41 protein-coding genes (2 of these 41 cut by a window edge) are annotated in these 49,829 nt (G+C 64.6%); all 41 read left to right on the forward strand.

All coding sequences use genetic code 11. The annotated features are described in order from the left end of the window. Nucleotides 1-771: the 3' portion of a GspE/PulE family protein gene (locus HGI30_RS00340; RefSeq protein ID WP_168905894.1), read on the forward strand. Its footprint begins 894 nt before the window's first position; only the last 771 of its 1,665 coding nucleotides appear in the window; its start codon lies off the left edge, out of view; the stop codon is at nt 769-771. Between the two features lie 118 nt (nt 772-889). After that, entirely contained in the window at nt 890-1,939 is a 1,050-nt protein-coding gene (locus HGI30_RS00345; protein ID WP_168905895.1) for a type IV pilus twitching motility protein PilT, read from the forward strand. A gap of 3 nt (nt 1,940-1,942) precedes the next feature. Further along, entirely contained in the window at nt 1,943-3,151 is a 1,209-nt protein-coding gene (locus HGI30_RS00350) for a type II secretion system F family protein (RefSeq protein WP_235680265.1), read from the forward strand. Between the two features lie 585 nt (nt 3,152-3,736). Continuing rightward, nucleotides 3,737-4,219: a prepilin-type N-terminal cleavage/methylation domain-containing protein gene (locus HGI30_RS00355; RefSeq protein WP_168905896.1), complete on the forward strand. Its 483-nt coding sequence runs from the start codon at nt 3,737-3,739 to the stop codon at nt 4,217-4,219. A gap of 3 nt (nt 4,220-4,222) precedes the next feature. Further along, on the forward strand, nt 4,223-4,981 hold the full coding sequence (locus HGI30_RS00360; protein WP_168905897.1) for a prepilin peptidase: 759 nt from the start codon (nt 4,223-4,225) through the stop codon (nt 4,979-4,981). A gap of 16 nt (nt 4,982-4,997) precedes the next feature. Continuing rightward, a complete protein-coding gene (pilM, locus tag HGI30_RS00365; protein WP_168905898.1) occupies nt 4,998-6,491 on the forward strand; it encodes a type IV pilus biogenesis protein PilM in 1,494 nt (497 codons plus the stop codon). Then, the gene (locus HGI30_RS00370; RefSeq protein ID WP_168905899.1) at nt 6,481-7,251 is read left to right on the forward strand and encodes a hypothetical protein; all 771 of its coding nucleotides are present in this window, start codon (nt 6,481-6,483) and stop codon (nt 7,249-7,251) included. The genes pilM and HGI30_RS00370 overlap by 11 nt, the downstream gene beginning before the upstream one ends. Nucleotides 7,252-7,469: 218 nt before the next feature. Further along, a complete protein-coding gene (locus tag HGI30_RS00375; protein WP_168905900.1) occupies nt 7,470-8,288 on the forward strand; it encodes a type II toxin-antitoxin system PemK/MazF family toxin in 819 nt (272 codons plus the stop codon). Between the two features lie 583 nt (nt 8,289-8,871). After that, nucleotides 8,872-11,367, forward strand: a complete 2,496-nt coding sequence (gene spoIIE / locus HGI30_RS00380; protein ID WP_168905901.1) for a stage II sporulation protein E — start codon at nt 8,872-8,874, stop codon at nt 11,365-11,367. 115 nt (nt 11,368-11,482) lie between these two features. Beyond that, nucleotides 11,483-12,310 (forward strand): hypothetical protein, encoded by an 828-nt coding sequence (locus tag HGI30_RS00385; RefSeq protein ID WP_168905902.1) that lies wholly within the window; start codon nt 11,483-11,485, stop codon nt 12,308-12,310. 614 nt (nt 12,311-12,924) lie between these two features. Continuing rightward, nucleotides 12,925-19,191: a 5'-nucleotidase C-terminal domain-containing protein gene (locus HGI30_RS00390; protein ID WP_235680266.1), complete on the forward strand. Its 6,267-nt coding sequence runs from the start codon at nt 12,925-12,927 to the stop codon at nt 19,189-19,191. Between the two features lie 165 nt (nt 19,192-19,356). After that, nucleotides 19,357-19,731, forward strand: a complete 375-nt coding sequence (locus HGI30_RS00395) for a GntR family transcriptional regulator (protein ID WP_168905903.1) — start codon at nt 19,357-19,359, stop codon at nt 19,729-19,731. Beyond that, entirely contained in the window at nt 19,728-20,651 is a 924-nt protein-coding gene (locus tag HGI30_RS00400) for an ABC transporter ATP-binding protein (RefSeq protein ID WP_235680267.1), read from the forward strand. Before HGI30_RS00395 ends, HGI30_RS00400 begins: the two co-directional genes overlap by 4 nt. Next, nucleotides 20,648-21,355, forward strand: a complete 708-nt coding sequence (locus tag HGI30_RS00405) for a hypothetical protein (RefSeq protein WP_168905904.1) — start codon at nt 20,648-20,650, stop codon at nt 21,353-21,355. The genes HGI30_RS00400 and HGI30_RS00405 overlap by 4 nt, the downstream gene beginning before the upstream one ends. Nucleotides 21,356-21,479: 124 nt before the next feature. Next, nucleotides 21,480-22,514 (forward strand): NADH:flavin oxidoreductase/NADH oxidase, encoded by a 1,035-nt coding sequence (locus tag HGI30_RS00410; protein WP_168905905.1) that lies wholly within the window; start codon nt 21,480-21,482, stop codon nt 22,512-22,514. 119 nt (nt 22,515-22,633) lie between these two features. Then, nucleotides 22,634-23,362, forward strand: a complete 729-nt coding sequence (locus tag HGI30_RS00415) for a vWA domain-containing protein (protein WP_168905906.1) — start codon at nt 22,634-22,636, stop codon at nt 23,360-23,362. Then, on the forward strand, nt 23,346-24,272 hold the full coding sequence (locus tag HGI30_RS00420) for a protein kinase domain-containing protein (RefSeq protein WP_168905907.1): 927 nt from the start codon (nt 23,346-23,348) through the stop codon (nt 24,270-24,272). The genes HGI30_RS00415 and HGI30_RS00420 overlap by 17 nt, the downstream gene beginning before the upstream one ends. 35 nt (nt 24,273-24,307) lie before the next feature. Further along, nucleotides 24,308-25,825, forward strand: a complete 1,518-nt coding sequence (gene tilS / locus HGI30_RS00425) for a tRNA lysidine(34) synthetase TilS (protein ID WP_168905908.1) — start codon at nt 24,308-24,310, stop codon at nt 25,823-25,825. A gap of 54 nt (nt 25,826-25,879) precedes the next feature. Further along, a complete protein-coding gene (hpt, locus tag HGI30_RS00430; RefSeq protein WP_168905909.1) occupies nt 25,880-26,419 on the forward strand; it encodes a hypoxanthine phosphoribosyltransferase in 540 nt (179 codons plus the stop codon). Between the two features lie 108 nt (nt 26,420-26,527). Beyond that, a complete protein-coding gene (ftsH, locus tag HGI30_RS00435) occupies nt 26,528-28,573 on the forward strand; it encodes an ATP-dependent zinc metalloprotease FtsH (RefSeq protein WP_168905910.1) in 2,046 nt (681 codons plus the stop codon). A gap of 352 nt (nt 28,574-28,925) precedes the next feature. After that, nucleotides 28,926-29,993, forward strand: a complete 1,068-nt coding sequence (locus tag HGI30_RS00440; protein ID WP_168905911.1) for a BMP family lipoprotein — start codon at nt 28,926-28,928, stop codon at nt 29,991-29,993. A gap of 96 nt (nt 29,994-30,089) precedes the next feature. Next, the gene (locus HGI30_RS00445) at nt 30,090-31,649 is read left to right on the forward strand and encodes an ABC transporter ATP-binding protein (RefSeq protein WP_168905912.1); all 1,560 of its coding nucleotides are present in this window, start codon (nt 30,090-30,092) and stop codon (nt 31,647-31,649) included. Then, a complete protein-coding gene (locus HGI30_RS00450; protein WP_235680268.1) occupies nt 31,650-32,732 on the forward strand; it encodes an ABC transporter permease in 1,083 nt (360 codons plus the stop codon). After that, nucleotides 32,733-33,689: an ABC transporter permease gene (locus HGI30_RS00455; RefSeq protein ID WP_168905913.1), complete on the forward strand. Its 957-nt coding sequence runs from the start codon at nt 32,733-32,735 to the stop codon at nt 33,687-33,689. It begins immediately after the preceding gene. Between the two features lie 369 nt (nt 33,690-34,058). Further along, nucleotides 34,059-34,997, forward strand: coding sequence for a quinolinate synthase NadA (gene nadA, locus HGI30_RS00460; protein ID WP_168905914.1), 939 nt, complete (start codon nt 34,059-34,061; stop codon nt 34,995-34,997). A 36-nt stretch (nt 34,998-35,033) separates the two neighbouring features. Continuing rightward, the gene (nadB, locus tag HGI30_RS00465) at nt 35,034-36,659 is read left to right on the forward strand and encodes an L-aspartate oxidase (RefSeq protein ID WP_168905915.1); all 1,626 of its coding nucleotides are present in this window, start codon (nt 35,034-35,036) and stop codon (nt 36,657-36,659) included. After that, complete coding sequence (gene nadC, locus HGI30_RS00470; RefSeq protein ID WP_168909641.1) at nt 36,643-37,536, forward strand: carboxylating nicotinate-nucleotide diphosphorylase; 894 nt, start codon at nt 36,643-36,645, stop codon at nt 37,534-37,536. Before nadB ends, nadC begins: the two co-directional genes overlap by 17 nt. Nucleotides 37,537-37,538: 2 nt before the next feature. Continuing rightward, the gene (locus HGI30_RS00475; protein WP_168905916.1) at nt 37,539-38,306 is read left to right on the forward strand and encodes a type III pantothenate kinase; all 768 of its coding nucleotides are present in this window, start codon (nt 37,539-37,541) and stop codon (nt 38,304-38,306) included. A gap of 85 nt (nt 38,307-38,391) precedes the next feature. After that, a complete protein-coding gene (gene hslO / locus HGI30_RS00480; protein WP_168905917.1) occupies nt 38,392-39,294 on the forward strand; it encodes an Hsp33 family molecular chaperone HslO in 903 nt (300 codons plus the stop codon). A gap of 21 nt (nt 39,295-39,315) precedes the next feature. After that, the gene (locus tag HGI30_RS00485) at nt 39,316-40,293 is read left to right on the forward strand and encodes a peptidylprolyl isomerase (protein ID WP_168905918.1); all 978 of its coding nucleotides are present in this window, start codon (nt 39,316-39,318) and stop codon (nt 40,291-40,293) included. A 140-nt stretch (nt 40,294-40,433) separates the two neighbouring features. Then, entirely contained in the window at nt 40,434-41,375 is a 942-nt protein-coding gene (cysK, locus tag HGI30_RS00490; protein WP_168905919.1) for a cysteine synthase A, read from the forward strand. Between the two features lie 284 nt (nt 41,376-41,659). Continuing rightward, a complete protein-coding gene (locus HGI30_RS00495) occupies nt 41,660-43,282 on the forward strand; it encodes an anthranilate synthase component I family protein (protein ID WP_328805210.1) in 1,623 nt (540 codons plus the stop codon). Then, on the forward strand, nt 43,279-43,860 hold the full coding sequence (gene pabA, locus HGI30_RS00500) for an aminodeoxychorismate/anthranilate synthase component II (protein WP_168905920.1): 582 nt from the start codon (nt 43,279-43,281) through the stop codon (nt 43,858-43,860). The genes HGI30_RS00495 and pabA overlap by 4 nt, the downstream gene beginning before the upstream one ends. Then, a complete protein-coding gene (locus tag HGI30_RS00505) occupies nt 43,857-44,741 on the forward strand; it encodes an aminotransferase class IV (RefSeq protein ID WP_168905921.1) in 885 nt (294 codons plus the stop codon). The genes pabA and HGI30_RS00505 overlap by 4 nt, the downstream gene beginning before the upstream one ends. Before the next feature lie 60 nt (nt 44,742-44,801). Then, nucleotides 44,802-45,668 carry a dihydropteroate synthase gene (gene folP / locus HGI30_RS00510; RefSeq protein WP_235680270.1) on the forward strand — a complete coding sequence of 289 codons (867 nt, stop codon included), beginning with the start codon at nt 44,802-44,804 and terminating at the stop codon, nt 45,666-45,668. Between the two features lie 4 nt (nt 45,669-45,672). Further along, complete coding sequence (folB, locus tag HGI30_RS00515) at nt 45,673-46,059, forward strand: dihydroneopterin aldolase (protein ID WP_168905923.1); 387 nt, start codon at nt 45,673-45,675, stop codon at nt 46,057-46,059. Next, a complete protein-coding gene (gene folK, locus HGI30_RS00520) occupies nt 46,037-46,615 on the forward strand; it encodes a 2-amino-4-hydroxy-6-hydroxymethyldihydropteridine diphosphokinase (protein WP_168905924.1) in 579 nt (192 codons plus the stop codon). The genes folB and folK overlap by 23 nt, the downstream gene beginning before the upstream one ends. Beyond that, a complete protein-coding gene (locus HGI30_RS00525) occupies nt 46,567-46,788 on the forward strand; it encodes a helix-turn-helix domain-containing protein (RefSeq protein ID WP_168905925.1) in 222 nt (73 codons plus the stop codon). Before folK ends, HGI30_RS00525 begins: the two co-directional genes overlap by 49 nt. A 16-nt stretch (nt 46,789-46,804) precedes the next feature. Beyond that, complete coding sequence (dusB, locus tag HGI30_RS00530; protein ID WP_168905926.1) at nt 46,805-47,800, forward strand: tRNA dihydrouridine synthase DusB; 996 nt, start codon at nt 46,805-46,807, stop codon at nt 47,798-47,800. A 278-nt stretch (nt 47,801-48,078) separates the two neighbouring features. After that, a complete protein-coding gene (gene greA / locus HGI30_RS00535) occupies nt 48,079-48,555 on the forward strand; it encodes a transcription elongation factor GreA (protein ID WP_028598315.1) in 477 nt (158 codons plus the stop codon). Between the two features lie 91 nt (nt 48,556-48,646). Beyond that, a protein-coding gene (gene lysS, locus HGI30_RS00540; RefSeq protein WP_168905927.1) for a lysine--tRNA ligase crosses the window boundary here: on the forward strand, nt 48,647-49,829 show its 5' portion. 329 nt of this gene lie beyond the right edge of the window; the window shows 1,183 of its 1,512 coding nt (coding positions 1-1,183); it begins with the start codon at nt 48,647-48,649; the stop codon falls past the right edge of the window.

The raw sequence follows: 49,829 nt of genomic DNA on the forward strand, positions 1-49,829 counted from the left end.
TTCAAAGGCATGGTCGAGTCGCCCTACGGCATCGTGCTGCTCACCGGGCCGACCGGCAGCGGCAAGACGACGACGCTGTACTCGGCGCTGCAGCATCTGAACCGGGACAGCGAGAACATCATTACCGTCGAGGACCCGGTGGAATACCAGCTGGAGGGCATCAACCAGGTGCATGTGAATCCGGCGATCGGGCTGACGTTCGCCGCCGGGCTGCGCTCCATCCTGCGCCAGGACCCGAACATCGTCATGGTCGGCGAGATTCGCGATTCGGAGACGGCGGAGATCGCCATCCGGGCGTCGCTGACGGGCCATCTCGTGCTGTCGACGCTGCATACGAACGATGCGGTCAGCACCGTGACCCGGTTCCGCGACATGGGGATCGCCAGCTACCTGATCGCCAGCTCTCTCGTCGGCGTCGTCGCGCAGCGGCTCGTGCGGCGGATCTGTCCGGATTGCCGACGCGCGCATGAGCCGACGGAGCAGGAGCGGATCCTGCTGCGCAGCTACGGCATCGAGACGGACGTTCTGCATCGCGGAGCTGGCTGCGGCAGCTGCAGCAAGACCGGCTACCGCGGCCGGATCGCGATCCATGAGGTGTTGGCCATCACGGACGAGCTGCGCCGGATGATCGGCGACGACGCTTCGGTGCTCGAGCTGCGGGCGGCCGCGGAGCGGGCCGGCTTGGCCGGGCTGCTGCAGGACGGCATGGACAAGGTGCTGCAGGGGCAGACGACGGTGCAGGAAGTGATGCGCGAGGCGGCTATGCGCTGACGACGGAGAATGGAGCGTCCGAGGCGGAGGCAGGGCGCCGGCGCGCCAGGCTCGGCCGGCTTCATGCGGGGAACCGCATGAGGCTGCGCCTGCAAGTGCAAAAGGAGGCTGGACCGACATGAACGAACCGCAGGGACTGCTGCGGGAGCTGCTGCGCGAGGCCCGCGAGCGGGGCGCCTCGGATCTGCATCTCGCGTCCGGAGCGCCGCCGCTGCTGCGGATTGACGGCATGCTGACGCCTGCCGAGGCGCAGGCGGCGCCGCTCGGGCGCGAGCAAGCGCAGGCGCTGCTGCTGCCGCTGCTCGGGGAGAGGCTGGAGCGCTTCGACGCCGAGGGCGAGGCCGACCTCGCGTGCGAGGAGGACGGCTGCCGGTACCGGCTGAACGTGTTCCGCCGCCTCGGCGGCCTCGGACTGGCGGCGCGCGTGCTGCCGTCGGCGACGCCGACGCTCGAGGAGCTCGGCCTGTCGCGCGTGCTGGTGGACTGGGCGCAGCGGCGGCAAGGGCTGCTGCTCGTCACCGGCCCGACTGGCAGCGGCAAGTCGTCCACGCTGGCCGCGCTTGTCGGCCACCTGAATCGGACGCGCAGCCAGCATATCGTCACGCTGGAGGACCCGATCGAGCATGTGTACGAGCAGGGTCTCTCGCTGATCGACCAGCGGGAGGTCGGCCGCGACACGGCCAGCTTCGCCAGCGGCCTGAGGGCCGCGCTGCGGCAGACGCCGGACGTCATCCTCGTCGGCGAGATGCGCGACGCGGAGACGATGGCCGCCGCCCTGACGGCGGCGGAGACGGGGCATCTGGTGCTGTCCACGCTCCATACGGCGGACGCGCCGCAGGCGGTCGACCGGATCGTCGATGCGTTCGGGGCGGACCGGCAGGGGCAGATCCGCTCGCAGCTCGCCTCGTTGCTCATCGGCGTGCATGCCCAGCGGCTGGTGCGCCGCGCGGGCGGACGCGGGCGCGTCTGCGCGGCGGAGATTCTCGTCAACACGCCGGCCGTCGCCAACCTGATCCGGTCCGAGAAGGTCCATCAGCTGCGCGGCGTCATGCAGACCGGCCGGCAGCAGGGCATGGCGACGCTGGAGAGCAGCGTGCAGGAGCTGCTGCGCCAAGGCGCGGCCGATCCGGCCGACGCCAGAGCCTGCCTGCAGGAGAGAGGGGAGTAGCGCGTGGCGCAGTTTCAGTATCATGTCAAAAGCTCCGCCGGCAAGCAGCTGAAAGGCATGCTGACGGCAATGGACAAGTCGTCGGCGGTCGAGGAGCTGCGCCGCCGCGGGCTTGTCGTCCTGTCGCTGGAGGAGCATCGCAGTTCGCTGCTGCAGATGGACATCTACATCGGCAATCCGGTGAAGCCGGCTCATTTCATCGTCTACTGCCGGCAGTTCGCCACGCTCGTCCGCGCCGGCGTGCCGATCGTCCAGGCGACGGACATCCTGTCCCAGCAGACGGAGAGCAAGCCGCTTCGCAAGGCGCTGCACGACGTCCATGCCTCGCTGCTGCGCGGCAGCAGCTTTTCCCAGGCGGCGCTGGAGCATAAGCGGATCTTCCCGGTCATGTTCACGAGCATGATCCGGGCGGGCGAGGAGTCGGGCGACCTAGAGGGGACGCTGGAGCGGCTGGCGACGTTTTTCGAGAAGGGGCATGTGACGCGGGAGAAGATCAAGTCGGCGCTCACCTATCCGGTCATCGTCGGACTGCTCGCTATCGCGGCCGTCGTCTATCTGCTCAAGGCGATCGTGCCGCAGTTCGTCAGCATGTTCGAGTCGATGAACGCGGAGCTGCCGGCGATCACCAAGGTCGTCATGGCGCTCAGCGCCAGCATCGAGAACGAATGGTACCTGTGGCTCGGGGCGGCGGTGCTGCTGCTGGCGCTGCTGCTTGGTCTCAAGCGGACGCAGCGCGGCGCCTATGCGCTCGACTACGTCAAGCTGAAGCTTCCGGTGTTCGGCAAGCTGCAGCAGAAAGGGGCGATCGCCCAGGTGTCGCGCACGCTGTCGTCGCTGTACGCGAGCGCCGTGCCGATGCTGCAGTCGCTGCAGATCGTCGAGGAGGCGGTCGGCAACCGCGTCATCGCCCGCTACTTGCGGCTGAGCGCCGACTCGCTGCGGCGGGGCAATCCTTTGTCGGAGCCGCTCAAGCAGTCGTGGGTGTTCCCGCCGCTCGTCACGCAGATGATCGCGGTCGGCGAAGAGACGGGCGCGCTCGACGAGATGCTGGCCAAGGTGGCCGACTTCTACGAGATGGACGTCGACAACACCGTCGACCGGCTCAAGTCGCTTATCGAGCCGCTGCTCATCGTCTTCCTGGCCGGCGTCGTCGGCCTGATCGTCGCGGCGATCATGCTGCCGATGTTCAGCTTGTACGGGCAGATGGGCTAGGCGGGTTATGAGGCGCTTCGGCGGGGCAGCTGTGCGGAATTACGCGGAGCAGCTCGGGTGTTGGAGGCACGATGGCGGTGGAGTTGCGCGGAAAAACCGAGTAACTGGGTGGTTGGAGGCACGGTGGCGTGGCAGTTGCGCGGAAAAACCGAGCAACTGGGTGGTTGGAAGCACGGTGGCGGTGGAGTTGCGCGGAAAAACCGAGTAACTGGGTGGTTAGAGGCACGATGGCGGTGGAGATGCGCGGAAAAACCGAGTAACTCGGGTGTTAGAGGCACGATGGCGTGGCAGTAACTCGAAAAAACCGAGTAAAAGGGAGCTCCGGAATGCCGAACAGGAGAATTAACTCGAAAAAATCGAGTTAAAAGGTGCCCGGAGGCGCCGAACCGGAGCGTTAACTCGAAAAAATCGACTTAACAGGTGCTTGAGAATGCCGAACAGAGCCATTAACTCGAAAAAATCGACTTACGTGTTCTAGGTAGCATGCAACAGGGCCATTTAACGCTACTTTTCGTGGTCTAGCAGGGCATGCGGTGAACCCTGGATGCCCTGAGGAATAATTAATCTTATCTAGGAGGAGTTAATATGACGGCGATTTTGAAGAAGCTGAAGAAGGACGAGAAAGGCTTCACGCTGATCGAGCTTTTGGCGGTAATTGTGATTTTGGGAATTATTGCGGCGATTGCGATTCCGTTGATTGGAAATATATTGAGCAGTAATAGAGCCAAATCTGATTTTCAAACCGCAAGACAGATTTATGATGCTGCACGTCTGTATGTAACGAATGAAAAGAATGGCGACTTTAATGGTGCTACAGTACCGGTTGTAACTTCTGGAACTACAGATGATGATCTGCAGGATAAGGGCTATTTGGATAAGAACATAACACTTCCAAGTACTAAAAATAAAATTAGTGGTGGATCTGTGAAATTCCAGAGTGATGGCCAGTTATTATATGTTTCAATCGAAACAGGTACTGGATCAACTGCAGTACCAATTTATTACAAGGGCAGTGATGTACTTAAAGGCGAAGGCGAAGTAAGCACAACGGCACCAACCTCCCCCTAACCCATGACCCTCCTCATCTCCCTCTACCTGTTCGCGCTCGGCCTCGCCTGCGGCTCGTTCTTCAACGTCGTGGCGCTGCGCGTGCCGCTCGGCCAGTCGGTCGTGCGTCCGCCGTCCGCCTGCCCGCGCTGCGCGCATCGGCTCGCGGCGCGCGAGCTTGTCCCCGTGCTGAGCTACGCGTTCAGCCGGGGGCGCTGCCGCAGCTGCGCGGCGCGCGTCTCGCCGCTGTATCCGGCCGGCGAGCTGGCCGCCGCGCTGCTGTTCGTCTGGGCGTACCTGCGGTTCGGCCTGACAGTGCAGGGCCTGCTCGGCCTGCTGCTCGCCAGCCTGGCCGTCATCGTGACCGTGGCGGACATCCGCTACATGCGGATTCCGAACGCGGTGCTGCTGGCGTTCCTGCCGCCGCTGCTGCTGTTGCGCCTGCTCGAGCCGGACGGGCGCTCCTATGCGGAGTACGCGCTCGGGGCGATCGCCGGAGGCGGCGTGCTGCTGCTGATCGCGCTGCTGAGCCGGGGAGGCATGGGGATGGGGGACGTCAAGCTGCTGGCGCTGCTCGGCCTCGCGCTCGGCTGGAAAGGCGTGCTCCTGACGCTGCTGCTCGGCAGCTTCGCCGGGACGGCGGCAGGACTCGTCCTGCTGCTGCGGCGGCAGGGCAAGCTGCGCCAGCCGATGCCGTTCGGCCCCTTCCTCATGCTCGGCGCGCTGATCGCGTACGGGTACGGGGACGCGCTGATCGGCAGCTATCTTCAATTATTCAAGTAGGCAGGATGTGATAAGGATGCCCGTACTAGGCAGAAAGCGGATCGGCATCGCGATCGACGCGACGGGAATCCGCTATGCTCCGCTCGGCAAGAAGGGGCTCGATCCCGAGCAAGCCGGCTTCTTCCCGTTCCCGCCGGGACTGATCGCGCAGGACGTCATCGTCAACGAAGAAAGCCTGCGCCTCTCGATCCGGGAGTGGGCGCGGGAGCGCAGGCTCCAGGGAGCGGCCGTCGTGCTGGCGGTGCCGACCTCCCAGGTCATCGTGCGCAAGATGGCGCTGCCGGCGGCGAGCGATCGGGAGCTGCGCCAGCTGATCCATCTGGAAGTCGAGACGGTCATGCACCTGCCGTTCGAGCATCCGGTCTATGACTACGTCCTGCTCGGCCAGGGTGGGGAAAGCTCGCAGGCGCTCGTCTACGCGGCGCCCCGCAGCTGGATCGAGCCGCTCGCCGCGATGCTGCGCGAGGCGCGCATCCGGGTCGTCGGCACGAGCCTCGTCGCGACGGCGCTGCAAGGGGCGGCCGGCTCCGGCGACGAGACTCTCCATGAGCGGATGCACGTGCATCTGAGCGAGGCTTCGGCGGAGATCGCGATGTTCCACGAAGGCCATCCGGTGTTCGTGCGCTCCATCGAGGAAGACGGCGCGGACGAGGAGCTGAGCAGCCTGCGCGTCGGGGAGCTCACCGCCGAGATCACCCGCATGCTCAGCTTCTACGAATTCGGCCTGCAGGAAGGCCGCTCCCGCATCCGGCAGGCGGTCATCACCGGAGGCGGCAGGCAGGCGGAGGCGCTGCGCCAATCGCTGGCCGCCGCCTTGCCGGAGGTGGAATTCCGCGGCGCCGAGCCCGGCAGCCTGGCCGCCGAGAGCATGGACGGCCCCGCCGAGCCGTACGTGGTGCCGGCCGGGCTGCTCGTACGCGGGTCCGGCATCCGCCGGCTCAACCTGCTGCCGCGCGTCGACCGCGAGCAGCGGCTGGCGCCGCTGGCGGCGGCGCTGCTCGCGGTCGCCTGGATCGCCTGCGCGGCGCTGCTCGGCTACAGCTATGCCGGCGAGCGGCAAGCTGCGGCCGATGCGCAGGAGCGGCTGCTGAACGCGAGCCAGCAGCAGCTGGCGCTGCAGCGCCAGCTCGACGGGCTGAACCGGCAGGCCGGCGGGACGGAAGCCGACCCGTACGAGCAGGCCGAGCAGATCCGCGCCGCGCAGCGGGATGCCGCCGGTTATGTGCGCGATCTCGAGCATTATTTGCCGACGGGGGCGGAGCTGCAGAGCATCGCCTACAGCAGCGGGGGGCAGCTCAGCCTGACCGTCCGCATGGGCGCGATGAAGGACTCCTCGCGCTACCTGTTCGACATCCGGCGGATCGAGTGGCTGGACCAGGCGACGCTCGCTTCGCTCAAGCAGGAGCAGACGGGAGCGGAGGCCGGCTCGGCCACGGCCTATCTGGCATCGTACACGCTCATCCTGAAGCCGATCGAACCTGCGAAGGAGGGCGATAGCGATGGCGGCTAGACGTAATTCCCTGATCCTGCTGGTGTCCGCGATCCTGTTCCTCGGCCTGCTGATGTTCTTCCTCTACGGGCTGGGACCGGCGGAGGAAAAGACCGCCTCGCTCGAGGCGGAGCTCGGCACGCAGCAGAAGCTGAACGACATCCTGATCGCCAAGCTCCAGGAGCGCCAGGAGGAAGCCGAGCCTCGCCCGGTGGACGGCGTGCAGGCGGAGCTGCCCTACTGGGACAACACGGAGCAGCTCGTGCTCGACCTGGACAAGATCGGCTCGGAAAGCGGCGTGGAGCATGTGTCGATCGCCTTCAGCGGCGATCTGGCCGCCTCCCGGCCGCTTGGCGGCCCGAGCTCCGCTCCGGCCGCCGTGCCTTCCGAAGCCGCTCCCGGCGAAGGCGCCTCCGCGACCGCAGACGCTGCCGCCCCGGCCGGGGACGGGCTGGGCCTGGCGGCTGACGGCTCCCCGCCCGGGGAGCCGCCGCCGGCAGAGAAGGCCGCCGGGCCGCTGCGGCTGCAGGTATCGGTCGTCGTCAAAGGAACCTATGATGCCGTGCTGAAGTACGCGAAAACTCTGCACGGACTGACCCGTCTGACGACGCTGGAGTCGCTGGAGCTGAACCGCAGCTCCTGCAACTGCGGCAGCGAGCAGGAGCTGACCGTGCCGCTGGCGTTCTCGGCCTATTTCCAGCCGTCGTACCGCGACCGGGTGGAGACGCCGCTGCTGCCTTATGCGGAGTCCTCCGTTCCTTCGCCTCCGCCGCGCTCCTGAGCGCGGATTCATGGGCCTCCCGCCCTTCGCCAAGAAGCGCTTCGACTCGAAGCGGCTGTTGGCGAAGGGCTTTTTCGCGCTCGCGCGGGCGATCTGGCCTAGGGGTGGTAGCGGTACGCCGCCTGGCGGGTAAGGAGGGGAGAGAGATTCGTCTCTACGAAAATAAATGATATAATCGGCTCTTGAAGCTCGATTACGTCCTAGAGGAGAGACCCCACGTGCATGAATGCCTGAACGGCCACGAGACATTCGGCCGCCTCGACCGCGAGCTGCAGGACAAGCTCGTCGATCAATTCGAACGCCTCATCAATGCGGAAGCCAAGGTGCTGTCCCAAGGAACGGATGAGCGCGGCAAAACCGTCTACAAGCCTTCCTTCGACCGATTCGATATCGTCCTCGTCAGCTTCATCGGCGTCGGCCATCTCATGAATCAGCCCCACTATGCCGTCGTGTGGGACGCGCCGGCGCACAGCTCGAACCTGAGCGTATTCCCTCTGAGCAGCAAGGTGAAGCACCGGAAGTACGGCATCGGTCCCATCGATACGCTGCCGGCGGAGGACACCGCGATCATGATCAACCAGCTGACCAGCGTGTCCCGCCGCAGCATCATCGAGCCGGTCAAGAAGCGCACTCCCGCCGGCCGCCTGGTCAACGTATCGCTGACCGTCAAGCAGCAGCGGCAGGTGCTGGCCTTGTTCCATGAGACGCTGCTGAAGCAGCCGACGCTGAGGAGCGTCATCGAGAAGGAGCTTGGCAATCATATCCCCTTCGGCCTGAGCGAAGACAACCGCTCCGACCTGGACGTCCCCGTCTCCTACGGCCTGCATCAAAGCCTTCTGCTCTACCAGCTCCCGTGGAGCAAGACGATGAAGGCGATCCCGATCCAGGCGCTGGAGATGCCGTTCGGGGAGCGGAGGAAGCTCGTCCGCGACCTGCTCTCCCGCGATCCGCTCCATCAGGCCGAGGCCGAACGCGCCATCGCCTTGAAGGAAGCCGGCCAGACGGCTGCCGAAGCGGCGATCAGCCGGATATCTTAGGCATTGACAGAGTTCAGCCGACGCGCTATTATAGGATACGAAAGTTCTACATAGCTCCCGTTCGGGAAAACGAAACACGATTTCAAAAGAGCTCGTTCGAGCGAAAAACCCCCAAGGCCTCCGCCTTGGGGGTTTTCTTTTTGATCCGGGACGGTCTTCGGGCCGTCTTCCGCTCGCCGAAGCGGCGTCACGCGGACAGCATCCGCCCCCGAGCCTTCGACTCCTCCGCGCCCCGATTCGCCTTATACCCGAACATGCCAAAAACTTTTCCCCTCCGTCCCATCAATCCCGACACGAACCCACTTCGATTCGACGCTTCCTGAGCGGAACTAAACGGGGTGAAGCACCGCATCATTCGCGCCGGTGGAAGCTTTGCCCAGGCCGCATGGCCGAGCCCCGGACCGCCGGCAGCGCTTGCGGGGCAAGGGTTCGCGCCTCCTGCCGACAGAGCGGCGCGGCCGGCTCGAACGCGGCGCGCCGCGTGTCGGAAAAAACTTTCAGGCTGAAGCCTTGTTCTGACAAACTTCATAAAAACCGGCCCCTATAATCAGACCTACACTAAGGCGGAAATGGTGGTGCCGAAATGAAGGAAAAGGCCAACGTTGTTCTGTTCCCCGGCCAGCCTCGGACAAGCCGTGCGGCGGAGGCGCTGCGCAAGGGGAAGGAGAGGGCGGCCCAGTGGAGAGCGTTCCAGCTGATCGCCTCGAAGCGCTGGACGATCTTGCTGGCCGTCGTCGGGTTCCTGCTCGGACGGGCGGTCATCCTGGAGAACTTGATGCCGTTCGCTCCCGCATACTTTGCGGTCATCTACTTTCTCCGAAGGGATATGTACAAGCTGACCGCGGTGACGCTCGTCGCCGGCAGCCTGCTGGCGGCGACGCCAAGCGCGATCCCGATCGCGATGGAGATCGCGGTGCTGTTCCTTCTGCTGAAGGGACTGGAGGTGTACGAGAAAGCGGAGCTGTCGCAGGCGCCGATCCTCGTGTTCCTGGCGACGCTCGTCGTGAAGCTGTTCGGGGCGTTCGTGCAAGGGACGCTCGGCTGGTACGACCTGATGATGGTCGGCGTAGAGTCGGCGCTCGCCTTCGTCCTGACGCTGGTGTTCGTGCAGGCGATCCCGGTGCTGACGATGACGCGCAAGAGCAACTCGCTCAAGAACGAAGAGATCATCTGCCTCATGATCCTGATGGCGTCGGTCATGACGGGCGCGGTCGGCTGGAGCATCGAGGGGCTGTCGCTGGAGCATATCCTGTCCCGCTACATGCTGCTGCTGTTCGCGCTGGCGGGAGGCGCGCCGCTCGGGGCCTCGGTCGGCGTCGTCGCCGGCCTCATCCTCAGCCTCGCCAATCTGAACGCGGTCGTGCAGATGAGCGTGCTGGCGTTTTCCGGCCTGCTCGCGGGGCTGCTGCGGGAAGGCGGAAGGATGGCGGTCGCGTTCGGCATGCTGCTCGGCACGTCGATCCTCTCCTTATATGTAGGCGGAGGGATGGACGTCATGGCGAGCACCTGGGAGTCGGTCGTCGCCGCCGCGCTGTTCCTGCTCACGCCGAAGCTCGTCGTGAAGACGATCTCGCGCTACGTGCCGGGCACGAGCGAGCATGTGAAGTCGCAGCATGAGTACGCGAAACGCGTGCGAGAAGTGACGGCGCAGCGCGTGACGCAGTTCTCGGAAGTGTTCCGCCAGCTGGCGAGCAGCTTCGGACAGCTCAATACGGCCGCTCCGCAGAAGGCGGCCGAGGAGGAGCTGGAGCATTTCATGAATGCCGCTTCTTCTAAAGTATGCGCCAGCTGCCACCGCAAGGACCTGTGCTGGAGCTCGAAGTTCATGGACACCTACAAGATGATGACCGAGATGATGACGACGATCGACGAGGGGGAATATACCGGCAAAAAAGACATGCCGAGGACGTGGACGAGCCACTGCAGCAAGACGCATCCGGTCATGAACGCCTTGCAGCAGCAGCATGAGCGCTACAAGCACGACATGCATTGGAAGCGGCAAATCTTCGAATCGCGGCAGCTGGTCGCCGATCAGCTGACCGGCGTCTCGCAGATCATGGAGGATCTGGCGAGGGAGATCCAGCGGGAGGGCCAGCAGCTGCATCTGCAGGAGGAGCAGATCCGGGACGCGCTGGAGGCGCTGGGACTGTCCATCCACGGCATCGACATCATCAATCTGGAAGAGGGGAATGTGGAGATTGAGGTTTATCATACTTTCCCGCAGGGACACGACGAGGGCCGCAAGATTATTGCGCCGCTGCTCAGCGACATTCTGGGCGAGCATGTGGCGGTGAAGGCGGAGCGGGAGCCGCTGAAAAACGGCGAGCCCCGGCTGCTGCGCTTCGGCTCGGCCAAGGAGTACGAGGTCGCGACCGGCATCGCCGGCGCGGCGAAGGGCGGCGGGCTGCTGTCGGGAGACAGCTTCAGCACGGTCGAGCTCGGCAACGGCAAGTTCGCGGTCGCGATCAGCGACGGCATGGGCAACGGGGAAAGGGCGCGGCTGGAGAGCAGCACGGCGCTCAGCATCCTGCAGCAGCTGCTGCAGTCGGGCATGGACGAGCAGCTGGCGATCAAGTCGGTCAACTCGGTGCTGATGCTCCGCTCGCCCGACGAGATGTTCGCCACGGTGGACGTGGCGCTGATCGACCTGTACACGGCGCAGACGACGTTCATGAAGATCGGCTCGACGCCGAGCTTCATCAAGCGCGGCAGCGAGGTCATCCCGGTGGCCGCCAACAACCTGCCGATCGGCATCCTGCAGGACATCGACGTCGACCTCATCCGCATGCAGCTGCAGCCGGGCGACACGCTCATCATGATGACGGACGGCATCTACGACGCTCCGGGCCACGCGGTGAACAAGGAGCTGTGGATGAAGCGCATCATCCAGGAGATGGGCACCGACGATCCGCAGCAGATCGCGGACATGCTGCTCGAGCGCGTCGTGCGGCAGTACAAGGGCGAGATCGTGGACGACATGACGGTCGTCGTCGCCCAGGTGGACAAGCATCTGCCGGAGTGGGCCACGTTCCGCTGGCCGGGGATGAGCAAGCTGGAGCGGCCGCGCACGGTGAGCTAGGGCGGCGGCGCGAGGGACATCGGACGACATCGGCGTACGGCAGAGCCGCGAGGGGCGGCCCGCCGGACCTTGAGCATAGATCAATCGCTCCACCATTCGAAGGAGGAATTCGATCATGACTACCCTTATCCGCAAGAACCCGGGCAGCGCCCGCTCCCGCAAGAAGCGCGAAAGCCTGCAGCTGAAGCAGCAGCAGAGGATCGAAGAGCAGCAGCGGCTGCAGGAGGAGCAGCAGCTGGAGGCGGCTCGCCGCCGCCGGGAGCAGGAGCGGGAGAGGCGCCGCGAGGCGGAGGCCCGGCTCGAGGAGCTGCGCCTCGAGGAGCTGCTGATGCGCGAGATGGAGCGCATGCGGCTCGCGGCGGACAAGAAGCGCGGCAAGCGGCTGTGGACCGCCGAGGAGCGGATGGCGCAGCGCGCGTTCGCCGCGGCGCTCATGGAGTCGGCGGCGGCCGCGCAGGCGGAGCGCGAGGCCGAGCGCTCCGGCTATGCCGAGGGCTGGATGCCCGCGGCAGCCGCAGGCGGCGGGCGCCGCCCGGGCGGAGCGGGCGGCGCGAGGACGGCGGCGGCGGAGCGGACGGGCTCCCGGGCGAAGCTGGAGCTCGTGGCGAAGCCGCCGTCGGAGCCGAGCGGAGGCGGGCGCAGCCGCGCCGCCGGAGGCATGGCGCCGCCGGGCAAGGGCGGCGGCCTGGCGGAGGCGCGGCAGGGGGATGCCGCGCCGGGAGCCTTGCCGCTGGGCCGGGCGTCTGCCGGCCAGCTGGAGCGGCTCGCCGCCGACGTGCTTGCGGCGGCGGGGAGCGGGCGGCGACGAAGCCGCGCCGCCCAGGCGCTCCGAAGGCGGCGCGGGCCGGTGCGCAGCCCATGCGGCGGCGAGGCGGGACGCCTGCGGCTCGTGGGGCCGGGGCGACCTTCGGGGGAGGAGGCCCGCGGCGGCAAGCCCCGCTGAGCCCGGCGTCGGAGCCGGGAGCGACAACCGAATAGCTTTCCGAACTTATCCATTCGACGCCGAGCCTCGCCGGGTCCGGAGCGGTCAGCCGTCCGCCCGCCGCGCCTGAGCTCCGCATTCCAATAGCGGCCGCGCCTCATCCTGAGGTCCGAGCCAGCCTTGATCGAGAGGCGCCTCATTCGGCGCCTGAGCGAGCCGCCGCACCGTCTCTAACTTCTGGCCTCGCCTCCTGCGGTGGCGCGCCAAACCATGCCGACCGGCAGCCCCCATTCGGGCCGCCGGTTTTTTCTTTCTTTCCGATCCTCTTTCAAGCTTCATGAGCAACCAAGTCTGTATTTGCCTTCGCTCCTTTGCGGATAGCGAACAAGCAGGCGCCAGCAAAAAGGGTTGCTCCGATTGAAGTCGATGCTAGAAACCTGACATTATCCTCTGAAAAGCTTGAATGTACATGATCTTGTACCCATTCCGCTCCTATATTCAACACTTATTCATTGCATATGCAATCCATTTACAAAAAACTCATGATATTCATGATGAAGATTCATCTTTGCCATCCAACATTTTCCGTTATAATAAACGCGATATCCTCTATTCTCCTCAAGGAGCTGACGAACTTGCCCTCCCATCATCCCGCATCCTTCTTGATTCGTTCCAAAAGGAGCATCAGCCTGTTCACCGCGCTCGCCTTGCTGGCGACGCTGCTTCTGCCTGCCGGCATGGCGACGACAGTCCGCGCCGCAGCGGCCGGTCATGTCGTCATCAGCCAGATTTTCGGCGCTGGCGGCAACAACGGCGCTCCATACAACGCCGACTTCATCGAGCTGTACAACCCGACGAGCGAGACGGTGAGCCTGACGGACTGGAAGCTCGACTATGCCAGCTCCACCGGGAATTACCCGGCCTCCGCTCCTAACGGCAATATTTTAATGCTTTCGGGCTCCATTCCGCCGGGAGGCTACTTCCTGACGAAGCAGGCTTCGGGAGGAAGCAACGGAGCGGCGCTGCCGACTCCGGATGCGACGGGGACGCTCAACCTGAGCGGAAGCAGCGGCAAGGTCCGCCTGTCCAACGCTTCCGGCGCCGTCATCGACAGGGTCGGCTACGGCACGGCGGCTACAGCGTTCGAGGGCTCCGGTCCGACGGCAACGCTGTCTGCCGTGATCGCCGCCATCCGCAAGCCGTCGTACGCGGGCGGAAATGACCGCGGTCTGGACACGGACAACAACGCCGCTGACTTCATGACGGACAAAGCTCCGGCACCGCGCAACAGCGCCTCCCCGGTTGACCTGCCGTCCGTCGTGACCGTCCAGCCCGTGACGGGCAGCCCGGCTCCGAACGCATGGCCGGCCGGCACGGCGGTGACGCTGTCGACGGCGACCGCTGGCGCCTCCGTCTACTACTCGACGTCCGCCGATTCCACGTATCGCGCTTTCACCAGCCCGATCCTGCTGACGGAATCGGTCACCTACCATACCTATGCCGTCAAGGATGGCGCAGAGGATAGCGCGTCCCGCCACCTGGCCTATGACGTGCTGGCCAAGCAATCGGTCGCCGACGCCCGCCTCGCTCCGGTCGGACGCAATGTCTGGACCGAAGGCGTCGTCACCGCCGTGAGCGGCAAGGAAGCCTACGTCCAGGACGGCACGGCGGCCATTGTGCTGTACGACTACCCGGATCAGCTCCGCGCGGGCGACCGGGTCAGCGTGCAGGGCGAGATGGTCCACTACAACAACCTGCAGGAGCTCAAGCCCGCAGCCGGTCTTACGCTCGAGATTCTGGAGCGCGACCAGCCGGTGCCGGCGGTCCGCGCCGTCACGCCGGAGCAGCTCACCGCTCCGGCCGGCGAGGGGCTGGAAGCGCAGCTCGTGCAGCTCGACAACGTGACGATCGGAGCGAAGTCCGGCACCACCTGGACGGCCAAGCAGGCCGGCTCCGACGTCAGCTTCGCCATCTACTCCAGCTCGGCCAAGCTCAAGGAGAACGCCCGGTTCGAACGCGTCATCGGCGTCGTCAAGCAGTATGCGAGCTTCTACCAGCTCGTGCCGCTCGACGACAGCATGCTGGTCGACCAGCTGTTCACCGTGCTCGCCAGCCCGGCCAGCGGCATCGTCGCTCCCGGCACCCGCGTCGCGCTGAGCGTGCCGGCCGGCGACCTGCCGATCCGCTACACGCTCGACGGCTCCGAGCCGACGGCGTCCAGCCCGCTCTACGAAGAGCCGATCCTCGTCGACCGCGCGATGACGATCCGGGCGTTCGCGACGGACGGCGCGCAGCGCACCGAGACGCTCTCCTTCTCCTACCAGCTGGCGGGAGAGGTCGGCATCCGCGACATTCAAGGCAAGGGCCACGCCTCCCCGTTCGTCGGCCAGACGATCCAGGGCGTGAAGGGCGTCGTCACGCAGCTCGGCTACAATCTGGCGAGCGCGACTCCGTCCTACAAGGGCTTCTACATCCAGACGCTGCAGGCGGACAGCGACCCGGCCACCTCCGAGGGACTGTTCGTGTACAGCACGGATGCGTCCAATAAGCCGGCTGTCGGCGATGTCGTCGAAGTGAGCGGCAAGATCGACGAGTACAACGAAGGGCTGCCGGCGAACCTGACGTCGACGCAGCTCGCGCTGGCCAGCATCTCCGTGCTGGAGAGCGGCCATGAGCTGCCGGCTCCGGTCGTGCTCGGCGTCCAGGGCCGCCAGATCCCGACGCCGACGATCGACGACGACGGCATGAGCGTCTTCGATCCGGAGAACGACGCGATCGACTTCTATGAGTCGCTCGAGGGCATGCGCGTCCAGGCTCCGGCTCCGGTCATCACGAGCCCGTACTGGGTCAGCAGCGGCCTATACACGATCGCGACGCGCATCGACAACGGCGTCCGCGAGCTCGTGACGCCGGCCGGCGGCCTCGCGCTGGGGGCGTACAAGGACTACAACCCGCAGCGCGTCCTGATCCTTTCGCAAAATCCGGGCATCGAGGTGGGCACGGGCGACCGCTTCGCCGGCGACGTCGTCGGCGCGCTCGGCTATCATGCCGGCAACTACAAGCTGATCCCGGCGCCGGGCAGTCTGCCTGCGATCGAGACGAGCTCCTTTGTCCAGGAGACGACGACGCTGCAGCCGGCGGACGACAAGCTGCTCGTCGCCAGCTACAACATCGAGAACTTCTACCCGGGCGTCAAGGCGGAGAAGATCGAGAAGCTCGGCGACTCCATCGCCCGCAACCTCAAGGCGCCGGACATCATCACCGTCATCGAGATGCAGGACCGCAACGGCGAGGGCAAAGGCGACGTCGTCGAAGCGGACGCGACGGCGCTGATCGCGGCGATCGCCGCCAAGGGCGGACCGACGTACACGTACGTCGACATCGCCCCGGTCTACAACGAGGATGGCGGAGCGCCGGACGGCAACATCCGCGTCGGCTTCCTTTACAACGCCGAGCGCGTGCAGCTGGCGGACAGCGTGCAGGGCCGCAAGGGCGGCTCCACGGAAGCGACGGCCTATGACGCCGCCTCCGACTCGCTGACGCTCAACCCGGGGCGCGTCGACCCGGCGAACGATGCGTTCAAGGCCTCGCGCAAGCCATTGGCCGGGCAGTTCGTGTTCCAGGGGCGCAAGGTGATCGTCGTCGCGAACCATTTCAACTCCAAGGGCAGCGACCAGGGGCCGTTCGGTGCCGCGCAGCCGCCGATCCTGACCAGCGAGAAGACGCGCTGGGATATCGCTGCCGTCGTGAACGGCTTCGTGAAGACCATCGTCCAGGCGAATCCGGAAGCGAACGTCGTCGTCACCGGCGACCTCAACGACTTTCAATTCACGCCGACCGCCAAGACCCTGAAGGGCGGAGAGCTGGCGAACCTGATCGATACGCTTCCTGCCGGCGAGCAGTATACGTACACCTACGACGGCAACTCGCAAGTGCTCGACCATATCCTCGTCAGCCGCAACCTGCTGGTCGGCTCCAAGGTCGACGTCGTTCACCTGAACGCCGACTTCCCGGAATCGCGCGGACGCGTGTCCGACCATGATCCGGTGCTCGCGCAGATCGATCTGACACCGGCGCCGAAGCCGGACTTCCGCATGACGCTGCTGCATACGAACGATACGCATGCCAACCTCGACACGACGAGCGCGCCGTCGTCCGTCGCCCGCCGCGTGACGGCGGTCAAGGAGCAGCGCGCGACCGCAGTCAACCCGCTGCTTGTCGATGCGGGGGACGTGTTCTCGGGCACGCTCTACTTCAACAAGTACGAGGGCATGGCCGACCTGGCGTTCATGAACCTGATGCAGTACGACGCCATGACGTTCGGCAACCATGAGTTCGACAAGAACGCGGACGTGCTGGCCCGCTTCGTGAAGGGCGCGTCGTTCCCGTTCGTCTCGTCCAACGTGGACTTCTCCGGCGAAGCCGCGCTGCAGGCGCTCGTCCGCCCGGCGGCTGGACAGGCGGCCGCAGGCGAAATCTACCCGACGATCGTCAAGACGTTCGGCAGCGAGAAGGTCGGCCTGATCGGCCTGACGACGCCGGATACGGCCAACATCGCGTCTCCGGGAGCGGTGACGTTCGCCGACCCGGCCGCGAGCGCGGCGGGCGCCGTCAAGCAGCTGCAGGAGCAGGGCATCGACAAGATCGTCGCCCTGTCCCATCTCGGCTACGACGAGGACGTCAAGCTGGCGCAGGCGGTGGCGGGCATCGACGTCATCGTCGGCGGCCACTCCCACACCAAGCTGGACCACCCGGTCGTAGACCGGACGCATGAAGCGCCGACGCTGATCGTGCAGACAGGAGAGAAGGGCCAGTTCCTCGGCCGCCTGGACGTCGCCTTCGACGAGGCAGGGGTCATCTCCGAGTACGACGGCAAGCTCATTTCCATCGAGGAGAAAAACGGCAGCGCCTACGTGCTGGCGAACGATGCCGAGGCGGAAGCGCTGCTGAAGCGCGACTTCAAGCCGGGCGTCGACGCGCTCGGGCGCGATGTCGTCGCCCAATCGACCGTCGCGCTGAACGGCGTCCGCGATGACGTCCGCACCAAGGAGACGAACCTCGGCCGCCTGATCGCCGACGGCATGCTGAGCGCGGCCCGCAAGGCCGGCGCGGACGCGACGCTCGCGCTGCAGAACGGCGGCGGCATCCGCGCCTCCATCGAGGCCGGTCCGATCACGCTCGGCCAGGTGCTGACCGTGCTGCCTTTCAACAACGACCTAGTGACGGTCAAGCTGACCGGCAAGGAGATCCGCGAGGCGCTGGAGAACGGCGTGTCCAAGCTGCCGGCCTCCGACGGACGCTTCCCGCATGTGGCGGGCATGCGCTTCTACTACGACTCGCTCCAGCCAGCCGGCTCGCGCGTCGTCAAGATCGAGACGCTGCAGCCAGGCGGCAGCTACGCCCTCATGAAGGAGGACGCGACGTACGAGCTCGCGACCAACGCCTTCACCGCACGCGGCGGCGACTTCTACGACTCTTTCGCCAAGGCGTACAACGAAGGCCGGGTCGTGCCGCTCTATCTGCCGGACTATGAAGTGATGAAGACGTACTTGGCGGAAAAGGGAACGATCGATGTAGCCACCGCTCCGGCAGGCCGCATCATCGACTTGAAGGGCGGCCCGCTGCCGGTCGATCCGACGCCAACCGCGACACCGACGCCAGGTCCGGTCGGCCCGACGCCGACGAGCACGCCGCAGCCGACCGCTTCGGCGACGCCTGCGCCTACGGCCACGCCAGGGGCGATCTCCCTTGAGCCGCAGCTGAGCATGCAAGGCGGCTTGACCGTCGGCTCCGCCACCGTCGGAGCGGAGCAAGCGCTTGCCTCGCTGCAAGCCGCCGCTGACGGCAAGCTGACGATCTCCGTCGGCGCAGCCGGCTCCGTCGACCGCACGGAGGTGACGCTGGCCTCCGGCACGATCGCCGCCCTGCTGGGCGCGCCAGCCTTCCGCGAGGCGTCCATCTCCGGGCCGCATGGCAGCTACGTGCTGACCCGCGCTCTGCTGGATTCGCTGGCCAAGGATGCGGCGGACGCCGCGCTGACCGTCGCGATCGGCAGCGGGCAAGCCGCGCTGGAGCGCGCCAAGGCCGCCGGCCTGCCGGCGATCGGCTCCGCGGACTACGAGCTGACGCTGACGGCCGGGGGCCAGACGTCCGAGCCGAACCGCTTCGGCTCCTACGTCCAGCGTACGCTTGGCGCCGCAGACGCCGCTGCCGTGACCGCCGTCGTCCGCCTGGGCGCCGACGCCTCCGGCAAGCTGACCTACGTGCCGGTGCCGTTCGTCGTGCGGGATGGCCGCATCGTCTTCTTCAGCCGCGGCAACAGCAGCTATGTCGCGCTCGGCGGCGGCGCAGCCGCCTTCGCCGACATGAGCGGCCACTGGGCCGCCTCGGCGGTGGCCGAGCTGGCCGGCAAGCGCATCGTCGCCGGCAAGAGCGCCTCGGCGTTCGCTCCGGGCGATGCCGTGACGCGCGCCGAGTTCGCGGTGCTGCTGGCCCGCACGCTCGGCCTGTCCGCCGGCTCCGCCGCGCCGTTCCGCGACATCGCGGCGGGAGCGTGGCATGCCGACGGCATCGCCGCCGCAGCCGAAGCCGGCCTGATCGGCGGGTACGGGGACGGCAGCTTCCGTCCGCAGCAGCGCATCTCCCGCCAGGAGATGGCGGTCATGACGCTGCGCGCCGTGCAGCTGGCCGGCCGCCAAGCTTCCGCTCCGCAAGCGGAAGCCGTCGCCTTCGCCGACGCGGAACGCATCGCAGCCTGGGCGGCGGATGCAGCGGCAGAGCTCAGCCGCTACGGCCTCGTCCAAGGCGACGACAAGGGCCGCTTCCAGCCGCTCGCGGGAGCGACGCGCGCCGAAAGCGCCGTGCTGCTGCAGCGCCTGCTGGCGCAAGCTTCGTTTGAATAGACTTCCATGCAAAAACAAACCGCTCTTCGGGGAAATCCCGGAGGGCGGTTTTTTTCGACGGCGCCCCTTCTTCAAAACGAAAAAGCCCGCATCCCTTGACATCTTCCCGCATAGGTTATATGGTTAGTTACATGAGTAATTAACCAATGTGGTGGTGAGGCGAAATTGAGCTTTCTCAAGGATGACGGAAGGCCGATCTTTCAGCAGATCGCGGAGAAGATCGAGGATGACATCGTAGACGGATCGCTCCCGGAGGAAGGGCAGGCGCCCTCGACGACGCATTTCGCCCAGTTCTACGGCATCAACCCGGCGACAGCGGCCAAGGGCGTCAACATTTTGGTGGACCAAGGCATTCTCTACAAGAAGAGAGGGATCGGCATGTTCGTGGCGGAAGGGGCGCGGGAGCGTCTGATGGAGAGGCGGAGGGAGCAGTTCTACGAGCAGTACGTCGTGCCGCTGCTGCGCGAGGCGGAGAAGCTCGGCATCGACAGCGGCCGGCTGGCGGCGATCATTCAGGAAAAAGGAGGGGCTGAACGATGATGACCGTCAAGGACCAAGCTCAGCATGCCTACGCGCTGGAGACGAATCGGCTCACCAAGAGCTACGGCAGCCAGAAGGCGCTGGACAGCGTGAGCCTGAAGCTGGAGGCGGGCCTCATCCACGGCCTGCTCGGGCGCAACGGCGCAGGCAAGACGACGCTCATGAGCATCGCCACCGCCCAGCTGTTCGCCACTTCGGGCGAGGTGCGCATCTTCGGCCAGCAGCCGTACGAGAACCGGGAGGCGCTCGGCAAGATCTGCTTTATCAAGGAAAGCCAGAAATACCCGGACGTGTTCCACGTCGAGGACGTGCTGGCGACGGCTCGCGTGCTGTATCCGAACTGGGACGAGGCGCTCGCCGGCGAGCTCGTCGAGTCGTTCCGCCTGCCCCGCCGCAAGAAGATCAAAGGCTTCTCGCGGGGCATGCTCTCCTCGGTCGGCATCGTCGTCGGGCTGGCGAGCCGGGCGGAGCTGACGCTGTTCGACGAGCCGTACCTCGGCCTCGACGCCGTCGCGCGCTCGCTGTTCTATGACCGCCTGATCGAGGATTACGCCGAGCATCCGCGCACGATCGTGCTGTCGACCCATCTGATCGACGAGGTGAGCCGGCTGCTGGAGGCCATCCATGTCATCGACGGCGGCCGCCTGCTCCTGAGCGAAGATGCGGAGTCTCTGCGCTCCCGCGCCTACCGGGTGAGCGGCTCGGCCGCCAAGGTCGACGCCGTCACGGCGGGCCGGCGAGTGCTGCGCCGAGAGGCGATCGGGGGCTCTGCCGTCGCATCGGTGCTGGCCGACGAGCCGGGCGAGAACGGCATCGGCTGGGCGCGCGAGGCCGGGCTGGAGGCGGCGCCGCTGCCGCTGCAGCAGCTGATCGTCGACCTGACGGCCCATGCGGCCCGCGGCAAGGAGGAATCGGCATGAATCGAGGACTGAAAAGCATTCTTACGATGTACCGGAGAGACACATTCAACTGGCTGCTGCTGCCTTGGCTCATCCTGCTCTCCAGCTTCACGGTGAATCTGATCGTCGCCTTCTCCATGAACCGGGGCGGCGGCGAAGAGTCGTTCACGACCGGAGGGCTGCTGTCGATCATCATCTACATGTTTGTCGTCGGCATGATCTCCGTCTACTGGACGTTCAACTTCGCGCTCAGCCTGTGCATCAGCCGCCGCGACTACTTCGTAGGCAGCTCGATGGCCTTCCTCTCCATGGCGGCGCTGCACGGCGCGCTTCTGACGGTCGCCACCTCCATCGAGCAGGCGATCGGCGGCTGGTTCGGCATGCACTTCTTCGTCATCCCCTACACGACGGACGGTCCGTTCTGGCAGACGTTCGCGGTCTTTTTCACAGTGCTGCTCTTCGCGGGCTACAGCGGCTTCGTATCCGGCAGCTTGAGCCGGCGCTACGGCAAGCGGGGCAACTTCCTCTTGTATGGCGGCACGTTCATCCTCGGCGGCGCGTTCACCACGATCGCCTCGCTGCGCGGCTGGTGGATGCCGATCTTCGACTGGATCTCCGGCCTCCAGATCGAGCTCGCGGGAGTCTGCCTGCTGCTGCTCGCGCTCGCCGTCCTGTTCGCGACGCTGTCCTGGCTCATGCTTCGCCGCTCGTCGGCGAGAGCCTGATCGCCTTTGCCGCTCCCTTCGGGGGGCGGTTTTTTTCTTTCTCCTGCGGCATCGCTTATAATAGAGGAAAAGAAACGGCCCGAGTCCAAGAAGCTCAGGCCGGAACCGAAGGAGCGCGAAGAGCATGGCCAAGCTGTCGGAACCGTTCCGCCTCAAAGGGCTGGAGCTGAAGAACCGGATCGTCATGGCGCCGATGTGCCAATATTCCGTCGAGGAGCAGGACGGCACGCCGAACGACTGGCACTTCGTCCACTATGTCTCGCGCGCGGTCGGCGGCACCGGCCTCATTCTCGTGGAGATGACCAACGTCGAGCCGGACGGGCGCATCACCAACCGCTGCCTCGGCCTGTGGGACGACGCGCAGATCCCGGCCTATGCCCGCATCGTGCGGGAGTGCCAGCGCTACGGCGCGCGCGTCGGCGTGCAGATCGCCCATGCCGGGCGCAAGGCGACCGACGCCGAGCGGCCGGTCAGCAGCTCGCCGATTCCGGTCGAGCCGACCGGCTGGAAGACGCCGCATGAGCTGACGACCGCCGAGGTGCGCGAGCAGGTCGGCCTGTTCCGCGAGGCGGCCCGGCGCGCGGTCGAAGCCGGCTTCGACACGATCGAGCTGCATGGCGCGCACGGCTACCTCATCCATCAGTTCCACTCGCCGTCGCTGAACCGGCGGACGGACGAGTACGGCCAGGACAAGCTGCGATTCGGCTGCGAGGTGATCGCGGCGGTGCGCGAGGTGATGCCCGCGGATATGCCGCTCCTCCTGCGCTTCTCGGCGACCGAATACATCGAGGGCGGCTACGGGCTCGACTACGGCCTGGAGATCGCCCGGCGCTACAAGGAAGCCGGCGTCGACATCCTCCACGTGTCGAGCGGCGGCGAGGCGCCGCCGAACGGCAGCCGCCAGCCCGGCAACTACCCCGGCTATCAGGTGCCGATGGCCCGCGCCGTGCGCGAGGCCGCCGGCATCCCGGTCATCGCGGTCGGCATGCTGGACGAGCCGGAGCTCGCGCAGTCGGTCGTGCAGAGCGGCGATGCCGATCTGGCCGGGATCGGGCGCGCGCTGCTGCGCAATCCGTACTGGGCGGTCGACGCGCTGATGAAGACCGAAGGGCTTCGCGCCGAGCAGCCGGCGTACAAGCGCGGCTATCCGCTGAAGTAACCCTGCCGCGTCCCGGCGGCGCTCCTGCCCGTGCTCTGCCGCCTCGCCTCAGGTCTAGATCTCTCCCGATGAGGCAACACTGGTTGATAGAGTTCCATCTATCAGCGGGAGGGATTGCGATGAAGCAGATACTGCTCATTACGGACGGCTGCTCGAACGTCGGCCTGAATCCGGTCGTGGCGTCGGCGGAAGCCTTTGCGGAAGGAATCACGGTGAACGTGGTCGGCGTGCTCGATGGCGGCGACCTCGGCGAGTACGGGGCCAAGGAGATTCAGGAGATTGCCCATGCGGGCGGCGGCATGAGCCGCATGGTCAGCACGCGGCAGCTGTCGCAGACCGTGCAGATGATGACGCGCAAGACGGTCGTGCAGACGATCCAGCAGGCGGTGCAGAAGGAGCTGAAGTCCGTGCTCGGCGGCACCGGCGCGCTCGAGGACCTGCCGCCGGAGCGGCGCGGGGAGGTCGTGCGCGTCATCGACGAGCTCGGCGAGACGAGCCGGCTGCGCGTCGCCCTGCTGATCGACGCCAGCGCCAGCATGAAGCCCAAGATCGCCGCCGTCGAGGAAGCGATCCGCGACCTCATGCTGAGCCTGCAGTCGCGCCAAGGCGTGAGCGAGCTGGCGGTGTTTCATTTCCCGGGCGACCGGCACGGGGACGACGCGGCGCTCGACCGCGGATGGACGAGCGACCTGAGCGGCGCGCAGTCGCTGTTGCCCAAGCTGCAGATGCGCGGCACGACGCCGACGGGACCGGCGCTCCGCCAGGTGATCCAGTATTACCGCGACAGCGCCGAGGATCGGCGCAGGGGCGGCGAGGAGGACGAGATGAGGAGTGGCTACGTCGGCTAAGCTTGATCTGGACCGGGGCATGGTCATTACGGGCAAGTGGCGCCGCCGCCGGTACCGCGTCGAGCGGATGCTCGGAGAAGGCGCCAACGGAAAGGTGTACCTGGTCCAGCAAGAGGGCCGGCTGCTCGCGCTCAAGGTCGGGCTGGACACGGCGGACCTGCAGTCGGAGATCAACGTGCTCAAGGCGCTGGAGAAGCAGCAGCCGCGGGGAGGCGGAGCGAGTCCGTACCTCGTGGACGTGGATGACCTGAAGCTCGTCTCCGGCAAGGAGTATCCGTTCTACGTCATGCGGTACGTGCGCGGGGCCAAGCTGCCGGCTTTTCTCGCCGCGAGCGGCGACGAGTGGTTCCCGCTGGCCGGGTACAACCTGCTGCTGCGGCTCGCCGAGCTGCACGCCTCCGGCTGGGCGTTCGGCGACCTCAAGGTCGACAACGTGCTCGCGGCCGAGTACGGGCGCGTCGAGCTGATCGACTACGGCGGCGTGACCGCCTTCGGCAAGGGCATCCGGCAGTTCACCGAGATTTACGACCGCGGCTACTGGAACGCCGGCACGCGGTCTTCGGACGCCGGATACGACCTGTTCTCGTTCGCCGTGCTGTGCGTGCAGCTGTTCGCCGAAAAGGAGCTGTACCGGATCACTTCCGGCACCCTTCCGCAAAACCGCAGCGCGGGCGACGTGCTGAAGCTCGCCCAGGACGCTCCGCAGCTGCGCCCGTTCTCCGGCTGGCTGGCGCGCGCGCTCGCGGGCGGCTTCGCCGACGCGGCGGAGGCGTCCCATGCCTGGAAAGCCGTCATGCACCGCGTCTCCCGCCCCGCGAAGCCGGTGCCTTGGTGGACCAAGGCGCTGTTTCTTGCCGCCGCCGCAGGGCTGGCGGCTTCGGCGTTCTGGCTGGGCGGCGGGCTCGGCTGACGGAGACAGGATTCGAACGATAAGGAGGAAGCGCCATGGCATCAACCGAACCCGGCCGCCAGGACCCCGGCCAGGCAAGTCCGCCGCATGCAAGCGGCGATCCGGAGCGCGTGCGCCGGGAGCTGCTGCGGATGGGAGCGGACGAGCGGCTGTGGGAGCCGGGCGACACGGTGCTCGTCGCCGTGAGCGGCGGCCCCGACTCGATGGCGCTCCTCCATGCGGTGCACATGCTTTCGCCGCAGCTTGGCGTGCGCGTGGCGGCGGCGCATGCCGACCACGGGTTTCGGCCGGAAGCCTCCGCGCGGGAGGCCGGGACGGTGCGCCGGTATTGCGCCGGCCTCGGCATTCCGTGCGAGACGGCCGAGCTGGACGTGCCCGCGCATCTGGCGGAGCACGGGGGCAACAAGCAGGCGGAGGCCCGCCGGCTGCGCTACCGCTTCCTGCTGGAGGCGGCCGGCCGGGCCGGAGCATCGCGCATCGCGCTGGCCCATCACGCCGACGATCAGGCGGAGACGGTGCTCATGCGGCTGCTCCGAGGCAGCTCGCCGGCCGGCCTCGCCGGCATTCCGCTGCGCCGGATGGAGGGAAACACGGAACTGATCCGGCCTCTGCTGCGTATACACAAGCCGGACCTGCTGGCCTACTGCGAGCGGCACGCCGTGCCGTACGAGGAGGATGGGAGCAACAGCTCGACCGATTATACGCGCAATGCGATCCGCCTCGAGGCGCTCCCGTACCTGGAGGCGTTCAATGGACGGCTCGCCGAATCGCTCTGCCGGACGGCCGAATCGGCGGCGGCCGAATCGGATTATCTCGACGCCAGGACCCGGGAGGTTTTTGCTTCGGGCGTCCTCTCCGAAGAGGGGCGTTTGACGATGTCTGGCGCGGCTTTTGCGGCTCTCCACGTCGCTTTACAAAGAAGATTGATTAAACTAATATTAGATTATCTTGCTCTGGAAACGGCTTCCGCCGGCTTCGACGAAGTGGAGCGGATCCGTCTCGGAGCGCTGTCCGGCACTCCCTCGAGCTGGCGGGTGGACCTGTCGCGGGGACTGCGGTTCCGGCGCGAATACGGGCGGCTCGTCTGGACCCGCCGCGAGGACGAGGAGCCGCAGCCGTATGCCATCGAGGTGCCGGAGCCGGAGGGCGTCTGGACGGTGGCGGAGGCGGGGGTGGAGATTCGGTTCAGCGCCCATCGCCACACGAGGGACGGTACGGCGCTCTTCGCGGCTTCGGACGCGGACGCGCGGACCGCTTTTTTTGATTGGGACAAGCTGGAGCTTCCGCTGCTTCTCCGCCCTCGGCGGGACGGCGACCGGATGCGTCCGCTGGGACTAAACGGCACCAAAAAGGTGCAAGATATGTTCGTCGACGGGAAGCTGCCTCCATCCCAAAGGCCTTCCTTCCCGCTGCTGTGCGACGGCGGCGGACGCATCCTTTGGATTCCGGGCCTCCGCCGCTCGAGCCATGCGCTCGCGGACGAGGGCACGCGGCTGCTGCTGCGGGCCGAGGCTCGGCAGGCCGGCGGGCCGGATCGGCCTGCCGGCGAATAACCGGACTTATTCCGCTCATAAGAATAGGATTAGACGATTCGGGAGGAACCATCATTGCATAACGACATTCAAGAAATTCTGCACAGCGAAGAGGAGATCCGCGACAAGGTGAAGGAGCTCGGAGAGATTCTCACCCGGGACTTCGAGGGCCGCAACCCGCTCGTCATCTGCGTCCTCAAGGGCGCGTTTATTTTCATGGCCGATCTGGTTAAGGAAATACGCGTGCCGCTGGAAATGGACTTCATGGCCGTCTCCAGCTACGGAGCCTCCACCAAGTCCTCCGGCGTCGTCAAAATCATCAAGGATCTCGACGTCTCCGTCGAAGGTCGGGACGTGCTCATCGTCGAGGACATCATCGACAGCGGCCTGACGCTCAGCTATCTGATCGACGTGCTGGAGCGCCGCAACGCCAAGTCGGTGACGGTCGTCACGCTGTTCGACAAGCCGTCCGGCCGCTCCGTCGACCTGAACGCCGACTATACTGGATTCACCCTTCCTCATGCTTTTGTCGTAGGCTATGGCCTGGACTACGCCGAGTACTATCGCAACCTGCCGTACATCGGCATCCTGAAGCCGGAAGTCTATCTCAAATAAAAGCTTTTCCAGCAGGGCTTGGCAAGGCCCGCAGCGCCCGGGGGTTCTGTTGAGATCGCCGGAGCGGCTATGGTAAAATATTTGAAGCGTCTTGAGAGGAGGTAGGGGATGAATCGAATCATCCGGAACACTGGATTCTACTTGCTTATTTTCCTGGTAACCGTCGGAATTGTGCAGTTCATCAGCGGTCAGGACGATAACACCGAAAAGATTCTCTACAGCGAGTTCCGCCAGGAGCTTGAGGCGGACAACATCAAAAACCTGACCGTGCAATTCGACAGTTACACGTATCTGGTGACCGGTGAATACAAAAAAGCGCCAGCGGGGGCAGCGGAAGGCGATTCACTGAAGTTCTATACCTACACGAATGCAGAGGCTTACACGATGCAGGAGATGGATGAGGCTTCCAAAGCCAACAACTTCCCGCTCGAGCAGAAGCCGATGAAAGGTCAGAGCATCTGGCTTACCTTCCTGACCTCCATCATACCGTTCGTGATTATCTTCATCCTGTTCTTCTTCCTGATTAATCAGGCTCAGGGCGGCGGCGGCAAAGTGATGAACTTCGGCAAGAGCCGCGCCCGTTTGTATAATGAAGAGAAGAAGCGCGTGACGTTCGAGGACGTCGCCGGCGCCGACGAGGAGAAGCAAGAGCTCGTCGAGGTCGTCGAATTCCTCAAGGATCCGCGCAAGTTCGCCGCCGTAGGCGCTCGCATTCCGAAGGGCGTCCTGCTGAACGGACCTCCGGGCACAGGCAAGACGCTGCTTGCCCGCGCGGTCGCCGGCGAAGCAGGCGTGCCGTTCTTCAGCATCTCCGGCTCCGACTTCGTCGAGATGTTCGTCGGCGTCGGCGCTTCCCGGGTCCGCGACCTGTTCGAGAACGCCAAGAAGAACGCTCCGTGCATCATCTTCATCGATGAGATCGACGCCGTCGGACGCCAGCGCGGCGCCGGTCTCGGCGGCGGGCACGACGAGCGCGAGCAGACGCTCAACCAGCTCCTCGTCGAGATGGACGGCTTCGGCGCCAACGAAGGCATCATCATCGTCGCCGCGACGAACCGTCCCGACATCCTCGATCCGGCGCTTCTCCGTCCGGGCCGCTTCGACCGCCAGATCACGGTCGACCGTCCCGACGTCAAGGGCCGCGAGGCCGTGCTCAAGGTGCATGCCCGGAACAAGCCGCTGAACAAGGACGTCCGGCTGGACGTCATCGCCAAGCGGACGACCGGCTTCACCGGCGCCGACCTGGAGAACCTCCTGAACGAGGCGGCGCTGCTGGCGGCCCGCCGCAACAAGAAGGACATCGCCATGATCGAGATCGACGAAGCGATCGACCGCGTCATCGTCGGCACCGAGAAGAAGAGCCGCGTCATCAGCGAGCGCGAGAAGCGCATCGTCGCTTATCACGAGGCCGGCCATACGATCATCGGCTACTTCCTCGAGAACGCCGACATGGTGCATAAGGTGACGATCATTCCGCGCGGCAAGGCAGGCGGCTACGTCATCATGCTGCCGAAGGAAGACCGCATGCTGATTACCAAGCAGGAGATGCTCGACAAGATCACCGGCCTGCTCGGCGGCCGCGTCGCCGAGGAGCTGTTCATCGGCGAGATCGGCACCGGCGCTTACAGCGACTTCAAGCAGGCGACCGGCATCGTGCGCAGCATGGTCATGGAGTACGGCATGAGCGATAAGCTCGGTCCGATGCAGTTCGGCAGCTCGCAGGGACAGGTGTTCCTGGGCCGGGACATCGGCCATGAGCAGAACTACTCCGACCGAATCGCGTACGAGATCGACCAAGAGATGCAGACGTTCATCAGCGAGTGCTACGAGCGCGCGAAGAACCTGCTTACCGAGAAGAGCAAGGAAGTCCATCTCGTCGCGCAGACCTTGCTGTCGCGGGAGACGCTTGATTTTGAGCAGATCCGCAACCTGATGGAGACCGGAACGGTCGAAGGCGACGGCGAGTCCGGCGAAGGCAGCGGAAGCTCCGAGCCGGGCGGCGAGCCGACGATCGATTCCATCGGCGGCGTCAAGGTTCGCATCCAAGGCCGCGAGCCGGGCGAAGTTCCCGGCGGCGAAGGCATCCGCGAAGGCGCCGATGCGGTGCCGGGCGATCCGGACGCCGGAGGCGATCCAGGACCGACCAAATCGTAACGATCCACCGACACAACCCCCATGCACAAATGTGCATGGGGGTTGTTGCTTCTGTTCAAGGCGTTCGGGTATAATAGGCGGGGGTCAGGGAATAATGAGATCAGCTTGATGGAAGCCAGAGAATGACATTCGGCACTATTGTGTAACATTGATGTTAGATAATTATGCCGAACGGTGCATGTTAATCCGAATTATCGTTTAGAAATCGACATTATATTCGGAATTATTTTTTGTAACGGCTTTCATTATGTCAGGATTAGTTACATTTTCTCGTTGACTCTTGATGAATATAGGCTATACTATCTATATCCAACCAATAACCTATGGTGAAGAACAGGGGAGAAAGACAAAGATGAAATGGACAAGCAAACCGTTCCATGTACTCAGCGTTTCCGCTCTGGCACTGATGCTCGTCGTTAGCGGCTGCGGCTCGAAGAACAACAATTCGGAGAGCAATTCCGGCGGCGCGGCAGCGAACACCGAAAATGCAGGCGCAGGCAGCGATGCCGGCAAGGACTTCAAGATCGGCATGGTCACCGATGGCGGCGGCGTGAACGACAAGTCGTTCAACCAATCCGCATGGGAAGGCCTGCAGCAGCTCACGAAGGACACCGGCGCCGAGGTGAAATACCTCGAGAGCAAGGGCGAGAGCGATTTCGAACCGAACCTGAACCAAATGGTTAAAGCGGGCTACAGCCTGACATGGGGCATCGGCTTCATGATGAACAAAGCGATCACCACGGTCGCCACGCAAAACCCGGAAGCGAAGCTGGCGAGCATCGACAGCGAAGTCTCCGCACCGAACGTCGAGTCCGTCATGTTCGCCGAGAACGAAGGCTCCTTCCTCGTCGGCGTGGTGGCCGGCCTGACGACCAAGACGAACAAAGTCGGCTTTGTCGGCGGCGTCGAGGGCGATCTGATCAAGAAGTTCGAAGCGGGCTTCGCGGCAGGCGTCGCAGCCGTCAACCCGGAAGCCAAAGTCACCGTGCAGTATGTCGGCGACTTCACGAAGCCTGACCTCGGCAAAGCGTCCGCAGCCACGCTGTACAACGACGGCAACGACATCATCTACCATGCTGCCGGCGGCAGCGGCAACGGCGTCTTCACGGAAGCCAAGGACCGCGTCTCCAAAGGCGAAAAAGTATGGGTCATCGGCGTCGACAAGGACCAATCGGTCGAGTTCGGCAACGACATCACGCTGACGTCGATGGTCAAGCGCGTCGACCAGGCGGTGCAGATCGTATCCCAGGCACTGATCGACGGCGACTTCAAAGGCGGCACGACGCGTACGCTGACGCTGAAGGACGGCGCCGTAGGCCTGCCGGAGAACAACCCGAACGTATCCGAAGACATCATGGCTAAAGTCAAGGAATACGAAGCGAAAATCGTGAGCGGAGAAGTTACCGTTCCTGCGAAATAAGACGCGGCTTTTAACGAATAAGACAAGGCCAGCCCCAAAGCCGGCCTTGTTCTTTTTCGCGTAAAGGGCTTGAGGGCAAGGAAAGGAGAGAGAGGCATGGGGCAGCAGCCAATCGTGGCAGAGTTGAAAGGGATTACAAAGCGGTTCCCGGGCATCGTCGCGAATGATACGATCAGCCTCCAGCTGCGCAAAGGGGAGATCCATGCGCTGCTGGGCGAGAACGGAGCGGGCAAGTCGACGCTGATGAACATCCTGTTTGGCCTGTATCAGCCGGACGAGGGCCATATCGAGATCAATGGCCAGCCGGTCGTCATCGACGGCGCGGGCAAGGCGATCGAGCTGCGCATCGGCATGGTCCATCAGCACTTCAAGCTGGTCAAGCCGTTCACCGTCGCAGAAAACATCATTCTCGGCAACGAGCCGACCAAGGGCATCAAGGTGGATATCAAGAGCGCCAACGATCGCGTGCGCCAGCTGTCGGACCAGTACGGCCTGAAGGTCGATCCGCGCGTACGCATCGAGGACATCACCGTCGGCATGCAGCAGCGCGTCGAGATTCTCAAGACGCTGTACCGGGGAGCGGACATCCTGATCTTCGACGAGCCGACGGCCGTGCTGACCGTGCAGGAGATCGAGGAGCTCATCGAGATTCTGCGCGCCCTCGCGCGCGAGGGCAAGTCGATCATCCTCATCACCCATAAGCTCAAGGAGATCATGGCGATCGCCGATACGTGCACGGTCATCCGTCGCGGCAAGGTCGTCGGTTCGGTCGCGGTGAAGGATTCGAGCGAGCGCCAGCTGGCCGAGATGATGGTCGGCCGCTCGGTCAACTTCCAGGTGAGCAAGGAGAAGTCCAAGCCAGGCAAGGCGATCCTTGAGGTGAGCGGACTTACCGTTCAAGGCGAGCATGGCAAAGCGGTCGTCGACGACGTCAGCTTCCAGATCCGCGCCGGAGAAATCTACGGCATCGCAGGCGTCGACGGCAACGGCCAGACGCAGCTCGTCGAGGCGATTACGGGCATGCGCAAGGCCAGCGGCGGCTCGGTGCGCGTCCACGGACAGGAGCTGCTCGGCTCGTCGGTGCGCCAGGTGACCGAGGCAGGCGTCTCGCATATTCCAGAGGATCGTCACAAGCACGGCCTCGTCCTCGACTTTACCGTGAGCGAGAATATGGTTCTCAACAACTATTACCGGGCGCCCTACACGCGCAGCGGCATCCTCAACTACAAGGCGATGGACGACAACGCGACGAAGCTCGCGGCTGAATTCGACGTCCGTATGTCGAGCATTCACACCGAGGCCCGTTCGCTCTCCGGCGGCAACCAGCAAAAGGCGATTATCGCCCGCGAGCTGAAGCGCGATCCGGAGCTGATCATCGCCGTTCAGCCGACGCGGGGCCTGGACGTCGGAGCGATCGAGTTCGTGCATAAGCAGCTGATCGAAGCGCGCAACGCGGGCAAAGCCGTCCTGCTCGTCTCGTTCGAGCTCGAGGAGCTGTACGGCCTGTCCGATCGGCTCGCCGTCATCTATGAAGGCCGCATCATGGGTCAGATGGATGCGGACGAGAAGAACGAGGAGCAGATCGGCCTCATGATGGCGGGCAACGCCTTGGGCGGAGCGCCGTCCGATCCGGCCCTTAGACAGGGGGAGAGCTAAGTGCAAGCATTCAACAAGATCTTCACCAAGCAGGAGACGTACGTGCCGTTCGTCGCCATCGTGCTCGGCCTGCTCGTCGGCGCCATCGTCATGTGGCTCGGGGGCTATAACCCTTGGGAAGCGTACGGAGCGATGCTCGACAAGATTTTCGGCTCCAAGTACGATTTCGGCGAGGCGATCCGCCAGGTCACGCCGCTCATTTTCACCGGCCTCGCAGTCGCCTTCGCGTTCCGCGCCGGCCTGTTCAACATCGGCGCGGAGGGCCAATTCATCACCGGCATGACGGCCGCCACCTGGATCGGCATCAATCTCGACCTGCCGTGGTTCATCCACATGCCGCTCGCCGTCATCGTCGGCGGCATCGCCGGCGCGCTCTGGGCCGGCATCGCCGGCTGGCTGAAGGCTTCGCGCGGCGTCAACGAGGTCATCTCGACGATCATGCTCAACTGGATCGCGTACTACTTCGCCAACTACATGGTGCGCGTCGTCATGGTCGAGCCGGGACAGAACCGCTCCAAGGACATCCAGGAGTCCGCCTCGGCATCGATGGACTGGCTCGTCGGCATCCTCGACAACGCGCGTGTCCACTGGGGCTCGCTGGTCGCGGTGCTGTGCGCGTTCGTCTTCTACTATATCCTGTGGCGCACCCGTCAAGGCTATGAGCTGCGCGCTTCCGGCTTCAATGCGGACGCCGCCCACTATGCCGGCATCAACGTCAAGGGCAGCATCGTCAAGGCGATGATGATCTCCGGCGCGCTCGCCGGCCTCGGCGGCGCGTTCGAGTCGCTCGGCGTCTTCAAGTCCATGGCGGTCATGAACGCCCTGCCGGGCTACGGCTTCGACGGCATCGCCGTCTCGCTGCTCGGCGGCAACAACCCGTTCGGCATCATCTTCGGCGGCCTGCTGTTCGGCTTCCTGAGCTATGGCTCGACGGGCATGAGCTTCGAGGCCGACGTGCCGAACGAGATCATCCGCATCGTTATCGGCGCGGTTATCTTCTTCGTCGCCAGCCACGGCATCGTCAAATGGTTCCTGAAGCCGTTCTTCCGCAAACGGCGCGAAGAAAGGAAGGAGGCGGCCTAGATGGATACGATCGGTCTTCTGCTCAATACGACGCTGGTCTTCTCGACCGCCCTTATCCTCGTCGCGCTCGGCGGCATCTTCTCCGAGCGCTCGGGCGTCGTCAACATCGGCCTCGAGGGCCTGATGATTATCGGCGCCTTCAGCTCCGCCGTCTTCACCTATTACGCTCATGAATGGGGCTTCGGCGGCGGGTCCGCCTGGTTCGGCGTCCTGATGGCGGTCGTGCTCGGCGCGGCATTCTCGCTGCTGCATGCGGTGGCCACCATAACGTTCAAGGCCAACCAGGTCATCATCGGCGTCGTCATCAACATCCTGGCACTCGGCCTGACCGTCTACCTCGTCAAGAGCCTGTTCGAGGGCTCCGGCCAGACGGAGAACCTCTCGGGCATCGCGTTCACCAAGTACAACGTGCCGATCCTGTCGGACATCCCGCTGATCGGTGATGCGCTGTTCAAGGCGTATCCGACGACATACCTGTGCTACCTGCTCGTCTTCGTCAGCTGGTACGCGCTGTACCGCACGCGCTTCGGACTGCGCCTGCGCTCGGTCGGCGAGCATCCGGGCGCGGCCGACACGGTCGGCATCAGCGTCACCAAGTACCGCTACATCGGTGTCCTGCTGAGCGGCGCGCTCGCCGGCCTCGGCGGCGCGACGATCTCGCTGACGACGACGTACGACTTCTCGCATACGACGATCAGCGGACAGGGCTTCATCGCGATCGCGGCCGTCATTTTCGGCCGCTGGCATCCGGTCGGCGCGGCCGCCGCGGCGCTGTTCTTCGGCTTCACGCAGGCGCTCCGCTTCCAAGCGGGCCTGTTCGAATGGTCGAAGTCGATTCCGAACGAGTTCCTGTACATGCTGCCTTACGTGCTGACGCTGCTCGTACTGGCGATCGCCGCTGGCAAGAGCCGGGCTCCGGCCGCAGTCGGCGAGCCCTACGATCCAGGCAAGCGCTGAATAATCGAGCTTCCCGCATTTGCGGGAGAGCTGAAGAATTACTCTCTTCCTCAGCTTCCCGCATTTGCGGGAGAGCCGGAGAACCACTCTCTTCCCCAGCTTCCCGCATTTGCGGGAAGCTTTTTTCTTCCCCTTCAATTTCCTGGGAAATGCTCCCGAAACCGCTCGAGCGGTCGGTTGACAGCCTACCCGCCGAAGTGTACATTAGGTGGTACTGAATCGTCACTTCTTTGTAACATGTGAATCATTTCACTTGCTCGAAACGGCTTCCAAACCCTATGCAAGGGGGACGAACGCCGCATACTATACGGGTCGGACCGAACGCGAGAAGCGGCCGGCGACTCGAAGGACCGAAGGAGAGGAAACGCCGTGGAAGCATTGGCTCTGGAACGCAAGGCAGAGCAAAACCGGGAATTGCGGGAGAGGCTGCTGCAGCTCAAGAAGGAGCGCAACGCGATCATTCTCGCCCACTATTACCAACGGGACGAAATTCAGGAAGTGGCCGATTTCCGCGGAGATTCCTTCCTGCTGGCCCAGAAGGCCGCCGAGACGGATGCGGACACGATCGTATTCTGCGGCGTGCACTTCATGGGAGAGAGCGCGAAGATCCTCGCCCCGAACAAGACGGTCATCATCCCCGACGAGCGCGCCGGCTGCCCGATGGCCGACATGGTCAACGTTGAAGGCCTGCGCAAGCTCAAGGCCCAGCATCCGAACGCCAAGGTCGTCACGTACATCAACTCCTCGGCCGAAATCAAGGCGGAGACCGACATCTGCTGCACGTCGGCCAACGCCGTCAAGGTCGTCAATTCGGTGGAGGGAGACGAGATCATCTGGGTGCCGGACAAAAACCTCGGCCACTACGTCCAGCAAAAAACCGACAAAAAGATGATTATCTGGGAAGGCTACTGCAATACCCATGACATGCTCACCGTGAAGGATGTCGAGGAGATGAAGGCCAACTATCCGAACGCGGAATTTGTCGTCCATCCCGAGTGCCGTCCGGAAGTCGTCGCGCTCGGCGATTTTGTCGGCAGCACGACCGCGATCATCAAATATTGCAAGGAATCGCCGAACAAGGAGTTCATCGTGGGCACCGAGGACGGCACGGGCTACCAGCTTCGCCTGGACAGTCCGGACAAGACGTTCCACTTCGCCACGAAGTACCTCGTCTGCCCGAACATGAAGGTCAACAACCTGAAGAAGCTCGTGCGCTGCCTGGAGAACATGTCTCCGCAGATCTACGTGCCGCCGCAGGTCGCCGACAAAGCCCGCCTGTCCCTGGAGCGCATGCTGCTGGTCAAGTAGCCATGCGCTACTCCCATGTTCGGAGGAGATCGACCTATGGTTCCTAGATATCTGGTGGAGCTCGACCTGGACGCCCTGCCCGTCGTGGAGAAGGATGTCATCGTCATCGGGGCCGGCATTGCCGGCCTATTCACCGCGCTCCGCGCGAGCGAGCGCGGCTCGGTGCTCATGGTCACCAAAAAATCGCTGCTGGACAGCAATACCCGCTATGCCCAGGGGGGCATAGCGGCGGTCATCTCCGACGAGGACAAGCCGGAGTTCCACCTCCAGGATACGCTCGTCGCCGGAGCCGGCCTGAGCGACGAGGACGCCGTCGGCGTCCTCGTGCACGAGGGGCCCAAAGGCATCCGCACGCTCATCAACATGGGCACGCAGTTCGACCGCGAGAACGGCGAGTTCGCCCTGACCAAGGAAGGCGCGCACAGCCAGCGCCGCATCCTGCACGCCAACGGCGACGCCACGGGCTACGAGATCGTGCGCGCGCTGTCCGAGCGAGCGCTGGCGAACAAGGACATCGAGGTGTGGGACGATCACTTCGCGATCGACCTCATCACCCGGGACGGCGAATGCTGCGGCGCGCTCGTGCAGAAGCCGGACGGCAGCCGCGTGTTCGTGCGCGGCAAGGCGACGATCCTCTGCACCGGCGGCACGGGACAGATGTACCGCTATACGACCAACCCCGAGGTGGCGACCGGCGACGGCGTGGCGATGGCTTACCGGGCCGGTGCCTATATCCGGGACATGGAGTTCATCCAGTTCCATCCGACGACGCTCTGCTATCCTGGCGCTCCGCGCTTCCTCATCTCGGAGGCTGTGCGCGGCGAAGGAGCGGTGCTGCGCAACATCCACGGCGAGCGCTTCATGGAGCGCTACCATCTGCAGCTCGAGCTCGCGCCGCGCGATGTCGTCGCCAACGCCATCGTCAGCGAGCTGGAGCAGACCGGGGCGACCTTCGTCTATCTGGACGTCACGCATGAGTCCGAGGAGATGGTGCGCCATCGGTTCCCGACGATCTACGAGACCTGCCTGCAGTACGGGCTCGACCTGACGACGGACTGGATTCCGGTCGCCCCTGCCGCGCATTATACGATGGGCGGCGTGCGCACCGACCTCAACGGGGAAACGAACATCCGCCGGCTGTTCGCCTGCGGCGAGGTGTCCTCGACCGGCGTGCACGGCGCGAACCGGCTCGCCAGCAACTCGCTGTCCGAGGCGATCGTGTTCGGCCGCCGCATCATCCACCGCATCCACGAGCTGCCTCCGCTGGAGGGCGAGGTGCGGGTGCGCGAGGAGCGTGCAGGCCATGACGCCGTATCGCGGCAGGCCGTCGTCGAGAAGCGGCTCAAGCTGCAAAAGGTGATGGTCCGCTACATCGGCCTTCGCCGCAGCGCGGACAGCCTCGCCAAAGGGCTGGCCGAGCTGAAGCGGCAGCTGCCGTTCTTCTCGACGGAGATGACGAAGCGCGAAGATTTCGAATTCGCCAATCTGCTGACGAACGCCCTGCTGACGGCGGAATCCGCTGCAGCGCGAGAAGAGAGCCGCGGCGCGCATTACCGCGTGGACTTCCCTCAGCGGGACGACGAGCATTGGCGCAAGCATACGGTGCTGCATCGAGAGCAGGGCCAGACGGAGGAGAAGATCCATGATGCAGCGATCCGCTGAGCAAGGGCTCGGATGGGAAGGATACGATACGGGACTGCGCGAGAGCATCCGCGGCTGGCTGGCCGAGGACATCGGCACCGGGGACATCACGACGCGCTCGACCATCCCAGCGGACAGCGTGATGAAAGCCGTCATCCATGTCAAGGAGGACGGCATCGTCGCCGGCTTGCCGGTCGCGGAGGCGGTCTTCGGCGTCGTTGATCCGGCGCTTGTCTTTACGGCGCTCGTACAGGACGGAGATGCGGTGGTCAAAGGCACGGTCATCGCCGAGGTCGAGGGCCGCACGCACAGCATCCTGACGGGAGAGCGGCTTGCGCTCAACCTGATGCAGCGGCTGTCGGGCGTGGCGACCAAGACGAAGCAGTTCGTCGATGCGCTGGAGGGCTTGCCGACGCGCCTCGTCGATACGCGCAAGACGACGCCGGGACACCGTCTGCTGGAAAAGTATGCGGTAAGGATCGGAGGCGGCTCGAACCATCGGTTCGGCCTGTACGATGCGGTCATGATCAAGGACAACCATATCAAGGGTGCGGGCGGCATCGCGGCCGCGGTGGCGGCCGCTCGCGCGGCCATTCCGCATACGATGAAGATCGAGGTCGAGACCGAGTCGCTGGCTGAGGTCGGCCAGGCGCTGGACAGCGGCGCCGACATCATCATGCTCGACAACATGGAGCCCGCGCTCATGCGCGAGGCCGTAAGCCTCATTCGCGGCCGTGCGCCTCATGTCGTCATCGAGGCGTCAGGCGGCGTTTCGCTGGATACGGTGCGCGGCATCGCGGAGACCGGGGTGGACGTCATCTCCGTCGGCGGCCTCACCTACTCGTTCCGCTCGCTCGACATCAGCCTGGACCTCGGCGCCAAGAAAGGGAGGGCGTAAGCGTGATCGTCGTTATTGACGTAGGCAATACGAATATCGTGCTCGGCCTCTATCGCGGCAGCGAGCTGCTTCATCACTGGCGGATGAGCACGAACCGCTCCGCGACGAGCGACGAATACGGGATGATGGTGTACAATCTGTTCCACTATGCGGGGATCTCGCTGGACGAGATCCGCGGCGTCGTCATTTCTTCCGTCGTGCCGCCGCTCATGCGCACGCTGGAGCAGCTGTCGACGACCTATCTCCAGCATGCGCCGCTCGTCATCGGACCGGGCATCAAGACCGGGCTGAACATCCGCTACGAGAATCCGCGCGAGGTCGGAGCCGACCGGATCGTCAACTCCGTCGCCGGCATCGAGAAATACGGCACGCCGCTGATCGTGGTCGATTTCGGCACGGCGACGACGTTTGACTACATCGACGAGTCCGGAGCCTACCTTGGCGGAGCGATCGTGCCGGGCATCGGCATCTCTACGGAAGCGTTGTACCAGAAGGCGGCGAAGCTGCCGCGCATCGAGCTGGCCAAGCCGCGCAGCGTCATCGGCCGCAACCCGGTCACGTCGATGCAGGCAGGCATCATTTTCGGCTACGCGGGCCAGGTCGACGGCATCGTGCGGCGCATCCGCAAGGAGTTCCACAACAACCCCCGCGTCGTCGCCACCGGCGGACTCGCCGATCTGATCGCTTCGGAGTCGGAGACGATCGAGCGGGTCGACCATCTGCTGACGCTCGAGGGGCTGCGGCTCATCTACGAACGCAACCAAGACTGACTTTTCTTCGACGCCCCTGTCCCGCGAGGACGGGGCGCCGATTCGTTTTCAGGAGAGAAAATAGAACCGATTCCGGAGGGATACCATGAGCGACACGACGAACGATTACCTGGTGCGCGGAACGGCATGGGGCGGCAAGATCCGCGTCTTCGCTGCTCGCACGACGGAGCTGGTGCGCGAGCTGCAGCGCCGGCACGGCACGTATCCGACCGCATCGGCGGCGCTTGGCCGCACGGCGACGGTCGGCGCGATGATGGGCATCATGCTCAAGGGCGAGGAGAAGCTGACGCTCCAGGTCAAGGGCGACGGCCCGATCGGCGCGATCGTCGTCGATGCCAACGCCCGTGGCGAGGTGCGCGGATACGTCGACAACCCGCAGGCGCATCTGCCTGCCAACGCGCAAGGCAAGCTGGACGTGGCCGGCGTCGTCGGGACGACCGGATACGTGCATGTGACGAAGGATCTCGGGCTCAAGGAGCCGTACCGCGGCAGCGTGCCGATCATTTCGGGCGAGCTTGGCGAGGACTTTACGTATTACTTCGCTTCCTCGGAGCAGACGCCATCGGCGGTCGGAGTCGGCGTGCTCGTGGACGTGGACGGCAGCGTGCTGCACGCCGGAGGCTTCATCATCCAGCTGCTGCCGGGGCTCAGCGATGCGGAGATCACCCGCCTCGAGCATGCGCTCGGCAACCTGCCGCATGTGACGGCGCTGCTCGACCAGGGAGAGACGCCGGAGGAGATTTTGCGCTGGGTCGTCGGCGACGAGCTGACGGTGCATGAGACGCTGCCGGTCGGCTTTGCTTGCTCGTGCAGCGAGGAGCGCGTGGAGCAGACGCTCGTCAGCCTCGGCGAGGCCGAGCTGCGCCAGCTGATCGAGGAGGACGGCCAGGCGGAGGTGCAGTGCCATTTTTGCAATGAAGCGTATGTGTTCGATCGGGAGAAGCTGATGCGGCTGCTGCAGGAAGCGACGTCGGACAGCGGCGAATAGGCGAATCGAGGGAAGCGGAGCATGGGCAGAAACAAGGCGTTGAAAACGATCATCGGCCTCCAGGCCGTCTGCATGATCGTCATGGCCGCGTTCGTGCTGGCGGAGCGCCTGCAGGGCGAGCCGATCCTGGTGCCCGCGCAGGCTCAGGTCGACGAAAGCGTCCAGGGTGAGGACGGCGCGGCAGCCGTCGTGGGCAGCGAGCGGATCACGGAGTCGGAGCTGGGGGCGCGGCTGCGCGATCAGTATGGGGAGAGCGTGCTGCAGACGATGATGATCCGCTCCGCGCTTGACCAGGAAAGCGCCCGAGGCGGGCTGGCCGTGACGGAGGCCGAGATCGAGGCGGAGCTGCAGGCGCAGATGGAAGGCTACGGCGACGAGGAAGGCTTTTACCGGGAGATGGCGAGCCAGTTCGGCCTGAGCCGGGACGAAGTGTATGAGGAAGCGATGTACCGCCTCCTGTTGGAAAAATGGATGACCAAAGGCATCGCCGTCAGCGACGCTCAGGTGGAGGCGTACCTGCAGGAGCATGAAGCGGAGCTGCGGCCCGCCCCGCGCGCCCATCTGCGCTGGATCGTAAGCGCCTCCCGCGACGAGGCCCAAAGCCTGCTCGGCCAGCTGGAGGCCGGCGGAGATTTCGCGGAGCTGGCCCGCATGTACTCGCTCGACGAGGCGACGGCGGAGCTCGGCGGCGATCTCGGCGTCGTCGAGGAGGGCGATCCGTTCCTCGATCCGGGAGCGGCCGCCGCGGCGTCGAGTCTAGCCGAGGGCGAGATCGGCGGGCCGGCGGAGGTAGCCGGCGGATACGCCCTCGTGCAGGTGCTGGAGCGGGAGTCGCCGCTTGCGCTGGACGAGCAGGTGCTCCGCTCCAAGGTGCGGCGCCTCATCGCTCTTGACGAGGCAGGCTCGACCAAGGAGGGGGAGCAGCGGCTGCTGCGCCAATACGGCGCTCGCATCGGCGGCGATGCCTCCCCGCAGCCAGCCCCGTCAGCCAGCGGGTAACGGAACGGCGCTCGAATTCGACAAGCGGCCGTCGAGGCTCTTCATCCCACGCTTGACAAGGGCCGAAAGGCCTTGTTAAGATAGAACCAGCTAATAACCTACCATTTTAGTCGGAATATAGATGAGGAGGCAGTTGGACGATGGCCAGAATTGTGCAGAATGTGACCGAACTGATCGGAGATACTCCGCTTGTCCGCTTGAACCGCTTGGTGCCGGAAGGCAGCGCGGAAGTGTATGTGAAGCTCGAGTACCAGAACCCGGGTTCGAGCGTCAAGGACCGCATCGCGATCAGCATGATCAACGTCGCCGAAGAGCAGGGCCTGATCAAGCCGGGCGTCTCGACGATCGTCGAGCCGACGAGCGGCAACACGGGCATCGGTCTGGCCATGGTCGCAGCGGCCAAGGGCTACCGCTCCGTCCTCGTCATGCCGGAGACGATGAGCCTCGAGCGCCGCAACCTGCTGCGCGCCTACGGCGCGGAGCTCGTGCTGACGCCGGGAGCCGAGGGCATGAACGGCGCCGTCAAGAAGGCCGAGCAGCTCGCGGCGGAGAACGAGGACTACTTCCTGCCGCAGCAGTTCAAGAACCCGGCCAACGTCAAGGTCCACCGCGAGACGACGGGGCCTGAGATCGTCGAAGCGATCAACTCCCTGGACGGCAAGCTCGACGCGTTCGTCGCCGGCATCGGCACGGGCGGCACGATCAGCGGTACGGGAGAAGTGCTGCGCCAGAGCTTCCCCGACATCAAGATCGTCGCCGTCGAGCCATCCGCTTCCCCGCTGCTGTCGGGCGGCAAGCCGGGCGGCCACAAGATCCAGGGCATCGGCGCCAACTTCATTCCGGATATCCTGAACCGCGACATCTACGATGAAGTCATCACGGTCGAGAACGAGGAAGCGTTCGACTACGCTCGCCGCGCCGCCAAGGAAGAAGGCCTGCTCGTCGGCATCAGCTCCGGCGCCGCCATCTCCGCCGCGCTGCAGGTCGCAGCGAAGCTCGGACCGGGCAAGCGCGTCATTGCGGTCGTGCCTTCCAACGGGGAGCGCTACCTGAGCACCGCCCTGTTCAACTTCGAGAACTAATTTTTCTTCCATGGCCGCCGGTCCCTTCCCTCAGGAAGGAGCCGGCGGTTTTTTATGGGAAGGGAAAGCTCGGCAGGACAAGCAAGCAAGTGGCGGCAATAGGCGAGGGCAGTTGAGCCTAGAGGCAAGAGTTGAGACCGAAGAGCGAAGCGGAACCGGTTCCCGATCCGCCTCACGAGCTTTGGTCCAAAAGGGTTGCTTTTGCGCGAGCGACACGATACGATCAGGCGATAGACCGACAAGACAGACCGACAAGGAAGAATGGAAGGCGGGTAACGCAGCGAATGAAGGGGATCATCTGCACGTCGTGGGAGCAGTGGCAGGCATGGCGGATAGACGGAACGGACTACGCGTCGCTGCCGATGCTGGCGCGTATGGACCTGCCGTACGGCGAGGCGCTGCCGGCATCGTGGGAGGCGGCGTGGCAGGAACAGGAGCCGTACTCCATCCTGCTCGAAAGCGGCAAGACGGGCCGCTACACGTATCTGGGCAGGCAGCCGGCCGCGGTGCTGCGGGCCAAGGGCAGCGAGGCGCAGGTGTGGACGCGCGCCGCAGCCGGCGGCTATGAGCCGTCGCAGACCATCGCTGCGAATCCGCTGGAAGCGGTGCGGCGCTGGTTGGAAGGGCGCCGCGCCCCCCGTATCGCCGACGGACCCAAGTTCGCGGGAGGCATCGCCGGCTACTGGAGCTACGACGTCGCGCGCTCGATCGAGCGGCTTCCGGAGCTGGCGACGGACGACCTGGAGCTGCCCGAAGCGCTGTTCCTGCAGCTGGACGAGCTGTGGATCCACGACCGCGAGCAGAGCTGCATCTACGCCGCCGTGCAGGCATCCCTGGCAGCGGAGGCAGACGAACGCTCGGAGGCTGTCGGCGCAGCCTTCCTCAGGTCCGCGTATGACGCGGCTGCGGCGCGTGCGCTGGAGCTGCTGGAGCAGTGGACGGCCTGGGCTTCGTCGCCGTCCGCCCTGGAGCGGACCGGCTCCCGGAAGGAGCTGCTGGAGCGGACGGAGACAGGCGGCGCACTGCCGTTTCCGGACGTTCCCGCAGATGCCGGCAGCCCTTTTCCGCAGGAGCGGTACAAGGATGCGGTGCGTGCCATCCAGCGCTACATCGCGGCGGGCGACGTGTTCCAGGTGAACCTGTCTCTGCGCCAGCAGAAGCGTACGCAAGCCTCGCCGGAAGAGCTGTACGAATGGCTGCGCCTCATCAACCCCTCCCCGTACATGGGCCTGCTGCGGACGCCGGAATTCCAGCTCGTCTCCGCTTCGCCGGAGCTGCTCGTCGAGCTCGCGGACGGCAAGCTGTATACGCGGCCGATCGCCGGCACCCGCCGCCGCGGACGCACGCCGGAGGAGGACGCCGAGCTGGAGCTCGAGCTGCGCACGAACGAAAAGGAAACGGCCGAGCATATCATGCTCGTCGACCTGGAGCGCAACGATCTCGGCCGGGTGTCGCGCTACGGCACCGTGCGCGTCGAGGAGCTGATGGTCGTAGAACGCTACTCCCATGTGATGCATCTCGTCTCGCAGGTGAACGGGGAGCTCGTGCCGGGACTGGACGCGTTCGACGTCATCTCCGCCGTCTTCCCCGGAGGCACGATCACCGGCGCGCCCAAGATCCGCACGATGGAGATCATCGAGGAGCTCGAGCCGGTGCGCCGCGGGCCGTATACCGGATCGATGGGCTGGATTGACTACAGCGGGGATATGGAATTTAATATTATTATCCGCACGATGGCGGTCAAGGACCGCGTCGCGCACATCCAAGCGGGCGCCGGCATCGTGATCGATTCCGATCCCGAGCGGGAATACCGCGAATCGATCAGCAAGGCCAAGGCGCTCTGGCGCGCCTTCCACTACGCCGCCCTGCACGGGCCGGCACCAATCGACAGGGGGATGGAAGCATGATCCTGGTCATCGACAATTACGACTCCTTTACGTACAACCTGGTGCAGTACCTGGGAGAGCTCGAGCAAGACATCGTCGTCAAGCGCAATGACGAGATCACGCTGGACGAGATCGCGGAGCTTGCGCCGGACCATATCCTCATCTCCCCGGGTCCATGCACCCCCAACGAGGCGGGCATCAGCCTCGCGCTGATCGATCGGTTCAAGGGCGAGATTCCGATTCTGGGCGTCTGCCTGGGCCATCAGGCGATCGGACAGGCGTTCGGCGGCGAAGTCGTGCGCGCGGAACGGCTCATGCACGGCAAGACGTCCCCGATCCATCATGGAGGCAAAGGCGTGTTCCGGGACCTGCCGTCCCCGTTCACGGCGACCCGCTACCATTCCCTCATCGTGCGCCGCGAGACGCTGCCGGACGAGCTGGAGATCACGGCCGAGACGGCCGAGGGCGAGATCATGGGACTGCGCCACAAGCGCTACCCGATAGAGGGCGTGCAGTTCCATCCCGAGTCGATCATCACCGAGAACGGCCTTTCCATGCTGCGCAGCTTCCTGACCGAGAAGACCCCGGCTTCGAAATGAAGATCGCTTATAACGGAGCCGTGGTAAGCGCCGCAGATGCCCGCATCTCGGCGTTCGACCACGGCTTTTTGTATGGCATGGGCCTGTTCGAGACGTTCCGCACTTACGGCGGCAAGCCCTATCTGCTGGAGCGGCATCTGCGGCGCCTCGCCGACGGCTGCCGCGAGCTGCGCATCCGGTACGTGCCGGACGCGCAGCGGCTGGCGGTGCTGATCCGCCGGACGGCGGAAGCCAACGGGCTGCAGGGCGACGCTTACGTCCGGCTGACCGTCTCCGCCGGAGACGGCGGTCTCGGCTTGCCGGCGGCCGATTACGAGGCGCCGCAGGAGATCGTCATGGTCAAGCCGCTGCCGCCGGCAGCGCCGCTCTTGTACGACCAAGGCCGGGAGCTGCGCCTGCTGCGCACTCCGCGCAACACGCCCGAGCTCGCCATGCGGCTGAAGTCGCTTCATTATATGAACAACATTGCCGCCAAGCGTGAGCTCGCGGATGCGGACGCGGCACCGGGAGCCGAGGGTCTGATGCGGACCGCGGACGGCTGGCTCGCGGAAGGTATCGTCAGCAATCTCTTTTTTGCGGCAGGTGGTGAAGTCCGCACGCCCTCGCTCGATACGGGCATCCTGGCCGGCATCACCCGGGAGCGGGTGATCGAGCTGGCGCAGGACGCCGGCTATCCCGTCCGCGAAGGGCGCTGGAGCTGGGAAGAACTGCTTGCGGCGGAGGAAGTCTGGACGACGAATTCGGTGCAGGAGCTCGTGCCGGTCACGACGCTCGCCGGCCTGGACGGGAAGCTCGCCTCTCCGCGCGCCGGACGCGCTGCCGGTCCGATCGTCCGCGAGCTGCTGGAGCGGTACCGGGCGGATGCCGGATCGCCTGGCTGACGCCGAAGCCGGCCCGCGCACCAACAGAAGCCGCGATCGGCGGCGGAGGAGGTTATGCCATTGTACAAAAGACAACTGGAGCATGACGTTCCCGAGCGGAGCTACGAATGGACGGACGGGACGAGGCTTTCCGTCGGGCGGCGTACGCTCGTCATGGGCATCCTCAACGCGACGCCGGATTCGTTCTCGGACGGGGGGCGTCACCACGAGGGCGATGCGGCGCTGGAGCATGCCCGGCTCATGCGGGAGCAGGGCGCCGACCTGATCGACGTCGGCGGCGAGTCGACGCGGCCGGGCTTCACGCCGGTGCCGCTCGAGGAGGAGATCCGCCGCGTCGTGCCGCTGATCCGGCGCCTGCGGACGGAGCTTCCGGAGCTGCCGCTCTCGATCGATACGTACAAGCCTGCGACGGCGCGGGCGGCGCTCGAGGCCGGAGCCCATATCCTCAACGATATCTGGGGGCTGCGCCAAGACCCGGAGATGGCGCGGGTGGCGGCGGCGTTCGACTGCCCGGTCATCCTCAGCCACAACCGCGAGGCTCGCGACTATCGCGATCTGGTGCCGGACGTGATCGCCGATCTGCAGCGGAGCGTCGAGCTCGCGCTGGCCGCCGGCGTGCGGGAGCGGAACGTCTGGCTCGATCCCGGCATCGGCTTCGCCAAGACGCATGAGGACAACCTCGAGCTGATGGGCCGGCTGTCGGAGCTGTCGGAGCTCGGCTATCCGGTGCTGCTCGGCACGTCGCGCAAGCGGTTCATCCGCGATACGCTCGGCCTGCCCGTGGACGAGCTCGCCGAGGGCACGGCGGCGACGGTCGCGCTCGGCATCGCCCAAGGCTGCCAGATCGTGCGCGTGCACGATGTCGGAGCGATCAAGCGGACGGCCGTGATGATGGACGCCATGGTTTACGAAGGGATGGGACGGTAATCGGATGGATACAATGACACTTACTGGCATGCGGTTTTTCGGTTATCATGGCGTATTTCCGGAGGAGAACAAGCTCGGCCAGCAGTTCCGTGTCGATCTCAGCCTCAAGCTGGACCTGGAGCAAGCCGCTCGGACCGACGAGCTGGAGCACTCGATCAACTACGCCGAGCTGCACGCGGCGACCAAGCAGATCGTGGAAGGAACGCCGTTCAAGCTGATCGAGGCGCTGGCCGGGCGTATTGCAACGGTGCTGCTGGACACTTATACTGGCATTAACGAATTGACCGTTCGCGTCACCAAGCCCAATCCTCCGTTCGAGATTTTCTTTGACGGAGTCGTCGTCGAACTGGTCCGAAAGCGGGATGAGCATGGACAAATCGTTCCCGCTTAGCGGGCCTGCCGCCGAGGCTTCGCTCGCGACGGCTCACATCGCTTATATCGCGCTCGGCTCCAATCTCGGAAACCGGAGCGGGATGCTGTTGCGAGCGCTGCGGCTGCTCGACGCCTCGGACGGAATCGACGTCGCGGACGTTTCGGATGCGTACGAGACCGATCCGGTCGGCTATGCCGACCAGCCGGCGTTTCTCAACATGGCGGCCCGGCTGTCGACGACGCTCGATCCACAGGCGCTGCTGCGGCGGATGCTGGAGCTGGAGCTCGCGCTCGGCCGGGTACGGGAATTCCGCAACGGTCCGCGCGTCATCGACCTCGATCTGCTTTTATACGCCGATGCCCGTATCCATACCGCCGAGCTCGAGCTTCCCCATCCGCGGATGCTGGAGCGGGCGTTCGTGATGGCGCCTCTGGCGGAGGTGCTGGAGCGGGATCACCCCCTTCTGGAACGGGCCGAGGCGATGGCCGAGGCGTCATTACGGGAAGGAAAGGAAGGCATTGCCCGATGGAACACGATCAACTGGCGCAGCGGGTCCGCGCCTTCCGAAAGCTGAAGGGCTTCACGCAGCAAGAGCTCGCCGACAAGCTGGACATCTCGGTCGCCGTGCTCGGCTCGCTCGAGCGCGGCACGCGCAAGCCCGAGCCGAAGCTGCTCGCGCGCATCGCCGACTCGCTCGGCGTCGATTACGAAGAGTTGACGGCCGCGGCCAGCGGCGGTCTGCGATAGAAAAGAGGTTGGCAACATGCTCAAGATAGGCGATATTCAAATGAAGAACAACGTCGTGCTCGCCCCGATGGCCGGAGTGTGCAATCCGGCGTTCCGCCTGATCGCCAAGGAATTCGGAACCGGACTCGTCTGCGCGGAAATGGTCAGCGACAAGGCGATCGTGCACGGCAACAAGCGCACGCGCGAAATGCTGTTCGTGGATGAGCGCGAAAAGCCGCTCAGCCTGCAGATTTTCGGAGGAGACCGCGATTCCCTCGTGCAAGCGGCGAAGGTCGTCGACAAGGAGACCAACGCGGACATCATCGACATCAACATGGGCTGCCCGGTGCCCAAAGTGACCAAATGCGACGCCGGCGCGCGCTGGCTGCTCGACCCGAACAAAATCTACGACATGGTCAGCGCCGTCGTCGACGCCGTCGAGAAGCCGGTCACGGTCAAGATGCGCATCGGCTGGGACAGCGAGCATATCTTCGTCGTGGACAACGCGCTCGCCGTCGAGCGCGCGGGCGGCAAGGCGGTCAGCGTGCACGGCCGGACGCGCGAGCAGCTCTACACCGGACATGCGGACTGGAGCTATATCCGCCAGGTCAAGGAAGCGGTCGGTATCCCGGTCATCGGCAACGGCGACGTGAACACGCCGGAGGATGCCAAGCGCATGATCGCCGAGACCGGATGCGACGGCGTCATGATCGGACGCGCGGCGCTCGGCAACCCGTGGATGCTGTATCGCACGATTCATTACCTCACCCATGACGAGCTGCTGCCCGAGCCCAATGCCGAGGAGAAGATGGAGATCGCCATCCTTCACATGGACCGGCTCATCGCCCTCAAGGGCGAGGCGGTCGCCGTCCGCGAGATGCGCAAGCATCTGGCCTGGTACCTCAAGGGACTCAAGGGCGCGGCCCGCATCAAGGACCACATCATGGAAGAAACGAGCCGGGACGTTATGGTCCGCATTCTCGAGAGCTACATCGAATCTCTCCGTCAGGAAGAGGCGTCGGCGGCGGTCTGATCGCCGGCCTTTCGAATCCGGAGCCCGTTCAGGCATCCGCGAGCCCTCCGAGCTACAGAGGCGTCGCGGATGCTTTTTGCTTGGATGAGCGCTGCGCATGGGCGTTATGCGCTTGCATTGACACGCCGGGAGCAATTGCATATAATCTTGCAATATAATCCTGCACCGACTGTTCTTGGGGCCGTCCGGCGCGCGTTTGCGGCCCGGCTACCCCTTTCATGATCTGCAAGATCCATAGCAGGGTGCCAAGCAAATACGCCACGACAGGAGAATCGGCAATGAGCGACAAAGAAGTGATTCTGACTCAGGACGGACTCAAGAGGCTTGAAGAGGAACTGGAGAATCTCAAATCGGTCAAGCGCCGCGAAGTGGCCGAGCGGATCAAAGTCGCGATTGGATACGGCGATATCAGTGAGAACTCCGAGTATGAAGATGCCAAAAATGAGCAAGCTTTCATTGAAGGCCGCATCATTACGCTGGAAAAGATGCTCCGCAACGCGCGCATCATCAACAACGAGGACATCGGCGTCGACACGGTCAGCGTCGGCTCGATCGTGACGGTCGAGGACCTGGAGCTTGGCGACACGATGGAATACACGATCGTCGGGACGGCCGAGTCCGATCCGCTTCAGAACAAGATTTCCAACGAGAGTCCGCTCGGTCGGGCGATTCTCGGCAAGAAGAAGGGGACGACCGTCGAGGTAAGCGTTCCGGCGGGCGCGATTCAGTACCGTATCGTAGACATCAAGAAATAAGCGGCCCCTACAACCGATCGGCAAGCACAAGCTTCCTAACTGATAGGGAGCTTTTTTATGGATAAGGGCAACGACAAGGAGATGAATGGGATTGAATCAGGAAAACAGCACGGTGGAAATAGAGGAGCAGGATCTCAGCGAGCTGCTGCGCATTCGGCGGGCGAAGCTCGATGAGCTGCGCGATCTAGGGATCGACCCGTTCGGCGCGAAATTCGAGCGCAGCACGACCGCAGGAGCGATCGCCTCCGCCTATGGTGAATTGACCAAGGATGAGCTGGAGGAAAAGGCCGTTCAAGTCAGCCTGGCCGGCCGCATCATGCAAAAGCGCGGAATGGGCAAGGCCGCGTTCGCCCATATCCAGGACCTGACCGGACGGATCCAAATCTATGTGCGCCAGGATACGGTCGAAGCGACCCAGTACCAGGCGTTCGACCTGCTCGACATCGGCGACATCGTCGGCGTGAGCGGCACCGTGTTCAAGACCAAGACGGGCGAGATTTCGGTCAAAGCCGCGGAAGTCACCGTGCTCAGCAAATCGCTGCTTCCTCTGCCGGACAAGTTCCATGGCCTCAAGGACGTGGAGCAGCGCTACCGCCAGCGGTATGTCGACCTGATTACGAACCCGGACGTCCAGCAGACGTTCATCCTGCGGTCCCGCATCATCCAGTCGATGCGGCGCTATCTCGATTCCCTCGGCTACCTTGAGGTAGAGACGCCGACGCTCCATGCGATCGCAGGCGGCGCGGCGGCTCGTCCGTTCATCACGCATCACAATGCGCTCGACATGCAGCTGTACATGCGGATCGCGATCGAGCTGCATCTCAAGCGGCTGATCGTCGGCGGTCTCGAAAAAGTCTACGAGATCGGCCGCGTCTACCGCAACGAAGGCATGAGCACGCGCCACAACCCGGAGTTCACGATGATCGAGCTGTATGAGGCTTATGCCGACTACAAGGACATCATGTCGCTGACCGAGAACCTGATTGCCCATATCGCGCAAGAGGTGCACGGCAAGACGGTCATCGAGTACCAAGGCCAGCAGGTCGATCTGACCGTTCCATGGCGACGTGTCTCCATGATGGAGCTGATCCGGGAGGCGACAGGCGTCGACTTCACCGAGCCGCTTTCTTTGGAGGATGCCCAGCGTCTGGCCAAGGAGCATAAGGTCGCGATCGAGCCGCATATGACGTACGGTCATATCGTCAACGCCTTCTTCGAGCAGTTCGTCGAGCATACGCTCATCCAGCCTACGTTCGTAACAGGCCATCCGGTCG

It is taken from the genome of Paenibacillus albicereus (assembly GCF_012676905.1).
GTDB classification, from domain to species: Bacteria; Bacillota; Bacilli; order Paenibacillales; family Paenibacillaceae; genus Paenibacillus_O; species Paenibacillus_O albicereus.

What these genes read in the sequence shown, in the direction of transcription:
- HGI30_RS00345 (WP_168905895.1), top strand. Translation starts at nt 890, where the DNA reads ATGAACGAACCGCAGGGACTGCTGCGGGAGCTGCTGCGCGAGGCCCGC.
- HGI30_RS00355 (WP_168905896.1), top strand. Translation starts at nt 3,737, where the DNA reads ATGACGGCGATTTTGAAGAAGCTGAAGAAGGACGAGAAAGGCTTCACG.
- HGI30_RS00360 (WP_168905897.1), top strand. Translation starts at nt 4,223, where the DNA reads ATGACCCTCCTCATCTCCCTCTACCTGTTCGCGCTCGGCCTCGCCTGC.
- pilM (WP_168905898.1), top strand. Translation starts at nt 4,998, where the DNA reads ATGCCCGTACTAGGCAGAAAGCGGATCGGCATCGCGATCGACGCGACG.
- HGI30_RS00370 (WP_168905899.1), top strand. Translation starts at nt 6,481, where the DNA reads ATGGCGGCTAGACGTAATTCCCTGATCCTGCTGGTGTCCGCGATCCTG.
- spoIIE (WP_168905901.1), top strand. Translation starts at nt 8,872, where the DNA reads ATGAAGGAAAAGGCCAACGTTGTTCTGTTCCCCGGCCAGCCTCGGACA.
- HGI30_RS00385 (WP_168905902.1), top strand. Translation starts at nt 11,483, where the DNA reads ATGACTACCCTTATCCGCAAGAACCCGGGCAGCGCCCGCTCCCGCAAG.
- HGI30_RS00400 (WP_235680267.1), top strand. Translation starts at nt 19,728, where the DNA reads ATGATGACCGTCAAGGACCAAGCTCAGCATGCCTACGCGCTGGAGACG.
- HGI30_RS00405 (WP_168905904.1), top strand. Translation starts at nt 20,648, where the DNA reads ATGAATCGAGGACTGAAAAGCATTCTTACGATGTACCGGAGAGACACA.
- HGI30_RS00410 (WP_168905905.1), top strand. Translation starts at nt 21,480, where the DNA reads ATGGCCAAGCTGTCGGAACCGTTCCGCCTCAAAGGGCTGGAGCTGAAG.
- HGI30_RS00415 (WP_168905906.1), top strand. Translation starts at nt 22,634, where the DNA reads ATGAAGCAGATACTGCTCATTACGGACGGCTGCTCGAACGTCGGCCTG.
- tilS (WP_168905908.1), top strand. Translation starts at nt 24,308, where the DNA reads ATGGCATCAACCGAACCCGGCCGCCAGGACCCCGGCCAGGCAAGTCCG.
- ftsH (WP_168905910.1), top strand. Translation starts at nt 26,528, where the DNA reads ATGAATCGAATCATCCGGAACACTGGATTCTACTTGCTTATTTTCCTG.
- HGI30_RS00440 (WP_168905911.1), top strand. Translation starts at nt 28,926, where the DNA reads ATGAAATGGACAAGCAAACCGTTCCATGTACTCAGCGTTTCCGCTCTG.
- HGI30_RS00445 (WP_168905912.1), top strand. Translation starts at nt 30,090, where the DNA reads ATGGGGCAGCAGCCAATCGTGGCAGAGTTGAAAGGGATTACAAAGCGG.
- HGI30_RS00455 (WP_168905913.1), top strand. Translation starts at nt 32,733, where the DNA reads ATGGATACGATCGGTCTTCTGCTCAATACGACGCTGGTCTTCTCGACC.
- nadB (WP_168905915.1), top strand. Translation starts at nt 35,034, where the DNA reads ATGGTTCCTAGATATCTGGTGGAGCTCGACCTGGACGCCCTGCCCGTC.
- nadC (WP_168909641.1), top strand. Translation starts at nt 36,643, where the DNA reads ATGCAGCGATCCGCTGAGCAAGGGCTCGGATGGGAAGGATACGATACG.
- hslO (WP_168905917.1), top strand. Translation starts at nt 38,392, where the DNA reads ATGAGCGACACGACGAACGATTACCTGGTGCGCGGAACGGCATGGGGC.
- HGI30_RS00485 (WP_168905918.1), top strand. Translation starts at nt 39,316, where the DNA reads ATGGGCAGAAACAAGGCGTTGAAAACGATCATCGGCCTCCAGGCCGTC.
- cysK (WP_168905919.1), top strand. Translation starts at nt 40,434, where the DNA reads ATGGCCAGAATTGTGCAGAATGTGACCGAACTGATCGGAGATACTCCG.
- HGI30_RS00495 (WP_328805210.1), top strand. Translation starts at nt 41,660, where the DNA reads ATGAAGGGGATCATCTGCACGTCGTGGGAGCAGTGGCAGGCATGGCGG.
- pabA (WP_168905920.1), top strand. Translation starts at nt 43,279, where the DNA reads ATGATCCTGGTCATCGACAATTACGACTCCTTTACGTACAACCTGGTG.
- HGI30_RS00505 (WP_168905921.1), top strand. Translation starts at nt 43,857, where the DNA reads ATGAAGATCGCTTATAACGGAGCCGTGGTAAGCGCCGCAGATGCCCGC.
- folB (WP_168905923.1), top strand. Translation starts at nt 45,673, where the DNA reads ATGGATACAATGACACTTACTGGCATGCGGTTTTTCGGTTATCATGGC.
- folK (WP_168905924.1), top strand. Translation starts at nt 46,037, where the DNA reads ATGGACAAATCGTTCCCGCTTAGCGGGCCTGCCGCCGAGGCTTCGCTC.
- HGI30_RS00525 (WP_168905925.1), top strand. Translation starts at nt 46,567, where the DNA reads ATGGAACACGATCAACTGGCGCAGCGGGTCCGCGCCTTCCGAAAGCTG.
- dusB (WP_168905926.1), top strand. Translation starts at nt 46,805, where the DNA reads ATGCTCAAGATAGGCGATATTCAAATGAAGAACAACGTCGTGCTCGCC.
- greA (WP_028598315.1), top strand. Translation starts at nt 48,079, where the DNA reads ATGAGCGACAAAGAAGTGATTCTGACTCAGGACGGACTCAAGAGGCTT.